General features: G+C 63.8%; 56 protein-coding genes and 1 tRNA gene (1 of these 57 only partly in view). 18 read left to right on the top strand and 39 right to left on the bottom strand.

Translation table 11 applies throughout. The annotated features are described in order from the left end of the window. Both AC0L21_RS26405 and AC0L21_RS26400 read right to left on the bottom strand, forming a co-directional pair. Positions 1-1,002, bottom strand: partial view of a CmpA/NrtA family ABC transporter substrate-binding protein gene (locus tag AC0L21_RS26405; protein WP_473264664.1) — the 5' portion only. Its footprint begins 162 nt before the window's first position; 1,002 of the gene's 1,164 nt are visible here — the first part of the coding sequence; the start codon lies at positions 1,000-1,002; the stop codon falls past the left edge of the window. After that, on the bottom strand, positions 999-1,589 hold the full coding sequence (locus AC0L21_RS26400; RefSeq protein WP_007610503.1) for an ANTAR domain-containing response regulator: 591 nt from the start codon (positions 1,587-1,589) through the stop codon (positions 999-1,001). Before AC0L21_RS26400 ends, AC0L21_RS26405 begins: the two co-directional genes overlap by 4 nt. Before the next feature lie 111 nt (positions 1,590-1,700). Between AC0L21_RS26400 and rimO the strand changes: the two genes are divergently transcribed. Further along, positions 1,701-3,026: a 30S ribosomal protein S12 methylthiotransferase RimO gene (gene rimO, locus AC0L21_RS26395; protein WP_473264663.1), complete on the top strand. Its 1,326-nt coding sequence runs from the start codon at positions 1,701-1,703 to the stop codon at positions 3,024-3,026. 78 nt (positions 3,027-3,104) lie between these two features. Here the strand turns inward: rimO and AC0L21_RS26390 are convergent, their stop codons facing one another. The 3 genes from AC0L21_RS26390 to AC0L21_RS26380 all read right to left on the bottom strand — a co-directional run bounded on the left by AC0L21_RS26390 (position 3,105) and on the right by AC0L21_RS26380 (position 4,985). Further along, on the bottom strand, positions 3,105-3,548 hold the full coding sequence (locus AC0L21_RS26390; protein WP_473264662.1) for a carboxymuconolactone decarboxylase family protein: 444 nt from the start codon (positions 3,546-3,548) through the stop codon (positions 3,105-3,107). Continuing rightward, positions 3,481-3,912 (bottom strand): MerR family transcriptional regulator, encoded by a 432-nt coding sequence (locus tag AC0L21_RS26385; RefSeq protein ID WP_473264661.1) that lies wholly within the window; start codon positions 3,910-3,912, stop codon positions 3,481-3,483. Before AC0L21_RS26385 ends, AC0L21_RS26390 begins: the two co-directional genes overlap by 68 nt. 125 nt (positions 3,913-4,037) lie before the next feature. Continuing rightward, on the bottom strand, positions 4,038-4,985 hold the full coding sequence (locus AC0L21_RS26380) for a hypothetical protein (protein WP_473264660.1): 948 nt from the start codon (positions 4,983-4,985) through the stop codon (positions 4,038-4,040). A gap of 403 nt (positions 4,986-5,388) precedes the next feature. On the opposite strand from AC0L21_RS26380, the gene AC0L21_RS26375 reads away from it, so the two are divergent. After that, entirely contained in the window at positions 5,389-6,585 is a 1,197-nt protein-coding gene (locus tag AC0L21_RS26375) for an acetylornithine transaminase (protein WP_473264659.1), read from the top strand. A 166-nt stretch (positions 6,586-6,751) separates the two neighbouring features. Here AC0L21_RS26375 and AC0L21_RS26370 read toward each other — a convergent pair whose 3' ends face one another. The 3 genes from AC0L21_RS26370 to pcsA form a co-directional block, all read right to left on the bottom strand. Continuing rightward, positions 6,752-7,726: a quinone oxidoreductase family protein gene (locus AC0L21_RS26370; RefSeq protein WP_473264658.1), complete on the bottom strand. Its 975-nt coding sequence runs from the start codon at positions 7,724-7,726 to the stop codon at positions 6,752-6,754. A 75-nt stretch (positions 7,727-7,801) separates the two neighbouring features. Continuing rightward, positions 7,802-8,536 carry a TerC family protein gene (locus AC0L21_RS26365; RefSeq protein WP_473264657.1) on the bottom strand — a complete coding sequence of 245 codons (735 nt, stop codon included), beginning with the start codon at positions 8,534-8,536 and terminating at the stop codon, positions 7,802-7,804. Further along, positions 8,533-9,300: a phosphatidylcholine synthase gene (gene pcsA, locus AC0L21_RS26360; RefSeq protein WP_473264656.1), complete on the bottom strand. Its 768-nt coding sequence runs from the start codon at positions 9,298-9,300 to the stop codon at positions 8,533-8,535. The genes AC0L21_RS26365 and pcsA overlap by 4 nt, the downstream gene beginning before the upstream one ends. An 87-nt stretch (positions 9,301-9,387) precedes the next feature. Here pcsA and AC0L21_RS26355 point away from each other — a divergent pair, with 87 nt between their 5' ends. Continuing rightward, positions 9,388-10,572 (top strand): UbiH/UbiF family hydroxylase, encoded by a 1,185-nt coding sequence (locus AC0L21_RS26355; RefSeq protein ID WP_473264655.1) that lies wholly within the window; start codon positions 9,388-9,390, stop codon positions 10,570-10,572. 7 nt (positions 10,573-10,579) lie between these two features. Here AC0L21_RS26355 and AC0L21_RS26350 read toward each other — a convergent pair whose 3' ends face one another. Then, positions 10,580-11,533 (bottom strand): AEC family transporter, encoded by a 954-nt coding sequence (locus tag AC0L21_RS26350; RefSeq protein WP_007610526.1) that lies wholly within the window; start codon positions 11,531-11,533, stop codon positions 10,580-10,582. Between the two features lie 103 nt (positions 11,534-11,636). On the opposite strand from AC0L21_RS26350, the gene hspQ reads away from it, so the two are divergent. Further along, positions 11,637-11,969, top strand: a complete 333-nt coding sequence (gene hspQ, locus AC0L21_RS26345; RefSeq protein ID WP_007590865.1) for a heat shock protein HspQ — start codon at positions 11,637-11,639, stop codon at positions 11,967-11,969. Positions 11,970-12,048: 79 nt separating this feature from the next. On the opposite strand, the gene AC0L21_RS26340 is transcribed toward hspQ, so the two are convergent. Next, positions 12,049-12,849, bottom strand: coding sequence for an invasion associated locus B family protein (locus AC0L21_RS26340; protein WP_007610528.1), 801 nt, complete (start codon positions 12,847-12,849; stop codon positions 12,049-12,051). A 259-nt stretch (positions 12,850-13,108) separates the two neighbouring features. Here AC0L21_RS26340 and AC0L21_RS26335 point away from each other — a divergent pair, with 259 nt between their 5' ends. From AC0L21_RS26335 to AC0L21_RS26325, 3 genes are all read left to right on the top strand, one after another. Further along, on the top strand, positions 13,109-14,959 hold the full coding sequence (locus tag AC0L21_RS26335; RefSeq protein WP_473264711.1) for an extracellular solute-binding protein: 1,851 nt from the start codon (positions 13,109-13,111) through the stop codon (positions 14,957-14,959). Positions 14,960-14,963: 4 nt separating this feature from the next. Next, complete coding sequence (locus AC0L21_RS26330; protein WP_473264654.1) at positions 14,964-16,466, top strand: AMP-binding protein; 1,503 nt, start codon at positions 14,964-14,966, stop codon at positions 16,464-16,466. An 85-nt stretch (positions 16,467-16,551) separates the two neighbouring features. Further along, entirely contained in the window at positions 16,552-17,778 is a 1,227-nt protein-coding gene (locus tag AC0L21_RS26325) for a GGDEF domain-containing protein (protein ID WP_473264653.1), read from the top strand. 125 nt (positions 17,779-17,903) lie between these two features. Here AC0L21_RS26325 and mfd read toward each other — a convergent pair whose 3' ends face one another. After that, positions 17,904-21,422 carry a transcription-repair coupling factor gene (gene mfd, locus AC0L21_RS26320; RefSeq protein ID WP_473264652.1) on the bottom strand — a complete coding sequence of 1,173 codons (3,519 nt, stop codon included), beginning with the start codon at positions 21,420-21,422 and terminating at the stop codon, positions 17,904-17,906. Next, entirely contained in the window at positions 21,419-21,709 is a 291-nt protein-coding gene (locus AC0L21_RS26315; RefSeq protein WP_106944794.1) for an FAD assembly factor SdhE, read from the bottom strand. Before AC0L21_RS26315 ends, mfd begins: the two co-directional genes overlap by 4 nt. Positions 21,710-21,893: 184 nt before the next feature. On the opposite strand from AC0L21_RS26315, the gene recG reads away from it, so the two are divergent. After that, positions 21,894-24,002 (top strand): ATP-dependent DNA helicase RecG, encoded by a 2,109-nt coding sequence (gene recG / locus AC0L21_RS26310; RefSeq protein ID WP_473264651.1) that lies wholly within the window; start codon positions 21,894-21,896, stop codon positions 24,000-24,002. Here the strand turns inward: recG and panE are convergent. Further along, positions 23,999-24,928, bottom strand: a complete 930-nt coding sequence (gene panE, locus AC0L21_RS26305; protein ID WP_473264650.1) for a 2-dehydropantoate 2-reductase — start codon at positions 24,926-24,928, stop codon at positions 23,999-24,001. The genes recG and panE overlap by 4 nt on opposite strands. 103 nt (positions 24,929-25,031) lie before the next feature. On the opposite strand from panE, the gene AC0L21_RS26300 reads away from it, so the two are divergent. Next, positions 25,032-25,547 (top strand): P-loop NTPase family protein, encoded by a 516-nt coding sequence (locus AC0L21_RS26300; protein ID WP_473264649.1) that lies wholly within the window; start codon positions 25,032-25,034, stop codon positions 25,545-25,547. A gap of 28 nt (positions 25,548-25,575) precedes the next feature. Here the strand turns inward: AC0L21_RS26300 and AC0L21_RS26295 are convergent, their stop codons facing one another. The 3 genes from AC0L21_RS26295 to glmS form a co-directional block, all read right to left on the bottom strand. Further along, positions 25,576-26,433, bottom strand: a complete 858-nt coding sequence (locus tag AC0L21_RS26295) for an NAD(P)-dependent oxidoreductase (protein ID WP_473264648.1) — start codon at positions 26,431-26,433, stop codon at positions 25,576-25,578. A gap of 104 nt (positions 26,434-26,537) precedes the next feature. Further along, on the bottom strand, positions 26,538-27,308 hold the full coding sequence (locus AC0L21_RS26290; protein WP_473264647.1) for a DUF502 domain-containing protein: 771 nt from the start codon (positions 27,306-27,308) through the stop codon (positions 26,538-26,540). A gap of 89 nt (positions 27,309-27,397) precedes the next feature. After that, complete coding sequence (gene glmS, locus AC0L21_RS26285) at positions 27,398-29,224, bottom strand: glutamine--fructose-6-phosphate transaminase (isomerizing) (protein WP_473264646.1); 1,827 nt, start codon at positions 29,222-29,224, stop codon at positions 27,398-27,400. Between the two features lie 220 nt (positions 29,225-29,444). Between glmS and AC0L21_RS26280 the strand changes: the two genes are divergently transcribed. Then, positions 29,445-29,663: a hypothetical protein gene (locus AC0L21_RS26280; protein ID WP_473264645.1), complete on the top strand. Its 219-nt coding sequence runs from the start codon at positions 29,445-29,447 to the stop codon at positions 29,661-29,663. Between the two features lie 6 nt (positions 29,664-29,669). Here the strand turns inward: AC0L21_RS26280 and glmU are convergent, their stop codons facing one another. Further along, complete coding sequence (glmU, locus tag AC0L21_RS26275) at positions 29,670-31,037, bottom strand: bifunctional UDP-N-acetylglucosamine diphosphorylase/glucosamine-1-phosphate N-acetyltransferase GlmU (protein ID WP_473264644.1); 1,368 nt, start codon at positions 31,035-31,037, stop codon at positions 29,670-29,672. Between the two features lie 173 nt (positions 31,038-31,210). Between glmU and AC0L21_RS26270 the strand changes: the two genes are divergently transcribed. Continuing rightward, a complete protein-coding gene (locus AC0L21_RS26270; RefSeq protein ID WP_473264643.1) occupies positions 31,211-32,560 on the top strand; it encodes a hypothetical protein in 1,350 nt (449 codons plus the stop codon). 113 nt (positions 32,561-32,673) lie between these two features. Next, complete coding sequence (locus AC0L21_RS26265) at positions 32,674-32,829, top strand: hypothetical protein (protein ID WP_473264642.1); 156 nt, start codon at positions 32,674-32,676, stop codon at positions 32,827-32,829. Positions 32,830-32,853: 24 nt separating this feature from the next. Here AC0L21_RS26265 and AC0L21_RS26260 read toward each other — a convergent pair whose 3' ends face one another. After that, entirely contained in the window at positions 32,854-33,000 is a 147-nt protein-coding gene (locus AC0L21_RS26260; protein ID WP_473264641.1) for a hypothetical protein, read from the bottom strand. A gap of 184 nt (positions 33,001-33,184) precedes the next feature. On the opposite strand from AC0L21_RS26260, the gene AC0L21_RS26255 reads away from it, so the two are divergent. Continuing rightward, positions 33,185-33,565, top strand: a complete 381-nt coding sequence (locus AC0L21_RS26255) for a hypothetical protein (RefSeq protein WP_063996284.1) — start codon at positions 33,185-33,187, stop codon at positions 33,563-33,565. On the opposite strand, the gene AC0L21_RS26250 is transcribed toward AC0L21_RS26255, so the two are convergent. Beyond that, positions 33,525-35,084 carry a glycoside hydrolase family 17 protein gene (locus tag AC0L21_RS26250; protein ID WP_473264640.1) on the bottom strand — a complete coding sequence of 520 codons (1,560 nt, stop codon included), beginning with the start codon at positions 35,082-35,084 and terminating at the stop codon, positions 33,525-33,527. The two genes, AC0L21_RS26255 and AC0L21_RS26250, sit on opposite strands and share 41 nt — an antisense overlap. Before the next feature lie 330 nt (positions 35,085-35,414). Between AC0L21_RS26250 and AC0L21_RS26245 the strand changes: the two genes are divergently transcribed. From AC0L21_RS26245 to AC0L21_RS26235, 3 genes are all read left to right on the top strand, one after another. Further along, the gene (locus AC0L21_RS26245) at positions 35,415-36,008 is read left to right on the top strand and encodes a beta-1-3, beta-1-6-glucan biosynthesis protein (RefSeq protein ID WP_473264639.1); all 594 of its coding nucleotides are present in this window, start codon (positions 35,415-35,417) and stop codon (positions 36,006-36,008) included. A gap of 214 nt (positions 36,009-36,222) precedes the next feature. Further along, positions 36,223-38,898, top strand: a complete 2,676-nt coding sequence (locus tag AC0L21_RS26240; RefSeq protein WP_473264638.1) for a glycosyltransferase — start codon at positions 36,223-36,225, stop codon at positions 38,896-38,898. A gap of 315 nt (positions 38,899-39,213) precedes the next feature. Continuing rightward, positions 39,214-39,289: transfer RNA gene (locus AC0L21_RS26235), tRNA-Lys, on the top strand. 562 nt (positions 39,290-39,851) lie between these two features. Here AC0L21_RS26235 and AC0L21_RS26230 read toward each other — a convergent pair. Continuing rightward, positions 39,852-40,040, bottom strand: coding sequence for a hypothetical protein (locus tag AC0L21_RS26230; RefSeq protein ID WP_473264637.1), 189 nt, complete (start codon positions 40,038-40,040; stop codon positions 39,852-39,854). Continuing rightward, complete coding sequence (locus tag AC0L21_RS26225) at positions 40,037-40,600, bottom strand: hypothetical protein (protein WP_473264636.1); 564 nt, start codon at positions 40,598-40,600, stop codon at positions 40,037-40,039. The genes AC0L21_RS26230 and AC0L21_RS26225 overlap by 4 nt, the downstream gene beginning before the upstream one ends. A gap of 407 nt (positions 40,601-41,007) precedes the next feature. Between AC0L21_RS26225 and AC0L21_RS26220 the strand changes: the two genes are divergently transcribed. Then, positions 41,008-41,874, top strand: coding sequence for an SDH family Clp fold serine proteinase (locus AC0L21_RS26220; protein ID WP_473264635.1), 867 nt, complete (start codon positions 41,008-41,010; stop codon positions 41,872-41,874). A gap of 314 nt (positions 41,875-42,188) precedes the next feature. On the opposite strand, the gene AC0L21_RS26215 is transcribed toward AC0L21_RS26220, so the two are convergent. The 18 genes from AC0L21_RS26215 to AC0L21_RS26130 all read right to left on the bottom strand — a co-directional run bounded on the left by AC0L21_RS26215 (position 42,189) and on the right by AC0L21_RS26130 (position 54,738). After that, on the bottom strand, positions 42,189-42,494 hold the full coding sequence (locus AC0L21_RS26215; protein WP_473264634.1) for a hypothetical protein: 306 nt from the start codon (positions 42,492-42,494) through the stop codon (positions 42,189-42,191). Next, the gene (locus AC0L21_RS26210) at positions 42,494-43,402 is read right to left on the bottom strand and encodes a tail fiber protein (RefSeq protein WP_473264633.1); all 909 of its coding nucleotides are present in this window, start codon (positions 43,400-43,402) and stop codon (positions 42,494-42,496) included. Before AC0L21_RS26210 ends, AC0L21_RS26215 begins: the two co-directional genes overlap by 1 nt. 194 nt (positions 43,403-43,596) lie before the next feature. Then, positions 43,597-45,759 carry a hypothetical protein gene (locus AC0L21_RS26205; protein WP_473264632.1) on the bottom strand — a complete coding sequence of 721 codons (2,163 nt, stop codon included), beginning with the start codon at positions 45,757-45,759 and terminating at the stop codon, positions 43,597-43,599. Next, positions 45,759-47,420, bottom strand: a complete 1,662-nt coding sequence (locus tag AC0L21_RS26200) for a hypothetical protein (RefSeq protein WP_473264631.1) — start codon at positions 47,418-47,420, stop codon at positions 45,759-45,761. Before AC0L21_RS26200 ends, AC0L21_RS26205 begins: the two co-directional genes overlap by 1 nt. Then, positions 47,420-47,719, bottom strand: coding sequence for a hypothetical protein (locus AC0L21_RS26195; protein ID WP_473264630.1), 300 nt, complete (start codon positions 47,717-47,719; stop codon positions 47,420-47,422). The genes AC0L21_RS26200 and AC0L21_RS26195 overlap by 1 nt, the downstream gene beginning before the upstream one ends. After that, positions 47,698-48,240 carry a hypothetical protein gene (locus AC0L21_RS26190; RefSeq protein WP_473264629.1) on the bottom strand — a complete coding sequence of 181 codons (543 nt, stop codon included), beginning with the start codon at positions 48,238-48,240 and terminating at the stop codon, positions 47,698-47,700. Before AC0L21_RS26190 ends, AC0L21_RS26195 begins: the two co-directional genes overlap by 22 nt. Then, positions 48,233-48,505, bottom strand: coding sequence for a hypothetical protein (locus AC0L21_RS26185; protein WP_473264628.1), 273 nt, complete (start codon positions 48,503-48,505; stop codon positions 48,233-48,235). Before AC0L21_RS26185 ends, AC0L21_RS26190 begins: the two co-directional genes overlap by 8 nt. Next, a complete protein-coding gene (locus AC0L21_RS26180) occupies positions 48,505-49,080 on the bottom strand; it encodes a hypothetical protein (protein WP_473264627.1) in 576 nt (191 codons plus the stop codon). The genes AC0L21_RS26185 and AC0L21_RS26180 overlap by 1 nt, the downstream gene beginning before the upstream one ends. A gap of 1 nt (position 49,081) precedes the next feature. Beyond that, a complete protein-coding gene (locus AC0L21_RS26175) occupies positions 49,082-50,278 on the bottom strand; it encodes a hypothetical protein (protein ID WP_473264626.1) in 1,197 nt (398 codons plus the stop codon). After that, positions 50,275-50,538 carry a hypothetical protein gene (locus AC0L21_RS26170; RefSeq protein WP_473264625.1) on the bottom strand — a complete coding sequence of 88 codons (264 nt, stop codon included), beginning with the start codon at positions 50,536-50,538 and terminating at the stop codon, positions 50,275-50,277. The genes AC0L21_RS26175 and AC0L21_RS26170 overlap by 4 nt, the downstream gene beginning before the upstream one ends. After that, on the bottom strand, positions 50,538-50,741 hold the full coding sequence (locus tag AC0L21_RS26165; protein ID WP_473264624.1) for a hypothetical protein: 204 nt from the start codon (positions 50,739-50,741) through the stop codon (positions 50,538-50,540). Before AC0L21_RS26165 ends, AC0L21_RS26170 begins: the two co-directional genes overlap by 1 nt. Before the next feature lie 417 nt (positions 50,742-51,158). Then, positions 51,159-52,193: an AAA family ATPase gene (locus AC0L21_RS26160; protein WP_473264623.1), complete on the bottom strand. Its 1,035-nt coding sequence runs from the start codon at positions 52,191-52,193 to the stop codon at positions 51,159-51,161. After that, positions 52,187-52,396, bottom strand: a complete 210-nt coding sequence (locus AC0L21_RS26155; RefSeq protein ID WP_473264622.1) for a hypothetical protein — start codon at positions 52,394-52,396, stop codon at positions 52,187-52,189. The genes AC0L21_RS26160 and AC0L21_RS26155 overlap by 7 nt, the downstream gene beginning before the upstream one ends. A gap of 41 nt (positions 52,397-52,437) precedes the next feature. Next, positions 52,438-52,713: a TSCPD domain-containing protein gene (locus AC0L21_RS26150; protein WP_473264621.1), complete on the bottom strand. Its 276-nt coding sequence runs from the start codon at positions 52,711-52,713 to the stop codon at positions 52,438-52,440. Further along, on the bottom strand, positions 52,710-52,895 hold the full coding sequence (locus AC0L21_RS26145; protein ID WP_473264620.1) for a hypothetical protein: 186 nt from the start codon (positions 52,893-52,895) through the stop codon (positions 52,710-52,712). The genes AC0L21_RS26150 and AC0L21_RS26145 overlap by 4 nt, the downstream gene beginning before the upstream one ends. Before the next feature lie 14 nt (positions 52,896-52,909). Next, positions 52,910-53,101 carry an excisionase family DNA-binding protein gene (locus tag AC0L21_RS26140; RefSeq protein WP_473264619.1) on the bottom strand — a complete coding sequence of 64 codons (192 nt, stop codon included), beginning with the start codon at positions 53,099-53,101 and terminating at the stop codon, positions 52,910-52,912. 78 nt (positions 53,102-53,179) lie between these two features. Continuing rightward, entirely contained in the window at positions 53,180-53,557 is a 378-nt protein-coding gene (locus tag AC0L21_RS26135; RefSeq protein ID WP_473264618.1) for a hypothetical protein, read from the bottom strand. After that, positions 53,554-54,738, bottom strand: a complete 1,185-nt coding sequence (locus AC0L21_RS26130; RefSeq protein WP_473264617.1) for a tyrosine-type recombinase/integrase — start codon at positions 54,736-54,738, stop codon at positions 53,554-53,556. The genes AC0L21_RS26135 and AC0L21_RS26130 overlap by 4 nt, the downstream gene beginning before the upstream one ends. Positions 54,739-55,047: 309 nt before the next feature. On the opposite strand from AC0L21_RS26130, the gene AC0L21_RS26125 reads away from it, so the two are divergent. Beyond that, positions 55,048-55,239: hypothetical protein (locus AC0L21_RS26125; RefSeq protein ID WP_473264616.1), on the top strand; the 192-nt coding region annotated here is incomplete at its 3' end.

Genomic DNA, 55,239 nt, shown 5'->3' with positions numbered 1-55,239 from the left:
CGTCTTGACGCCGTCGGGCGTCAGCGTCGTCTGTCCCCAGCGCACCATCTGCGCATAGAGCCAGGCGGCCTGGACCGGATCGGGGCGCCCTGCTTCCTCGCGTCCCACCAGAAGGTAGCTGCCGCTCTCGCGAAAGGTGCCGTCCGGCGAAACCTTGAGGCGTCCCGTGAGGGTGCGCTGAATGACTTCGGCATCGACGCCGATCCGCTCCGGCTGCGCCAGGATCCGCGCCGCTTCGGTCCGGTTTTCCGGATGCTCGATGAACTCGGCGGCTTTCACCGCCGCGCGCACCAGGCTCGCGACCACGTCCGGATTCTTGTCGGCCCAGACCTGGCGGAGCGCCAGGACTTTCTCCGCCGCATGGGCCAGGATGTCGGAAACGAAATGCAGGATGTGGCCGATCCCGAGATCGACCGCGATCGAATTCCAGGGCGCGCCGACGCAGAACGCATCGACATGCCCATTGGCGAGACTGTCGACCATATAGGGCGGCGGCAACACCACCAGCCGCACGTCCTCGTCGGGATCGACGCCGGCCGCCGCCATCCAGAACCGCAATTGGTAGTTGTGGGTCGAGAACGGGAAGGTCATGCCGAAGGTCAACGGATCGGCCCCCGCTTTGCGCCGCTTGGCGACCACGCGAGCCAACGCCTTTGCCGTGGCGAGCGGATCGAAGCGGTCGCCGTCGATCTCCTCCATCAGCGCGGCATGAAGCGCCGGCGAGACCGTGATCGCGTTGCCGTTGATGCCGAGATTGAACGGCGCCGCGATCGGCACCTTGACGTGGCCGAGCCCGAGCGAGGACGCAATCGCAACGGGCGCGAGCAGATGCGCGGCGTCGAACAAGCCGATATTAAGCTTGTCGCGCACGTTGGACCAGGAGACCTCGCGGACCAGTTCGACCTCGAGCCCTTCGGCCGCGGCAAATCCCTTGTCGACGGCAACGATCAGCGCTGCGGCATCGACCAGTGGAATGAAACCGATGCGGAGGGGAGCGGTCATTTCAGCATCTCCGACGCGGTGATGATCGACTGGGCGATCTCGCCGATTTTCTTCTTCTCGCGCATCGCGGTGGAGCGCAGCAGCACATAAGCCTCGTCCTCGGTGAGGCCCTTCACCTTCATCAGGATGCCCTTGGCCTTCTCGATGACCTTGCGATCCTCGAGCTGCGACTTGGTACGCTCCAGTTCCTCCTGGAGTTTTGCGAAGGCATTGAAGCGCGACACGCAGAGGTCGAGGATCGGCTTGATGCGCTCCTTCCTCAACCCGTCGACGATATAGGCGGACACCCCCGCCTCGACCGAGGCCTGGATCGAGGATGAATCGCTCTGGTCGACGAACATCGCGATCGGCCGCTTCACGGCGCGACTGACCTGGAACATCGCCTCCAGCACGTCGCGGCTGGGGTTTTCCAGATCGATCAGGATGATGTCAGGATCGACCGCATAAATACGGGCGAGCAGGCTCTGCATCTCGCTGATATGGACGATCTGCGTGAATCCGGCCTCGCGCAACCCTTCCTCGAGGATCGCAGCCCGGATCGGGCTTTCGTCGACGATCACGATTTTGGGCGACTGTTCGGCGCTCATTGCTCACTCACCACCAGTGATTCATCCATAGCATGCCCGCCGGCCACGCAAAGGGTTGTAATTATGGGCAATTGGGACTAGCTCAACCCTGTCAATCAGGCAGATTTGGATATGGATCAGACGGCTGCGCCCAAGGTCAGCTTCGTGTCGCTCGGGTGCCCCAAGGCTTTGGTGGATTCCGAGCGCATCATCACGCGTCTACGCGCCGAGGGCTACGAGCTCGCGCGCAAGCATGACGGGGCCGACATCGTCATCGTCAACACCTGCGGCTTCCTCGACAGCGCCAAGCAGGAATCGCTCTCGGCGATTGGCGAGGCCATGGCCGAGAACGGCAAGGTGATCGTGACCGGTTGCATGGGCGCGGAACCCGAGCAGATCGAGCAGGCCTATCCCGGCGTGCTCTCCATCACCGGCCCGCAGCAATATGAGAGCGTGCTGGACGCCGTGCATCGCGCGCTGCCGCCCGCCCACAATCCGCATCTCGATCTGGTGCCGCCGCAGGGTATCAAGCTAACGCCCCGGCACTACGCCTATTTGAAGATTTCCGAAGGCTGCAACAACCGCTGCACCTTCTGCATCATTCCGAAGCTGCGCGGCGACCTGGTCTCGCGACCCGCCAACGACGTGCTGCGCGAGGCCGAGCGCCTGGTCGGCGCCGGCGTCAAGGAGCTGCTGGTGATCTCGCAGGACACCTCGGCCTACGGCGTCGATCTCAAATACGCCGAGAGCCCGTGGAAGGATCGCCAGGTCCGCGCCAAATTCATCGACCTCGCGCGCGAGCTCGGCGAACTCGGCGCCTGGGTCCGCTTGCAATACGTCTACCCCTACCCGCATGTCGACGAGGTCATCGCGCTGATGAACGAGGGCAAGGTGCTGCCCTATCTCGACATCCCGTTCCAGCACGCAAGCCCCGAGGTGCTGAAGGCGATGAAGCGCCCGGCGGGGCAGGACAAGACGCTGGCGCGGATCAAGCGCTGGCGCGAGCAATGTCCCGATCTCGCTTTGCGCTCGACCTTCATCGTCGGCTTCCCCGGCGAAACCGATGCCGACTTCGCCTATCTGCTCGACTGGCTGGACGAGGCCGAGATCGATCGGCTCGGCTGCTTCAAATACGAGCCCGTCGCCGGCGCGACCGCAAACGCGATCGAGAACCCCGTGCCAGAAGAGATCAAGCAGGAGCGCTACAACGCGCTGATGGCGCGCCAGCAGAAGATTTCGGCACGCAGGCTGAAGCGCAAGGTCGGCACGCGCCAGCAGATCATCATCGACGAGGTCGGCCCGACCGTCTCGAAAGGCCGCTCCAAGGCCGATGCGCCGGAGATCGACGGCGCCGTCTACCTGTCGAGCCGCCGCCCGCTTCGTGTCGGCGAGATCGTCACTGCGAAGATCGAACGCGCCGACCAGTACGATCTGCACGGCAGCGTCGCGGGATTCTGATCTTCCGCTGTCGCAGTCGGTGCAGCCACGAACTCGCTGCAACCTCTCCCGCTTGTGGGAGAGGTCGCGAGCCGTCGCCTAAGCTACAGCAACATCACGCCCGCCGTTCGCTTCTTCCGACGCCTGCTGTTCGTCACGCGCGGCGAATACTTCCTTGGCTGCGAACAGCCCGTTCAGCGCCGCCGGGAAGCCCGCATAGACGGCCATCTGCATGATGATCTCCACGATCTCGTCGCGAGACAGCCCGACATTCAGACCCGCCTCGAGATGCACTTTGAGCTGAGGCGCGGCATTTCCGAGCGCCGTCAGCGCGGCGATCGTGGCGATCTCTCGATCGCGCAGGCCGAGGTCCGGGCGGCAGTAAATGTCACCGAACGGAAACTCGATCACGTATCGTGCGAAATCCGGAGCAATGTCGGCGAGTGAGGCAACGACCGCTTCACCAGCTCTGCCGTCAATGCGTGACAGGGCCCGCTGGCCGCGATCGAAGCGGCTTTCGTCTTGTGTTGAGGCGTGCGTCATTTTCCTTCGTCCTCTGTTCATCGCTGGCATAGCCGGCGATCTTGGTGTCAAGGACGAGCAGGCATTCCTGGAGTTCGGCAATCTGCGTGCGCACCTGTTCCCGGTGGACTTCCAGGATCTGCCGCCGGCCTGTGCCGGTAGGGTCGCCTTCGTCACGAAGCGCCGCGTAACGCAACATGTCCCGGATCGGCATTCCCGTGGTCTTGAGCCGACCGAGAAATTCGATCCATGTGAGGATCGATGCGTCAAAGTCGCGCTGGCCGGAGCGATCCCGGTCGGCGTATGGCAGCAGCCCGATGCGCTCATAATAGCGCAGCGTGTGCGTCGACAGGCCGGTTCGTTTTGCGAGGTCGCCGATCTTCATGTGTGCCCGTTCTCGTACTGACGCATGTACAGATACCCCTTCGAGCGCGCTCTAAGTCAAGGGGGATCGAAGGTGCAAAGATTTCGGCGTGCCGGCTGGGCAGCGGCATCGCGTGATTGCGAGCCTCAAGATCCCGCCAGCCATTTCGGCACCCAGCGCTCCGGCCGCGGTGCGCGGGCGAGATCGGCTTGCGCCTCGGATAGTTTCGCAGGCTCGCCATCGATGCTCGGGCGCAGATCGTATTCGAAGTTTGGCATCACCCGGCCGTCGGCATGGAGCCCGAATTTCATCGCGTACCAGAGCCCGAGCTCGGGCTGCGCCTTCCGCATCTCCTCACGCAGATCGCGCAGCAGGGATTCGATCGCAGCGGCTTCCTCGAACAGCTGCGGCCCGCCGGTCAGGACACGCGCCTGGTATTGCCTGCCGACGATTGCGATCTCGAAGCTCGTCCTGTCCCAGGGCTTCTTGCCCTTCGGCAGATGCGCGGCCAGGCGCCAGCCGAGTTCGGCCATCAAGCGATGATTGGCCCAGTAGTCTTCGCGATCCCGGCTCCATTTTTCCATGAAGCCGCGAAAGTCGGGCAACTCCGACGGATCGTCATCGGGCGCCGCCGTCTCCCCGCTCAGCCGTCCGGTGAGCCATTGCGCGAGCTCGACCGTTTGGCATTCGACGTCGTCGTGCGGCAGCAGATCGTGCCACGCCTTGTCGAATTGTTGCGACGTCAGTTTTGCGAGCAGGCCCTCGAGGCTCGGCGCCAGCAGCGCGTAATCGCCCTCGGACCCAAGCCCCACGATCGGCGGATTGTCGCGGTCGAGACCCGCGCCATACCAGCCGCCAACAGCCGAGCCATCCGGCAGCCGCATGAACAGCGAAAACCTGTCGCGCAAGGGACTGCCGTCGACAATGGGGGCGTGATCGGAAAACTGGCCCTGCAGCGAGAAGCAGCCGACGCTGCCCCAGGGCCGTCCCTTCAGCCAGCCGGCGAAGTCCAGCAACAGCGGCGGCGCCTCGATACCCGGCGGAAACGCGCCGCGAATGCTGTCGAGGTCGATCGAATAAGGCGTGTCGGACAAGGCTTTAAAAACAATCTGGTTGGTCCCGCCCCTCTTGGTCCGAACCGTCATGCGTTCGGTTCGAGCCAATTCGCGTTCGCTGATCACAAACGCGCTAGAGACGTGATGGTTTCAAGGCGCGCATCTCTCTCCTGCCCCATGCACGCCGGGCGTGTGTCCTGCAAACCGCCGCTTGACAAGTCCCACCATTCGCATGTATTGCCGCGCCCCATGATCAATGCTCGGACCCATCAGCGCACCGAAATGCTCCGTCGTCGCTCCCGCGACGATGAGAGGGTGCGCCATGTCCGACGACGCCGCTGAAGCACTGAATTCAGCGTAAGTTTTCGAAAAGGCCGCACCCGCAAGGTGCGGCCTTTTTGCTGTTCGCGCACCCTTTCCCCCGCCTCAAGAGGAGTTCGACATGACCAACGCCACCCATCCGTATGACGCGTTGATGGACATCACCGCTCGGCCCAAAACCGTGTTCGTCCGCGGCGCCGGCTCCTACCTCTGGGACGACAGCCGCAAGCGCTATCTCGATTTCGTGCAGGGCTGGGCCGTGAACTGCCTCGGCCACTCCCCGCCCGCGATCGCCGACGCGCTTGCCGCGCAGGCCAAGCGGCTGCTGACGCCAAGCCCGGCCTTCTACAACGAGCCCAGCCTGAAACTCGCGCAGGCACTGGTCGCAAACAGCGCGTTCGACCGGGTGTTCTTTGCCAATTCCGGTGCGGAAGCCAACGAGGGCGCGATCAAGCTCGCGCGCAAATATGGCAGCATCCACAGAGGTGGCGCGTTCGAGATCATCAGCTTCGAAGGCGGCTTTCACGGCCGCACCTTGGCGACGATGTCGGCCTCGGGCAAGAAGGCCTTTGAGCCGCTGTTCGAGCCGAAGGTCGCCGGCTTCAAGAAGGCGAAGCTCAACGACATCGCGTCGGTCGAAAAGCTGATCAACGACAACACCGTCGCTGTGATGCTCGAGCCGATCCAGGGTGAATCAGGCGTGTGGCCGGCGACCGATCAGTTCTTGCAGGAGTTGCGCGCCCTCACCGACGCGCACGGCCTCCTCTTGATCTTCGACGAGATCCAGACCGGGATGGGCCGGACCGGCAAGCTCTTCCACTACGAGCACACAGCCATCGCGCCCGACATCATGACGCTCGGCAAGGGCATCGGCGGCGGCGTGCCGCTCGCAGCCCTGCTCGCGACCGAACGCGCGGCCTGCTTCGAGCATGGCGACCAGGGCGGCACGTTCAACGGCAATCCGATCATGTGCGCGGCGGGACTGGCGGTGCTCGATGAAGTCAGCAAGCCGGATTTCCTGAAGACCGCGACCGAAACCGGGCTGCTGCTCGAAAGCGAATTGCAGAAGGTCTCGGCGCGGCACGGGCTCGGCGAAGTGCGTGGCCGGGGGCTCCTGCTCGCGCTCGACCTCAAGCTGCCGATCGCACCCGGCATCGTCGCACAGGCGTTCGAGGCCGGCGTGCTCCTCAACGCGCCGCAGGTCGACACGCTGCGCTTCATGCCGGCCCTGAACGTCACGCGGGCCGAGATCGCCGAGATGATCGATTGTCTCGACGGGATCTTGACCAGGGCCGGCGCGGCACGGCGCGTGGCGTAAGGTCTGTCTCGTGCCCCGGACGCAGCGCAGCGCCCCTTCGGCGGTGCGCTGCAGAGCCGGGGCCCATCTCTCCACATTGTGTGCCGCATCTGGCTCCCGGCTCTGCGCCGCAACGCTTACGCGTTGCAGCTTGTCCGGGACACGGGAGCGGATGATGCCGGAAGTACTACGGCTTCAAGATCGACGCGCCCGTGGTCTTGCGGCTTTCGAGATCGATATGCGCCTTGGCGGCGTCCTTGAGCGCGTAGGCATGGTTGATCGGCACGTGCAGCTTGCCGTTGATGACGGCGGCGAACAGCGTGTCGGCGCCTTCCAGCAATTCCTTGCGCGTGCCGATATAGTCGTTGAGCTTGGGCCGGGTCGCAAACAACGAGCCGTGGGTGTTGAGCTCGGCGATCGAGAACGGCGGCACCGGGCCTGAGGCATTGCCGAAGGAGACGAACATCCCGCGCGGCTTCAGGCAGGACAGCGAGCCCGGGAACGTCGCCTTGCCGACGCCGTCATAGACCACGTCGCAACCCTCGTTGCGGCTGATCTGTTTGACGCGCGCGACGAAGTCTTCCTCGTTGTAGAGGATGACATGGTCGCAGCCATTGGCCTCGGCAAGCGCAGCCTTCTCGCGCGAGCCGACGGTGCCGATGACGTGGGCGCCCATGGCCCTCGCCCATTGGCAGGCGAGCAGGCCGATGCCGCCGGCCGCGGCATGGATCAGCACGCGATGATGCGGCTCGACCTTGAAGGTCTTGTGCAGGAGATACCAGACCGTCAGCCCCTTCAGCATCAGCACGGCGCCCTGCTCGTAGGTGATGTGGTCGGGCAGCTTGACCAGCCGCTCCCAGGGGATGTTACGCTCCCCGGTATAGGCACCGAGATTGTGGTAGTAGGCGACGCGGTCGCTTGGATGGAAATTCGTCACCCCCGGCCCGACCGCGACGACCTCGCCCGAGGCCTCGTTGCCGGCGATGAAGGGCAGCCCCGGCGCCTTGTAGAGGCCGGTGCGGTAATAGACGTCGATGAAGTTCAGGCCGACGGCATGCTGGCGGATGCGCACCTCGCCGGGGCCGGGCGCCGGAACATCGACGCTCTCATAGACCAGGGCTTCGGGGCCTCCGACCTTGTGCACACGGACGGCTTTGGTCATCACCTGACCTCCTCTTCTGGCGGACCAGCGAAAGACATCGCGCCCGCCTTGTCAACTCGACGCCGGCTGGAACGCCTAGACCGACCGCTTGGCGGTTTTCCTGCGGTTGCGTTTCGCCAGCACGTTGAAGAACTCGACCGCCGCCGAGAACGCAATCGCGAAATAGATGTAGCCGCGCGGGATGTGGAATTGGAATCCGTCCGCAACCAGCGCGACGCCGATCAGCACCAGGAAGGCCAGCGCCAGCATTTTCGTGGTCGGGTGCTCCGCGACGAATCGCGACACCGGACCGGACGAAATGTACATGATCAGGCAGGCGATCACGACGGCCGCGATCATGATCTCGAGGTCCTGCGCCATGCCGATCGCGGTGATGATCGAGTCCAGCGAGAACACTATGTCGATGATCACGATCTGGACGATCACCCAGAAGAAAGCGTTGCCAGGGGGCTTCCCGCCGCCCTCGCCGTCATCGGCTTCGACCTCGCCGTGAATCTCGTGCGTCGCCTTCGCGATCAGAAACAGGCCGCCGCCGATCAGGATGAGGTCGCGCCACGAGAAGCCGTAACCCGAAAATGAAAACACCGGGGCGGTCAGGCCGATCAGCCAGACCAGGAGGCTCAGCAGGATGATGCGGAAGATCAGCGCCAGCGCGAGCCCGATCTGGCGGGCGCGGTGCGCCTGCTTCTCGGGAATGCGCGAGACGATCACTGACAGGAAAATGACGTTGTCGATGCCGAGCACGATCTCAAGCGCGGTCAAAGTGAGGAGCGCGGCCCAGGCTTCGGGGCTGGTCAACAGGTGCATCATGCGAAGGATCTTGTCAGCCGTATCAATGCGTCGCTGAAGCTGATCCAGAGCGCGATCGCGCAGAGCGCGACAGTCACGCCGGTGCCGACGCGAAAGTCCATCTGCAGCGTGTAGAAGGAGAGCAGAGCCCAGATCGCGATCAGCGACATCGTCAGCCAGCGCAGCCGCACGACGCGCACCGGATGCAGCACGTGGAACGGCACGAAGGTCAGCACCACCAGGCTTGCGACCAGCAGCGTCGAGAGCAGCGGTGGCCAGTGCAGCAGGAACAGGTAGAACGCCGCCGCATTCCACAGCGCCGGAAAACCGCGGAAATGATTGTCGTCCGCCTTCATGCGCAGATCGGCGAAATATAATGCGCTGGTGACGATGATGGCGACGCCGAGCAAGGGTGCCGCGACCGGCAGCAGCAAGCCGCTGGCCACGATCGCATAGGCCGGCACGAAGACGTAAGTGACGAAATCGACCACGAGATCGAGCACGTCGCCCGACCAGTTCGGCTGCACGTCCTTGACGTTGAGCCGGCGCGCAATCGGCCCGTCGATCGCGTCGATGATGAGGGCGACGCCCAGCCATTGAAACATCGCCGCCCAGTGCTCGCGCACGGCCTCGAGCATCGCCAGCAGCGCGATCGCCGCACCGAACGCGGTGAAGATGTGCACCGAGAAGGCAGCGGCGCGGATCGCGGGCCTGGGCTTCAGGGAATCCTCTTGGCTGTCCATGGCTTCTGCTATCAGAATGACACCGGTTTGCACATAAGCCATTGCGGCGTCCGGTTGCACAATTCGTCATAAAATCAGGGAAATATGAGTGGGCTTGAATTTGCCGCGGGCCGTGTCCAATGTCGTTCCATGACAGATGCATCGACACTCTTTGACGCCGCCGTAATCGGCGGCGGACCGGCGGGACTTAGCGCGGCTATCGCATTGGCGCAGGCGGGCGCACGGACCGCGCTGGTGGCACGTCGCATGCCCTATGCCGACAATCGAACCACGGCGCTACTCGGTGCCTCCGTCGATCTGCTGGAGAGCCTCGACGTCTGGCCGCGTTGCAAAGACAAGGCGGCCGCGCTCGAAATCATGCGGCTCGTCGACGACACCGGCCGGCTCTTCCGCGCGCCTGAGGTCCGGTTCTCCTGCCACGAAATCGGCCTCGATGCCTTCGGCTACAATATCGACAACCGCTCGCTGATGCTGGCGCTGGAAGCGCGCGCGGCCGAACTGCCCGATCTCGTCCGTTTCGACGACGAGGCCGAAACTGTCGTCATCGAAGCCGATGACGTCGCAATCCGCACCGCCGCTGCGCAATTTCTCTCGGCCCGCCTCGTGGTCGGCGCCGACGGCCGGCATTCGCTCTGCCGCGAAGCCTCCGGCATCGCGGTGACGCGGCGCGAGCTGACCCAGACGGCGCTGACCTTCAATGTCGGCCACGCGCGGCCCCATCGCAACGTCTCGACCGAGTTCCACACCCCGCACGGTCCTTGCGTGTTCGTGCCCCTGCCCGGCGATCGCTCCAGCGTCGTCTGGGTCTCGGCGCCTGCCGACGCCGAGCGGCTTCGCTGTCTGACCGACGAAGAATTGTCCGCCGCGATCGAGAAGCAGTCGCATTCGATCCTCGGACGCATGACGGTCGAGCCGGGCCGCCATCTGTTCCCGCTGGCGATCGAACGTCCCAAATCCTTCGGCCGCGACCGCATCGCGCTGGTCGGCGAAGCCGCCCATGTGGTTCCCCCGATCGGGGCCCAGGGTCTCAATCTCGGCCTCCGCGATGCCGCCGACATTGCGAGGCTTGCAGGCGACGCCATCGCATCGGGCCAGGATCCCGGCGCAGCAGACGTGCTCAAGCGCTACGACCGGGCCCGGCGTCCGGACATCCTGAGCCGGACCTTTGCGATCGACATCGCCAACCGCTCGCTGCTCAACGATTTCCTGCCGCTCCAGCCGGTCCGCGCGGTCGGCATGCACCTGCTCGGCGCGATCGGCCCGCTCCGGCGTTTTGCAATGCGCGAGGGGCTGACGCCGACCTGGCGGAAGTAGCCGCCGCTCAAGGAAACGCCAACCGGCCAGTCTGGATCGCCCACATCACGCTGGTCAGGGTGACCACGGACGCAAACGTCCCGAGCAGCACCGCGACGGAGGCGGACTCGATCCAGGCGTCGTTCTGCCGGGCGATGACGAACACGTTCAGCGCCGGCGGCAGCGAGGCCATCAGCACGGCGGTCGCGGCCCAGGGCTGCGCGAACGGGCCGAACGCCAGCATCAGGCCGAACGCTGCAAGCGGGTGGACCAGGAGCTTGATCGCGATCACGCCCGGCACTTCCCACGGAACCCGATCGAACGGACGGAGCGCCACGGTCACGCCGAGCACGAACAGCGCGGTCGGGGCGGCTGCGTTCTGGAGGAACGTGATGGTGCGATCGAGCGCGACCGGCATCTCGACATGCAGCGATGCGAAGGCCGCGCCGAAACAGGCCGACATGATCAGCGGGTTGAGCACGATCTGCTTCAGCACGACGCCGAAGGCATGCACGATCGAGGGATGATCGCGGTCGGAAAGCTCGATCAGCAGCGGCACGATCGTGAACAGGAAGATGCTGTCGCAGCAGAAGATCAGCGCAGTCGGCGCCGACGCCTTCGGCCCGAGCACGGCGAGCGCTAGCCCCGGTCCCATGTATCCGATATTGCCGTAGCCGCCGGAGAGCCCGGCGAGCGTCGCCTCGCGCAGCGTCAGCCCGCCGAGAACCTTGCCGACGACCAGCGCGAGTGTGAACGCCGCAACGGTCGACAGCGTGGTCGCGACCAGGAATGGCGGGTTGTTCAATTCCGAGAACGGCGTCTTCGACATGATCGCAAACAGCAGCGCCGGCAGCGACACATAGAGCAGGAAGAAGTTCATCCAGGCGAGGCCCGATTCCGGCAGGGATTTGACCTTGCCACAGGCGAAACCAACGAAGATCAAGCCAAAATAAGGTAGAGCTAGATTGAGGATATCGACCATTGATGAAGTGTTTTCTGAAGATTGGGGGGTTATCTGCCCCGCACCCGCGGGTTAATTCCAGAGGGCACTAGCATCGGCCACAATCCTGGTCTATCGACGGGGAATGATTAAAGCGCGGACCGCCAAATTCCAGATCGGACAGGTCGTGCGCCACCGGATCTTCTCATTCCGGGGCGTGATCTTCGACATCGATCCGGAATTCAACAACACCGAGGAGTGGTGGCTGTCGATCCCCGAGGAGGTGCGGCCCCACAAGGACCAGCCGTTCTATCATCTGCTCGCGGAGAACTCGGAGTCGGAATACGTCGCCTATGTCTCCGAGCAGAATCTCGTGCCGGACGATTCCGGCGAACCGGTCCGGCATTCCCAGGTCGCCGAGATCTTCGTCAAGGACAAGACCGGCGGCTATCGCCCGCGCAATCCGTCGCTGAACTGAGTTTTCGCAGCCATCAACTGGCCAGCAAAAAAGGCGCTCGAAACCGAGCGCCTTTTTCATGTCCGGGATCGGGTCCCGATTACTTCTGGCCGGCGGGCGGCGTGCCCTGCTGCTCGAGCTTCTTGCGCTGCTCGTCAGCCTTCTTCTGAAGCTCTTCCTGGAGCTTCTTCTGGGTTTCCTCGAACACCTTCGGATCCGTCGGCGGACCGTCATAGGCCTTCTGGAATTCGCCGGCGAGCGGCAGCGGCAAGGTCAGCGGTGCGCCGTTGGCATTGATCGCCTGAACAACGAGGTTCTGGCCCTTCTTCATGTTGTTGATGAACTCGGGCGTGGCCTCGTAGTCGGACATGCAGCCGTTCTGGAAGCAGATCACATAAGGGCTCTGCAACGGCGGATTGTTGTCCACGATGATGCGGGTACCGTGCACCAACTGCATGCCGAGCGGCAGCGTCACGCGCAGGATCTTCTTCGGCTCGCCTTCCGGCTCGATGATGACGGCCGCGATGACCGGCTGGCCCGACTCGATACGGCCGTCCTTGCCGGTGAAGCAGACCTGCTTGGCGTTGGCGTCCTGACCCTTGAGGCAGAACTTGGTCCAGGGGGCGTAGATCAGCTGGATCTGCTGATCGGCCGGCTGGGCCGCGCCCTGCTGCGCCGGAGCGCCTTGGGCGGGAGCCGGCTGGGCGGGTGCCTGAGCGGCCGGGGCCGGCGCCTTTGGGGCGGCCTTCGGAGCGGCCTTCGGAGCCGCCTTGGGCGCGGGCGCACCCGGAGCGGGCGCCTGGGCCTCGGCGGCAAACGGGACGGCCAACGCCGTCGCCGTCAACAGGGCGAGAAGTCGCCCGCGCGGCCGGACGGACGCGGCCAAGTAACGGAAATTCATTGCGGAAAACCCTTTCTGAACGGGAAGCGCCCGAACCGCTTCGACGCACCGAGCCTGGCCACGTTGGGCGCGGCTCTCTCCCCGTCAAATGAGGCGGATAAGTGACGGCTCGGCGCTCGTGCGCGATTGCCCGTCTTCTTAACGTGGCCGACGAAAAGATCAATGCCGACAAGCGTCTTTGGCCGCGCGCTGGCGTACGCACCGGGGAAAATCACTGTGATAGGATTCAGGCCTGCGGTCCTCGAATCAACGTGTGCAGATGTTCATGTTCCAGCGCCTTCTCGAGGGCCGTCCTGAAGGTCTTTGCGTCCGCCTCTGTATCCTGGCTTTCGCCTTGGGGCTCCCGGCCAGCGGCGCAGGGGCCGAGGAAGCCCACGCCATCGCCATGCACGGCAAGCCGGCGATGCCTGCCGATTTCACCCATATGCCTTACGTCAACCCTGACGCCCCCAAGGGCGGCCGGCTGACCTGGGGCGTTCTCGGCACGTTCGACAGCCTCAATCCGTTCATCGTCAAGGGACTGGCCGTGCAGCAGATGCGGAACTACGTGGTCGAGAGTCTGCTCGCGCGCGGCAATGACGAGCCGTTCACGCTGTACGGACTGCTCGCCAGATCGGTCGAGACCGATGACGAGCGCAGCTTTGTCACGTTCCACATCGATCCCCGCGCCCGCTTCTCGGACGGCAAGCCGGTCCGCGCCGAGGACGTGCTGTTCTCCTGGCAGTTGCTGCGCGACCACGGCCGCCCCAACCACCGGCAATATTACGGCAAGGTGGCAAAGGCCGAGGCGCTGGATCCCCTCACCGTTCGCTTCGACCTTGCGGGAGCCAATGACCGCGAACTGCCGCTGATCCTCGGCCTGATGCCGATCCTGCCGAAACACGCGGTCGACGTCGCGGCTTTCGAGGAGACGACGCTGACGGGCCCGGTCGGCTCAGGCCCCTATCGCGTCACCTCGGTGAGGCCCGGTGCCAGCGTGACGCTCACCCGCAATCCCGACTATTGGGGCCGTGACCTCCCCATCAATCGCGGGCTCTACAATTTCGACGAGATCAGGCTCGACTATTTTCGCGAGGCCAACGGCCAGTTCGAAGCTTTCAAGCGCGGCCTCTATGATTTCCGCATCGAGCACGAGCCGCTGCGCTGGCACGACGGCTACGACTTTCCCGCGGCGAAGAATGGCGACGTGATCCGCGACACCTTCAAGCCGGGCGTGCCGCAACCTTCCGAATTTCTGGTGTTCAACACGAGGCGTCCCATCTTCGGCGACATCCGCGTGCGTCAGGCCTTGACGCTGCTGTTCGATTTCGAGCTGGTCAACCGGAACTACTTCTTCAACCTCTACTCGCGCGTCGCCGGCTATTTTGCTGGCTCGGATCTGTCAGCGTATGGCCATCCCGCCGATGCGCGCGAGCGCGAGCTGCTCAAGCCGTTCGCCGCGCAGATCCCGCCTGACATCATGGACGGCAGCTACCGCCTGCCGGTGACCGACGGTTCGGGCCGCGACCGGACCACGCTACGCGCGGCCCTGAAGCTGTTGTCGGAGGCCGGCTACGATCTCGACGGCACCGTGCTGCGCAACCGCGCGACCAAGGCGCCCTTCACCTTCGAGATCCTGGTCACGACCCGCGATCAGGAACGCGTCGCGCTTGCCTTCCAGCGCGACCTCAGGCGCGCCGGCATCGAGCCGAGCGTGCGATCGGTCGATCCCGTGCAGTTCGACCAGCGCCGTCTCGCCTACGAATTCGACATGATCCAGAACCGCTGGGACCAGTCGCTGTCGCCCGGCAACGAGCAATATTTCTACTGGGGGAGCGCTGCCGCCGACAATCCGGGCACCCGCAACTACATGGGGGCGCGGGATCCCGCGATCGACGCGATGATCGCCGCGCTGCTGGAAGCCCGTGAACATACGGATTTCGTATCCGCGGTACGGGCGCTCGATCGCGCTTTGATCTCCGGTTTCTATACAATCCCCCTGTTTAACGTATCCGAGCAATGGATCGCGCGCTGGAATCGGATAGAACGGCCAGAGGCCACCTCGCTGTCCGGCTATTTGCCGGAGACCTGGTGGTCGAAGGGGCCGCCGCAAGCTCATCAAGCAAAGTGACGCCGTGAACCAGCCAGCCGTATCGCCGACGCTCGACACGCTGTTTCAGCGCACGCTGATGCGGCAGCCGCACGCGACCGCTCTGCTCGACCCCCTGAACAAGTTCCGAGTAACCGGGCACCAGCCGCGGCGGATGAGCTATGCCGAGGCTGATACGGCCATCGAGGCGCTGTCCGCCTATTTCGTCGAATCAGGCCTGCCGGCCAATTCCGTCATCGCCATCCAGCTGCCGAATACGGTCGAGTTCGTGCTCACCGTTCTTGCCGCCCATCGCGCCGGCCTCGTCGTTGCCGTGCTGCCGCTGCTCTGGCGCCATGCAGAACTGACCGCCGCTCTGAACCGCACCGCGGCGCGCGCCATCGTCACCATGAGCACGGTCGACGGCGTCAGCTATGCCGATCTCGCAATGCACGCGGCCGCGGAAGCCTTCTCGATTCGCCATGTCTGCGGCTTCGGCACCAACCTGCCCGAAGGCATGGCCTCGCTCGACGAGGTGCAGGCCCGTCCGCCCGGCACCGCGCGCGCCGTGATTCAGGATGGCCGCAAAGCGGCGATGATCTCCTTCGACGTCACCGCGGAAGGCTTTCGTCCGGTGCCGCGGCCGCATTTCAGCCTGATCGCCGGTGGGCTCGCGATGTCGCTGGAAGCCGACATCAGGCAGGGCGCGACCGTGATGGCGGCGTTCACGCCGATGTCGTTCGCAGGGCTCGCCTCCTCGCTCGCGGTGTGGCTGCTGTGCGGCGGCACGCTGGCGCTGCATCATCCGTTCGAGAACGACGTGCTGGAGCAGCAGATCAACGCGCACGAATGCGACGTGCTGATCGCACCGGCGCAATTTGCCCAGCGGCTCGCCGATTCCGATCTGGCGGCGCGGATGCCGACCTTGCGCAACGTCATCGGTCTGTGGCGTGCCCCCGAGCAGGTGGCGGCGAGCGAGGCATGGATCGCGCCGCACGCGCCGTTTACTGACGTCTATCTGTTCGGCGAGGCCGGATTGTTCGGCGCCCGGCGTGGCGAGGACGGCATGCCGGTGCCGGTGATGCCGGGACCGCACGGCGCGCCGCGCGAGCAGTCGGGTTCGTCGATCGCCGGCGAGATTTTGCTGACGCCGAAGGGCACGCTCGGGCTGCGCGGCCCGATGGTGCCGATCGCTGCCTACGCCCCGCCGCCGCCGGTCGGCGACACCCTGATCGCGCAGCCACCACGCGACTATGTCGACACCGGCTATGCCGCGAGGCTCGACCGTCCCAGCGGCGCGATCTGCATCACCGCCCCGCCCTCCGGGATCATGGCGGTCGGCGGCTACCGCTTCCTCTCCAACGACCTCCAGGAATGGGCGCGCCGGCTCGGCCAGGGCGCCCTGCTGACCGCGCTGCCTGACCGGCTCTCCGGTCACCGGCTCGCGGGCCGCGCCCAGGACAATGCCCGCGCCCGCGAGGCGCTCAGCGAACTCGGGCTTAACCCCCTGATGGTCGAAGCTTTTCGCGACCGTTCCGGGCCGGGTTGAGGGTCATTTCGACTGTTCCATTGACGCTGCATTAAGGCGGCCGGACTAGATTGCGCGGCACCTGTCGCGTGATCAGAGTCTCTCGATGTCCCAGGCTGGCCCGATCCTGTTTGTGTCCAATGGCGAGCGGCCGGCCTTCATCGCGGCGCTGGACGAGGCGCGATTCTTCCCTGTGATCGACACCGGCTGGGCCGGCGCGACGCGCGCGGTCGAAGAGGTGCAGCCGGCCGTGGTTCTCGCCGCGATGGATGCCGGGCACGAGCCGCATCTGGCGCTGCTCGCCAGGAAGATCGCAGAGCAATCGCCCTACCTTCCCTTCGTGGCGCTGGATGCGGCAGGCGCGCTCCCGCACAACGCCCTGCCCTTCTCCTCGTCGCGCGTCGGCCATTCCGAACGCCTGATCGCGCGGCTTCGCGCCGCGCTGCGCATTCGCACGCTTCATGCCACGGTGCTGCGCCGGCTGCCCGAGGTGAAGGTCGCCCTGCCGGAGGCCGATCCCATTCGGGATGCCACGGTGCTTCTGATCGGCCGCGGCGCGGCTTACCCTGCGCTTTCCGTCGCGCTCGGCGAGCGCGTCGGCGTCGTCGGCGCGCTCTCGATCGAGGCCGCGGCCAAACATCTCAACACCCGCGACCTCGACGGCGTCGTGCTCGCCGAAGGTTTTACCGCCCGCGTGACCGATGCCTTCCTCACTGTGCTCGCCGAGGATACCCGCTTCCGCAGCCTGCCCGTGATCGTCACTGCGCATCAGCTCACGCAGACTTACGACCTGCCCAATCTCGAGCTGATCCCCGGCGAGCCGGCCAAGGTCGCCGCCAACGCGCTGCCTCTGATCCGCCAACACGCGATGGAAGCCCAACTGAGCCGCACGCTGCGCTCGATCGATGCCGGCGGCTGGCTCGACCCGCGCAGCGGCCTGCTTACGGTGGAGGCCTTTGCGCGCGATTTTGCCAAGGCGGTCGAGCAGACGCTGGCTCGTGGCGGCGGCCTCTCGGTCGCGCGCTTCGCCTTCGACCCCGGCAATTCCCGCGCCCAGCTCGATGCCGCGCGCATTCTCAGCCGCCTGATGCGGCAGATGGATTTTGGCGTGGCGCAGAAGGACGGTTCGGTCATCGTCGTGTTCGCGGAGACCGACTTCCGCACCGCGCACATGATCGCCCGCCGTCTCTCTGCGGTGATGCGGCACACCTCGAACGGCAAGCACGAGATGCGGAGCGATCCCGTCGTCTCGGTGGATTCGCTATCGCCGTCGGATACGGCACGGTCGCTGCTCGGACGGCTGTCGGCCGACGCGTCGCGCGCGGCGTCGTAGGTACCTCGCGAGCTGCCACAACAAACACCGTCATTGCGAGCGTAACGAAGCAATCCAGAATCTTTCCGCGGGGAACAGTCTGGATTGCTTCGCTGCGCTCGCAATGACGTGGTGAGACCTGAAGCCTACGCCGCCTTCTTGCTCTGCGCGAGCTGCGCCAGCTGGCGCATGATCTCGGTGGTGCCGGCGAGACGCTCTTCCGGCGTTTCCCAGTCCTGCAGGAACACCACCTTCATGTCGGGACGCACCTTCGCGGCCTGGCCGTGACTGCGGATGAACGATACCAGACGATCGGGATGGGCGAAGGAATTATCGCGGAAGGCGATCACGGCGCCCTTCGGGCCGGCGTCGATCTTGCCGACATTGGCCTGACGGCAGAACGCCTTGATCGCGGCGACCTTGAACAAATAGCGCACCTCGTCCGGCAGCACGCCGAAACGATCGCGCATCTCGGCGCCGAAGTTCTCGATCTCCTCCTCGCTGTCGAGGTCGGCGAGCCGCCGGTAGAGCGACAGCCGCACCGAGAGATCGCCGACATAGTCCTCCGGAATGAGCACGGGCATGCCGATGGTGATGGTCGGCGACCAGCGATCGGCGGCGGGCTCGGACACGCCGGCCTTGAGGTTGACGATCGCCTCCTCCAGCATCGACTGGTAGAGCTCGAAGCCGACCTCCTTGATATGGCCGGACTGCTGCTCGCCCAGGATATTGCCGGCGCCGCGGATGTCGAGGTCGTGCGAGGCGAGCTGGAAGCCCGCGCCCAGCGTCTCCAGCGATTGCAGCACGGTGAGCCGGCGCTCGGCCTGCGCCGTGATCTTCTGCTGCGCCGGCAGCGTGAACAGCGCATAGGCCCGCAGCTTGGAACGGCCGACGCGGCCACGGAGCTGATAGAGCTGGGCGAGGCCGAACATGTCCGCGCGATGCACGATCAGCGTGTTGGCGTTGGGGATGTCGAGGCCGGATTCCACGATCGTGGTCGACAGCAGGATGTCGAACTTGCCGTCGTAGAACGCGGTCATGATGTCCTCGATCACGGCGGGCGGCATCTGCCCGTGCGCGACCGCGACCTTCATCTCCGGCACGTTCTTGTCGAGGAAGTCCTTGACCTCGGCGAGGTCGTCGATGCGCGGCACCACGTAGAACGCCTGGCCGCCGCGATAGCGCTCGCGCAGCAGCGCCTCGCGGATCATCAGCGGATCGTGCGGGGCGACGAAGGTGCGGACCGCGAGGCGGTCGACCGGGGGCGATGCGATGATCGAGAGCTCGCGCACGCCGGTGAGCGCGAGCTGCAGCGTGCGCGGGATCGGCGTCGCCGACAGCGTCAGCACGTGCACCTCGGCGCGGAGCTGCTTCAGCCGCTCCTTGTGGGTGACGCCGAAATGCTGCTCCTCGTCGACGATCAGCAGCCCGAGATCGCGGAACTTGATCGACTTGCTGAGCAGCGCGTGGGTGCCGACGACGATATCGACCGCGCCGTCGGTGAGGCCCTTCTTGACCAGATTGAGCTGCTTGGCCGGGACCAGCCGCGAGGCCTGCGCCACCTGCACCGGGAAACCCTTGAAACGCTCGGTGAACGTCTTGTAGTGCTGACGGGCGAGCAGCGTGGTCGGCACCACGACCGCGACCTGCTTGCCTTCGAGCGCCACCGCGAAGGCGGCGCGCAAGGCCACCTCGGTCTTGCCGAAGCCGACGTCGCCGCAGATCAGCCGGTCCATGGGACGGCCGAGCTCGAGGTCCTTCAGCGTGGACTCGATCGCACCAAGCTGATCCTCGGTCTCGTCATAGGGGAAGCGCGCGCAGAACTCGTCGTAGAGGCCCGGCTGCACCGGCAGCTTCGGCGCCTCGTGCAGGTGGCGTTCGGCGGCGATCTTGATCAGCTCGCCCGCGATCTCGCGGATGCGGTTCTTCAGCTTGGCCTTGCGCGTCTGCCAGCCCGAGCCGCCGAGACGATCGAGTTCGACCGTGGTCTGGTCGGAGCCATAACGCGACAGCAGCTCGATGTTCTCGACTGGCAGGAACAGTTTTGTCTCGGCGGCATAATGCAGCTCGAGGCAGTCATGCGGCGCGCCGGCGACGTCCAGCGTCTGCAGGCCGATGAAGCGGCCGATGCCGTGGTCGACGTGGACCACGATGTCGCCGGCGGCAAGGCTCGTCACCTCCGAGATGAAATTGTCGAGCTTGCGGCTCGCCTTGCGCGGCCGCACCAGGCGATCGCCGAGGATGTCCTGCTCGCTGATGAGCGCGATCTCGTCGGTCTCGAAACCGCTTTCGAGGCCGAGCACGGCGAGCATGGTCTCGTTGCGCGGGGTCGCCTGCACCGTGCGCCAGCTGTTGACGCTGGTCACAGGGGTGAGCTTGTGATCGCGCAGCATCGAGGTCATGCGGTCGCGCGAGCCTTCCGTCCAGAGCGCGATGACCACTTTCTTGCGGCTCGTCAGCAGCCCATGCACATGTGCGACGACGGCTTCGAAGACGTTGACCTTGCTATCGTTGCGCTCCGGCGCGAAGTCGCGGCCTTTGCGTGCCCCGGCATCGAGCACGCTGGTACCATCGGCAGGTACCGAAAACTGTGTCAGCCGCACCAGCGGCATCCCGCTCTCGCGCTTGCCCCATTCCTCCTCGGTCAGATAGAGCCGGTCAGGCGGCAGCGGCTTGTAGATGGCGCCGCCGCCCGGATGCTCCATCGCATCGCGGCGTGCCTGGTAATAATCAAGGATCTGCTTGAAGCGCTCGCGGACGGCATCCTCGGCCTGCGGCTCGATCGCGATCGCCGCGCCCTGCAGATAGTCGAACAGCGTGTCCATCCGGTCCTGGAACAGGGGCAGCCAATGTTCCATGCCGGGATGACGGCGGCCCTCGCTGACGGCCTCGTACAGCGCATCGTCGCGCTCGGGCGCGCCGAACTCGGCGACATAGCCCATCCGAAAGCGGCGGATGGTGTCGGTGACGAGCTGGAATTCGGAGATCGGCACGAGATCGAGCGCGCGCATGTCGAGCAGCGTGCGCTGGGTCTCGGCATCGAAGGTGCGGATCGATTCCAGGCTGTCGCCGAAGAAGTCGAAACGGACGGGCTGTTCCAGGCCGGCCGGAAACAGGTCCAGAATGCCGCCGCGCACCGCATATTCGCCGGGCTCGCGCACGGTCGAGGAGCGGTTGTAGCCGTTGTGTTCGAGCCAGGCGACGATGGTGTCCATCGGCACGACGTTGCCCGGCGCCACCGACAGCGCCTGCGCCGCCACCAGATCGCGCGCCGGCACGCGCTGAACGACGGCGTTGACCGTGGTCAGCACGATCAGCGGCTTGTCGCTACCGGTCAGGGACGCAAGCCGTGCCAGCGTCGTCAGGCGCTGCGCGAGCACGCCGCCATGCGGCGAGACGCGGTCATAGGGCTGGCAGTCCCAGGCCGGGAAAGTCAGCACGGGCAAATCGGGCGCGAAGAATTGCAGGGCACGTTCCAGCTGCTGCATCCGCGGTCCGTCACGGCAGATCACCGCGAGGCTGACAGCCGGCTTCTTCGGCCGCGCTGCGATAGCGCGCGCGAGATCGGAGACGACGAGGCCCTCGGCGCCCTCGGCGACATTGGCAAGCGTCAGCGCGCGGCCGGGCGTGAGCAGCTCGGCCGGCGATTTCATCCCCTGCTTCATACGTCGCGGTCCGCGATCGGAAACGCCTTGATGCGCGCAAACAGCGGGCCGATGACTTCGGCGGCAAGCACCTTGTCGCCGGTGATGGCGGCATAGAGGTCGGGATCGGCTTCTTCGAGCAGGGTCTCGAGCTGCGTCAGCTCGTCATCGGACAGATTGCCGATCTCGGCATCCGCGAAGCGGCCGAGGATCAGGTCCATCTCGCGCGTGCCGCGGTGCCAGCAGCGGAACAGAAGCCGCTTGCGGCGGTCGTCCAGCCCATTGCTCGATCGTGTCGTTCCCGTCATGTCTCAATTCCAGTCAAACGCCAAAAGCCCGGACGTGCCGGGCCGGGGTGATATAGCCACTCGGGCGGGCCATGTCAGCCCTCGATTTATCATGGCCCGCTGCCGCCGCAGGGGCACGAAAAAACACGTGGATGCCGGGCATAAAGCCGGGCATGACGAGCGAAAACGATCCTAGGTTCGCCTGATGCGCCCCAGCCTGCTCAATCCACTGTTTGCCCCCGTGACCAGCCTGCCCGGCGTCGGTCCGAAGCAGGACAAGCTGCTGCAATATCTGCTCAGCCGCAATGAGACGCCGCGGCTGGTCGATCTGTTGCTGCACTTGCCGAGCCAGGTCATCGACCGCCGTGCGCGGCCGAAGATCCGCGACGCCGCGCAGGGAACCATGGTGACGCTGGAGGTCACGGTCGACCGCCACCGCCCGCCCCCGCCGCGCAATGCCCGCGCGCCGTATCTGGTTTATGCCAGCGACGATACTGGCGACGTCGTGCTGACGTTCTTCCGCGCAAAGCCCGGCTATGTCGAGAAGCTGCTGCCGATCGGCGAGAAGCGCTTCGTCTCCGGCACGCTCCAGATGTACGACGGCATCCCGCAGATCGTGCATCCCGACCGGGTGCTGGACGAGGAGGCGATTTCAAAACTCTCCGGCATCGATCCCGTCTATCCCTTGACCGAAGGTCTTGCGCTCGGCTCGCTGCGTCGCGCGGTCGCGCAGGCGCTGCAAAAGCTGCCGGCGCTGCCGGAATGGATCAGCCCGGAGGTGCTGCGCCGCTGCGGCTTCCCGCCGATCGCCGAGGCGCTCAATCGCGTGCACCAGCCGGTCGAGCTTACCGACATTCTGCCCGACCAGCCGTTCTGGTCGCGGCTCGCCTTCGACGAGCTCCTGGCCGGGCAACTTGCGCTTGCCCTGATCCGCGCGCAATTGCGGCGCCCGGCCGGTGTGCGCAACGCCGGCGACGGGCACCTCCGCAACAAGATCATCGATGCCCTACCCTATGCCCTGACGTCCTCGCAGCGCGACGCGGCAGCCGCCATCGCGAACGATCTGCAACAGCCGGTGCGCATGTTGCGCCTGCTCCAGGGCGACGTCGGCTCCGGCAAGACCGTGGTGGCGCTGCTGGCCGCCGCTGCGGTCACCGAGGTCGGCAAACAGGCCGCGCTGATGGCGCCGACCGAAATTCTGGCCCGCCAGCACATCAAGACCATCGCGCCGCTCGCCGAGCGCGCGGGCATGCGGGTCGCGATCCTCACCGGCCGCGAAAAGGGCAAGGAACGGCGGGAATTGCTGGGACAGCTCGAAGCCGGCGAGATCGACCTGCTCGTCGGCACCCATGCGCTGATCCAGGACGACGTGATCTTCAACGATCTCGCCCTCGCCGTCGTCGACGAGCAGCATCGCTTTGGCGTGCGCGAGCGGCTGGCGCTGACGTCAAAGGGCGAGGCCGTCGACGTGCTGGTGCTGAGCGCCACGCCGATCCCGCGCACGCTGGTGCTGACCTATTTCGGCGACATGGACATCAGCGAGCTCAGGGAGAAGCCGGCCGGCCGCCAGCCGATCGAAACCCGCACCATATCGATGAGCCGCCTCGGCGAGGTCACCGACAGCGTCGGCCGCGCGCTCGAATCCGGCAAGCTGGTCTACTGGATCTGCCCGCTGGTCGAGGAATCGGAGGCCGAGGGCACCGAGCACCTGACCAATGCCACCAAGCGCTTCGAAAGCCTGCAAAAGCGTTTCGGCGATCGCGTCGGCCTCGTCCACGGCCAGATGAAGGGCACGGAGAAGGACCGCGTCATGGGCCAGTTCGCCGCCCACGAGATCGGCCTGCTGGTCGCGACCACCGTCGTCGAGGTCGGTGTCGACGTGCCGGCGGCGACCATCATGGTGATCGAGAACGCCGAACGCTTCGGTCTCGCCCAACTGCACCAGCTCCGCGGCCGCATCGGCCGCGGCTCGGAAGCCTCGACCTGTCTGCTGCTCTACTCCGAGCCACTCGGTGAGATGTCGAAGGCGCGGCTGAAGGTGATCCGCGAGACCACCGACGGTTTTCGCATCGCCGAGGAAGATCTGAAGCTGCGCGGCGAAGGCGATGTGCTCGGCGTGCGCCAGAGCGGCCTGCCCGGCTACCGCATCGCCCGCTCCGAGGTGCACGGCCAGCTCATCACCCAGGCCCGCGACGAGGCGCTGCGCATCCTCAAGGACGATCCGAAACTCAAGGGCGAGCGCGGCGAGGCCCTGCGATGCCTGCTGTATCTGTATGAGCGCGATGAAGCGATCCCGCTGATCGGGGCGGGTTAGCTGGCCGCTCGCTGCCGCCCAACCTCATAAGCCGCCAGATGCGCGCGGGCGAGATCCAGCAGCGGCGTGTCGATATCAAGCGCACGGGCCCGGTTGGCCATATCGCCGAGGATGTGCTCCGCCTCGGTGATCGAGCCGCGCTCGATATCACGCAGCATCGAAGCCTTGAGCGGGGAATCAGGGGTCGTGAACAGCTTCCGGTCAAACTCGATGAAAGGCGCTCGCGGCTCAAAACCCGATTCCGTCGCGACGGCGCAGCATTCGGCGAACAGGCGGAAGATGGATTGCTCGCCGTTCGGCACGGCCAGAATGTCTCCGATGCTTGCACGCATCAGGCAGGTGATGCCGGCGAGCGTGCTCAGCTGAACGAACTTCTCCCACATGTCCTGCATGATCGCTTCGCTGGCGCGCACGTCGATACCGGGCACATGCAGCAGCGTCTCCAGGGCGAGCACACGCTCGCTCAACAAACCCTCGACCTCGCCGAAGACGATGGTCTGGTTGGCCATGAACTGAACGACACGGCCATCCGCATCGAGCCCGGCACTGACGTTCGCGAGTCCGCCGAGGACGCAGCTCGCGCCGAACCGCGCAGTCAGGGCGTCGACATGTTTCAGCCCGTTGAGGATCGGCAATATCATCGTGTCGGCGCCGACCGCCGGGGCAAACTGGGCCATCGCATCGTCGAGCGAGTAGGATTTCACGCCGACGAGCACGACGTCGAACGTTTCCTTGAGATCGGTGGCCAGAATGATCTTCGGCTGCACGGCGAAATCGCCGTGCGGGCTCACGACCTGCAATCCATTCCGCCGCAATTGCTCCGCACGCCCGGCCCGCACCAGAAAGGTCACGTCGCTGTCGGCCCGGACCAGGCGCGCTCCGTAATAGCCTCCAAGCGCTCCCGCGCCGATGACGAGCACTCTCATTCGAACTCCCATGTCAAACGCGGCCATTCAGCCATCCCGCCCCTGGAACGGCAAGTTGAAATCCAATCTTCCGCCTCGACTGTTTTCGTGAAACCTTGCAGCGATGCGCCGGATCATCGTCGTAGGCTGTCAGGGTAGCGGAAAGACGAGCCTCTCCCGGAATCTCGGGCGAAAGCTCGGGCTGCCGGTGGTGCATCTCGACGTGCTCTACTGGCGGCCGGGCTGGAAGCCATCGGACAAACCGAGCTTCCGGGCGCGCGTCACTGATGCGATCGCGGGCGACGCATGGGTTGTCGACGGCAGCTTCTCGGGACTTGCTTTCGATCTCACGCTCGCGCGCGCCGATACGCTGGTCGTCATCAACCGCCCCCGCTGGCTCTGCCAGTGGCGCATTCTCCTGCGCTCCGCCTTCGATCGCGACAAGACCCGGCCTGACCTCCCGGAAGGGTGTCCCGAACAGTTCGATTGGAAATTGATGCGCGAGGCGTGGCGCTACGACACCGAGCGCGCGCCTGTCATCGAGGCCGAGCGTGTGCAGTACGGCGCTGACGTCCCGGTCGTGCGCTTGAGACGCGATCGGGATATCCAGGGTTTTCTGGATTCGGTGCACGGCACATGATCGATGGCCGTGACGTGAGACCGGACGATCAGGATTTCTTCTGCACGATACGCGCGGCGAATGCCTTCATCAGGTCGGTATCCGCCGCCTCGCCTTTCGCGTCCTCGGCGAGATGCTCGAACCAGCGTGCAAAGCCCTCGTAAACCTGGCTGGCCGGATGATCGGGGCCGAGAAAGCCGGAAATCTCCCGCATCTCCGCAACCCAGCGATAGGCCTTCGGGATCATGTCCGGCAGCGCGACTTCGAGCCGGGCCAGTACCGCGGGCTGGCTGAGTGCGAGTTCGTCGCGCAGCGCGTCCGCAGCTCCCGCCTTCGTTGCCGCGACCACCATCGCCGAGCCGATCCCGGCGAGGCCCTTGACGATACCGGCATAGGACATTTTCAGCGCGGACGCGGCCCCGACCGGCCCGTCGACGATCCGCACGTCGAGCCCGAGGTCCTTCAGCACGGCGACGTCCTTGGCGTGCTCGCCGGACATGTAGAAGGCCGGGCTCTTGCCGCCGGGCTGGGGCGGGAACCCGATGATGCCGGCGTCGACGAACGGCGCCTGTGCCGAGCCGATGATCTCTTCGATCCTCATCACGGTATCGACGTTGACGGCATTGCAATCGACCACGACCGGCTTCTTCTCGCGCCGGACGATCAGCCCCGCCAGCCGCTCGGCGAGCGCCACGGCTTCGCCCGGCGGCACGATCGAGAGGATGATGTCGGCGTCCGCGATCGCGTCGTCCTCGGCGCCGATCATGCCGGCATCCGCCGCGCGTTTGCACGTCGCCTCGCTCCGCCCATTCAACGACGTCAGCACGCGCGCACCGTGGTCGCCGAGACGACGGGCCACGGCACTGCCCATGGCACCGGGCGCGAGGATCGCAATGGTTTTGGACATCGTGCACTCCAGATCGAATCCCGAGCAACGCGCTCAATTCAATCGGAGACTAGCAGAGGACGGGACACCCGCGTGAACGGCGGCCATCCCGCAGAGGAATGGCCCTACTCCACCTTCGCAGGCTGGGGCTGGAGCGCCGAGGCGTTGGCGATACGCGCGGCATTCGCCATGCCCGCCAGCGCCGCTGCCTTCTTCGAATCGGGCGCCGAGCCCGGCTGCACGACGCCGGCCGACATGATCAGGGTCGCGGCATCCTCGGTGCTCATGTCGACTTCGACAATCTTGCTCTTGGGCACGTAGAAGAAGAAGCCGGTGGTCGGGTTCGGCGAGCAAGGCAGGAACACCGAGACGTGCTCCTCCTGACCCGGCAGGCTGCGGGAGACATCCTCGTTCGGCGATTGCGAGATCAGCACGATCGACCACATGCCCGGCGAGGGAAACTCGACCAGGCCGACTTTGCGGAAGCTCGAGCCCTTGCCCGAGAACAGCGTCTCGAACACTTGCTTCAGGCCGCGGTAGATGGCGCGCACCGCCGGAATGCGGCCGAGGAAGGTCTCGCCGACATCGACCAGCGTCCGCCCGATCAAATTGGCCGCGAGGAAGCCGACCAGAGTCAACGTGAAGAATGCGACAATCAGTCCCCAGCCGGGGATGACGTACGGCATGTAGGTTTCAGGCCGATAGGCCAGCGGCACGAACGGCCGCACCACGCCATCAACCCAGGTGACGAACCACCAGACCAGATAAAAGGTGATCGCAACCGGTCCCGTCACGACGAGACCGGTGAGGAAATAATTGCGGAAGCGGCCCATCAGGCCGGTATGCGGCTCCGGCACGGGATCAAGAGGCGCTGGCGCGTCGTCACGGGGGGTCATTCGGGTTCCAGGTCAGTCGCTTCGTCCAAGCTAGGGTCTTCTAGCAGGTTTTGGAAGACCACGAAGCGTTCCGCACTCGACCCTTCTGCCTATTCCACGGTCACGGATTTCGCGAGATTGCGCGGCTGGTCGACGTCGGTCCCCATGATGACCGCCGTGTGATAGGCGAGCAGCTGAACCGGGACGGCGTAGACCATCGGCGTGAACGCCGCCGCCATATCAGGCATGACGATGGTGACGAGGGACTCGACGGTCGCCTCCGCCGCGCCCTTGGCGTCCGTCATCAGGATGATCTTGCCGCCGCGGGCGGCGACCTCCTGCATGTTGGAGACGGTCTTTTCGAACACCCGGTCGTAGGGCGCGATGACGACAACGGGCATGGTCTCGTCGATCAGCGCGATCGGGCCGTGCTTGAGCTCGCCGGCGGCATAGCCCTCGGCGTGGATGTAGGAGATCTCCTTCAGCTTCAACGCGCCTTCGAGGGCGAGCGGGAAGCTGGTGCCGCGGCCGAGATAGAGCACGTCGCGCGATTTCGCGATCTCGCGCGCGAGCTTCTCGATCTGGAGCTCGGTGGTGAGCGCATCCGACATCAAACGCGGGATCTCGACGAGCCCGTGGACGAGCTTGGTTTCGTCCTCGTCGGACAGCTCGCCTCGGGCCTTGCCGGCCGCGATCGCAAGATTTGCCAGGACCATGAGCTGGCAGGTGAAAGCCTTGGTCGAGGCGACGCCGATCTCGGGGCCGGCCAGCGTTGGCAGCACGGTCTCGCTTTCGCGCGCGATCGTCGAGGTCGGCACGTTGACGACGGCGACCGTGTGCACGCCCTGGTCCTTGGCGTAACGCAGCGCGGCCAAGGTGTCGGCGGTCTCGCCAGACTGCGAGATGAAGATGGCGAGATCGCCCTTGCGCAAGGGCGCCTCGCGGTAGCGGAATTCGGAGGCGACGTCGACCTCGACCGGCACGCGCGCGAAACGCTCGAACCAGTATTTTGCAACGAACCCGGCGTAGCTCGCAGTGCCGCACGCCGTGATGTTGATCCGCTGGATATTCTTGAAGTCGAACGGAAGCTTGACCGGCAGCGAGACCCGCTCGGTCGCCATGTCGACATAGCGTGCCAGCGTGTGGCCGACCACTTCAGGCTGCTCGTGGATTTCCTTGGCCATGAAGTGGCGATAGTTGGCCTTGTCGACCAGCGAGGTCGAGGCGGCGTGCTTGGTCTTCTCGCGCTGGACGGCGTGGCCGTCCTTGTCGAAGATCGCAGCGCTCGTATGGGTCAGCACGACCCAGTCGCCGTCCTCGAGATAGCTGATCGTGTCGGTGAACGGCCCCAGCGCGATGGCGTCGGAGCCGAGATACATCTCGCCGTCACCATAGCCGATCGCGAGTGGCGGACCGTTGCGGGCGCCGATCATCAGATCGTCCTCGCCGGCGAAGATGAAGCCGAGCGCGAAGGCGCCGCGCAGACGCGCCAGCGTCAATTTCACCGCTTCCACGGGCTTGTTGCCGCGCGTGAGCAGATCGTCGACGAGATGCAGCACGATCTCGGTGTCGGTCTGGGTGTGGAACACCGTGCCTTTCGTCTCGAGCTCCTCGCGCAGCTCGCGGAAATTCTCGATGATGCCGTTGTGAACGACGGCGACGCGCTCGGTCGCGTGCGGGTGCGCATTGTTCACGGTCGGCTTGCCGTGGGTGGCCCAGCGGGTGTGACCGATTCCGGTCGTGCCCTTGAGCGGCTCGGCCTCCAGCCGCTTCTCCAGATTCTTCAGCTTGCCCTCGGCGCGTCGGCGCTCGAGATGCTTGCCCTCAAGCGTGGCGACGCCCGCGGAGTCATAGCCGCGATATTCAAGACGTTTGAGCGAATCCACCAATTGCTCTGCAACCGGCTCGCGCCCGAGAATGCCGACAATCCCGCACATGCGGATCAATATCCCCCAAATCGTCGAAAAATCGCCTAAACGACGCGTTCGGTTTTTAGCGAAGTTCCTAAGGAACCAGATACTCAATAATTATTGCTGATTGAGACAGCACCGATGGCAAGACGCCTCGCCTGCGTCGAACTGGCTGAGCCTTAAACCGCGCGCGTTAACTTCTTGTCAACGAATTTGGCCAACCCTTGCACACTGAGGAGAGAAAGCCATGAAAGGCTCATCCGACCGCAAAGGTCTGTCATCGATGGCGGTGCGCGCCAGCGAGACCACCGGCACGCACCTTGCGCATTGGCCGCCGCCCCAGCGCGGCAAGGAAAGCAAGCCCGTCTTCATCAAGCACGCCGCCGGCGAGCCGGCGAAGCGTGCCAAGGCGCGTGGCTGGCGGCTGACTCGCGCGATCTTCTCGGAATTCGCCGACGACGAATAGCGGCGCTCATTTCGCCGGCTTCTTTTCAAGCTTCTTGCCACCCGTCTTCATCTCGCGATAGCGCGCCGCACCACCGTCGCGGATGGTCTGCGGGCTACGCTCCAGCGCCATGGCGTCATCAGGCACGTCGCGCGTGATCACCGAGCCCGAGCCGATATAGGCGCCGTTGCCGATGGTCACCGGTGCGACCAGCGAGGAGTTGGTGCCGACGAAGGCGCCCTGCCCGATGATCGTCTTGTGCTTCTTGAAGCCGTCGTAGTTGCAGGTGATGGTGCCGGCGCCGATGTTGGAATTGGCGCCGATTGTGGCGTCGCCAATGTAGGAGAGATGGTTGACCTTGACGCCGGCCTCCAGCGTCGCGGCCTTGGTCTCCACGAAATTGCCGATGCGCGCGCCGTCGCCGAGCGAAGTGCCGGGCCGCAGCCGCGCATAAGGGCCGATGGAGACCTTCTTGCCGAGCTTGGTCTCGACGATATGCGAGAAGGAATGCACCACCGTGCCGTCGCCGATCGAAACGCCGGGGCCGATCACCACGAAGGGCTCGATCGTGACGTCCTTGCCGAACACGGTATCCGCGGCAAGATAGACGGTTTCGGGCGCGATCAGCGTGACGCCGGCCTCCATCGCCGCTTTCCGCAACCGCGCCTGCATCACGCTTTCGGCCTCGGCGAGCTGCGCCTTGGTGTTGATGCCGCGCACTTCGTCCTCGCTGGTTTCGATCACCACGGCATCCCATCCCTGTTCGCTGACAATGCCGACCGCGTCGGTCAGATAATATTCGCCCTTGGAATTCGCATTGCCGATCTTGTCGAGGATCGCGAGCGCGCGGCGGCCGTCGATCGCCATGACCCCGGCATTGCAGAGGTCGATCCTGCGCTCCTCGGCGCTGGCATCGGCCTGCTCGCGGATCGCGACCAGGCGGTCGCCCTCGACGATGAAGCGGCCATAGCCGGTGGGATCGGCAGCGCGGAAGCCGAGCGCCGCAATCGCGGCGCCTTTGGCCAGCGGCGCGCGCAGCCGCGTAAAGGTCTCGGCCGAGATCAGCGGCGTGTCGCCGAACGCAATCAGCAAATCGTCCACGCCCCGCGCAATGGCATCACGCGCCGCCAGCACCGCATGCGCGGTACCGAGCCGTTCCTGTTGCACGAAGGTGAGCGCGTCGGGGCGGATGCGCTTTGCTTCGTCCGCCACCGCCTGATGGTCGGGTCCGATCACGACTGCGAGCGAGGTGCCGGTTCCCCTGGGCGCCGCGGCGAGCACGTGGGCGAGCAGGCTCTGGTGCGCGACCGGATGCAGCACCTTCGGCAGGTGTGAGCGCATACGCGTGCCTTCGCCGGCGGCGAGCACGATCGTGAGGCTGGAACGGGCGGTCATCGCAATCCTGTCAATCAGCCGAATCAATCGGCGCCAGCGGGCGACGGCCGCCCTGATGAGCTATGGCCTTGCTACCCCCGCAAACGCCCGGAGTTCAAGTGCGACACGCTTTTCCTGTTAATGTTCCCTGATTGATTCGGGGAAGCCGGACAGGGGTTGGGCACTTAACGTTCATGGCAAAGGATTCCGACCCACTGGCGGATGCCTTCGGCGCCAAGGAGACCGGCGGGCTGTTCTCCGGACTTGTGGCCGAGGAGAGTTCGTTCGATCGCGGCATGATGTGGCGGCTGGGCTCATGGGGCGTGGCGGCCGTCGGCGCCGTTGTGATTGCCGTGTTCGCCAACCAGGCCCAGCTCGGCTGGCGGCGCGATCAGGTTGCGTCCGCCGATCTCGCGCGCCAGGCCGACCGGCTCCAGATGCTGACCAAGGAGAGCCAGAACGAGGCCCGCCGGCTCGCCTCCGCCATCGAGACGCTGAACACCGATCGCGACCGGCTCTATTCGCGCGTCACCGTGCTGGAGCAAGGGCTCGATTCCGTCACCGGCGCCATCGCCAAGCAGACGACAACGCCGCCGCAGGCGTCCGTTGCGAAGCCGCAGGACGCGCCGGCCTTGATCGGGCCGCCGGCGCCCGGCATCGGGCCGGTCGCCTCGACACCGGCTCCGGCCAACGACAAGCCGCGCGCCGAGGCCGCAAAGGAGCCGTCGAGTCCGCCGCCGCAGAGCGCGGCCGCGGCCTCGCTGGTCGCGCAGTCGCCGGCGACGACGGCGCCACTGCCGATGCTTCCGCTGGTCCCGTCCAAATCGATCATGGCGCCGCCCGATCCGGCCGCCCCGAAACTGGTTCAGCCCGAGGCCACTGAGAAGACCACTGAGAAGGCTGCCGAGAAGAAGCCCGATCCGGCGCCCCCGCCGATCGAAGTCGCCGCGGCACCTGCCAAGCCGCCGGAGGCCGCCGAAAGCGAGGCTCCCGCGATCGCGGTCCAGCAGACGCGCTTTGCGATCGATCTCGGTGGCGCCAACTCGCTCGGTGGCCTGCGCGCGCTGTGGCGCGGGGTGACCAAATCCAATCCCGAGATCGCAGCGCTGCGGCCGATCATCATGATCAAGGAAGGCAACACCGGCCTCGGCATGCAGCTCCGCCTCGGTGCCGGCCCGCTGATCAACGCAGCGGCTGCAGCAAAACTCTGCGCCGGCCTCGCCGAGAACGACCGCCACTGCGAGACCACCGTGTTCGACGGCCAGCGGCTGTCAATGCGCGGCGGCCAGGAAAAACAAGAGAAGAGTCAGGATCGAGTTCAAGAGAAGAACTCCGACAAGAATCAGGACTCGGTGCCGCAAGCCGAGACCGCTCCGGCACCCGCGCCCGCCGCCAAGCCTGACAAGCATCGCCGCAGCTCTTCCTCAAAACGCTCGTCGAAGCGCGAGGAGCCGGCGCCTGCTCCTGCGGCGCAACCCGCAGCGCCGGCCAAGCCGGAGACGGCGTCGGCGGGATCGACGCTGTCGTCGTTCTTCAGACGGTAGACGCGGCATCCGCCCTGCGGCGGGGAAGACCGTCTCGGGCCGACGTATCAAACGATACGAACTCTCCCGACCCGAAACGGCAGTATCCGCGACGAACATGATTCGGAGCGGAGATGGCGGACGAGACGTTTCTGCGCCAGCACCTCGCGCTCATCCGCGAGCTGGCCGAACAGGCCGACCCCTATATCAAGAAGCGATTGCTGGCCTTGGCGGAAAAATACGAACGTCGGCTGAGGGACCAGAACCGGCCGATGCAAACTCGCCCTTGAGAGCTCATTGGCGCGCGCAATCACCTACTCGATGCGGGCCTTTTCCTTCAGGTCGCGAATGCGGTTCTCAGCTTCATCCTTCGACCGGACGAGCTCCGACCAATCCTCGACCCGAGCTTCCTTGCTCAGCCTCTTGAGTTCGTCCAATTGCTGCTGGGTTGGCTTTTCCATGCTCGCTCCTTGCATGCAGCATGCGTTCGTGCGGTCACACCATTCAGAACCGGCGCGACCCCAGCCTGTTCCTGGATATCTTGGGGCCAGGCGCGGCCGCCTTGCTCGTCCCGGAACCGCCCGCGACCGACATAAACTCACCTTCCCTGTTGCCCCGTTCCACCTTCCCGACCATATTGCCGCCATGACAAAAAAGCCCTTCCGCCTCACGCCCTACCAGGTGCAGTTCCTGATCGTCGTCGGCTTCGCATCCGTCGGCTATGCGCTCTATCTGCGCTACCTCGGAATCGAAAACTCGCAGGTCGGTCTCGCCTGCGACGCCGGGCTTCAGACCCTGGTCTGCAAGGCGCGCTCGGTCTCGACCGTGCTGTTCAAGAATTCGGTGTTCGGCATTGTCGCGCTGGTAGTGGCAACGCTGAACCTGATGCGGCCGTCGATCGTGCTGCTCACCGTCGGCATCATCGCCGCCGGCCTCGGCATCGTGCTCTACAATGTAGTGCTGTCGGGCCTGGCGATCGGCCTGCTCATTCTTGGATTTGCTCGGCCCGCGCCCGCCACAGCGTGAGCGCGAACAAGAGATAGATCGCGCAGGTCCACAGCGACTGCCAATTGTCGCGGCCCTCGTTGAAGAGCACATAGGCCGCCGACAGCGTCAGCACGCCGGCGAAGACCGACTCCGCGATCGGACGCTGGCCGATCTGCGGCCGGTTCAACATCAAAAGCGCGAACGGCACCACCGCCATCGTCAGCGAGGCGTAGGGGAAGTCGTGGTAGCGCGGGTCGAACACGAAGCCGAGCGCGGTCTGCGCCGCGATCACCGCCGTCACTGCCAGCGTCAGACCCAGCACGGCGGTGAGCTTCGACCATTTCCGGCCCTCGCGCGGACCGAGCAGATCGAGGAAGGTCGGAAGGCTGCGGCCGATCACCATCGCCTGCGCGCAGAAGATCGGCGACAGGATGCCGGCCGCGAGCAGCGTGCCCCAGAGCAGCCAGCCGCCGATGCCGTAGCTCTCGTAGTACATCTTGTCGACGCCGATCCCGAGCAGGATGCCTGCCGAGGTCGCCGAGATCGCCACACCGAGCCAGGCCGAGAAGCGCGGCGTCCAGGGCCTGCGCCGCAACGTCAGGCCGGCGACAGCGAACACCAGCACGCAGAGGCCCATGCCGGCGCCCATATACCATTTCCAGTAAGGGAAATTGCTGATCGGCTGGCCCGGCGGATATTTCAGGCTCCGGCGCACCGAGTCATAGAGGCCCCAATAGCCGCCGACGGTGCCTTCCAGCTTGCGCTTCCACGGCTGGTCGTAAGACTCGATCAGATTGACGCGGAATTTCTGCGCTTTCGCGAGACTCAGGATCTCCGAGACCACGCGCGCCTGGTTGGTGCGCGACGGCAGCGCGCCTTCGCGCATGCGTCCTTCGCTCGGCCAGCCGGTTTCGCCGATCAGGATCTCCTTGCCGGGGAACGCGACGGCCATGCGCTCGCGGATCTGTTCGACGTGGGAGGCGGCAAACTTCGCCTTGACCGGGAAGTCCTCCCAATAGGGCAGGATGTGGATCGTGACGAAGTCGACGGCGTCATAGATCTCGCGATTCCTGAGCCAGAACTCCCAGACATCGGCATAGGTGACGGGCACGCTGACCTGCGCCTTCACGGAGCGGATGATGGAGACGAGGTCCGCGGTCGTCATCTCGCCGCGCAACAGCACTTCGTTGCCGACGATGATGCTGGTGATGATTCCGGGGAAATCCTTGGAAAGACGAATGGCGAGCGCAGCCTGCTCGAAATTCTTGGTGCGGTTGCTGGAGAGCCAGATGCCCTGGAGCACCTTCAGCCCGCCGATCCGGGCCGCGATCGCCGGCACCTGGTCGAGCCCGTTCTCCATCGAATAGGTGCGGACGCAGTCGGTGATCTCCTTGAGCTGGCGCAGGTCCTGCTCGATCTGGTCGGCCTCGATATGAGTCCATGCGTTCAGCGGCGACTGCTCGCCGCGGAACGGCGCGTAGGAGACGCATTGGACCTTGTCGGCGGGATCGATCGGGGCGCGCGCGAGCGAGATCGGCGTGGCAAGCCACCACCACACGGCAGCGATCGCACCCAATGAAACGAGCAGAAGCGCCAGTGGCGTACGAAGAGAAATCGGTTCCGTCCTCCGCGAAGGGCCGTCGATTACCTGCTAGCACGCCATCTGCCAAGGGGGTGACTCCGTTATGGATCCTTCCCTCCCCTGAGGAATTTACCTGCGGCCGTTCGACCGAGGCCTAGGATCGTGACTTTGCTGGACAAAATTCCAGATTCAGGCCATGGACTCGGGAGGACTTTTCCGCCGCATTGGAGACCCATTTGGACGCCATCACGCAGGCGCGTCCGCGAAGGTCCTGACGCGGACGGTCAGTGATATATTGGGGAATTCATGCGGCAACGGGTGTTCGAGTTACGAAATGCGGTCCTGCGGCAGTTCGCCGCCACCTTGGCCGTTTCTTCCCTTGTCATCCTGATGGGTATCGGCGCGGCCTCCGCCCAGAGCGGCACGCCCGCCCCCGACCAGAGCAAGGCAGCCGCCCAGCCCGCCGATGCCGCCGCCAAGGATGCCGCCCAGAATCAACGCCGCACCGACGAATTCGCCGAAGCAGCCCAGGTCATCGGCGGCCCGGCCGGCAACCCCGAATGCGTCTGGCTCGGCCGGCGCGTGGTGCGGCTGATGTGGCGGGACGACCTCGATACCGCATTCCGCCATCTCGACCTCTACGACCGCTTCGGCTGTCCCGGCGGCCACATCCAGGCTGCGTTCCGCTGCCTGACCCGCTTCGGCGGCCAGATCGATCCCAAGGTCGCCGAGACCCTGGACAGCCGTGTGCACGCTTGCTGGATCAACCCGGCGTCGCAGCCGCAACAGGCGGCAGCCGCGGCCTCGCAGCCTGCCGCGCCGGCCGCCGGCAATGCGCAGCCGCAGCCGGCCGCGAGCCCCTCGCCCGCGGCAAGCGCGTCACCGGCGCCCCCGAAATAGCCGCGATTGTTTCAGCCTGCGTTCAGGAACGATCGGCGATAGAGGCAATTGGCACTGCTGCGAATTTCGAGATGTGCATGCCCTCATACGGTCATGAGGCGATGACAGTTGTGAAACCGCGCGGCAGAGGTATGCTCCATTTGCCGCGGACTTGGTCGGATCTCGGGGTCGGATCCGCTTCCCTGCCCCCTCAGCCCCTTTTGGTTTAGCCGCGATGCGGGTTGTCGCCGCCGTTCTGTTGCTTGTGTCCGCGCTCCACGCCGGCCTCTGGGGAGTCTTGCGCGACAAGGAACCCGCGCCCGACTTCAAGGGCTTGCTGCCCAGCGTCTCCTACGCGCCGTTTGAGGGCTCGGCTCATCCCGACATCGACAACATTCCGACGGTGGAGAAAATCCGCGCCGACCTGAAGACGCTGTCGACGATGACCCGCGCGATCCGTCTTTATTCGTCCACGGGCGGCGTGGAACTGGTGCCGCCGATCGCGGCCGAGTTCGGCCTCAAGGTCACCGTCGGCGCCTGGATCGACAAGGACAAGGATCGCAACGAGCGCGAGATCAAGGCCGCCATCGAGCTCGCCCGCAAGAACAGCAACGTCAACGGCGTCGTCGTCGGCAACGAGGTGATCTACCGCGGCGAGCAGAAGGTCGAAGACCTCATCGAGATGATCAAGAAGGTCAAGGGCTCGGTCCGCGTGCCCGTCACGACCGGTGAAATCTGGAACATCTGGCGCGACAATCCCGACCTCGGCTCCAACGTCGACTTCATCGCCGCCCACGTGCTGCCCTATTGGGAAAACTTCCGGTCGGACCAGGCGGTCGACCAGGCCGTCGACCGCTACAATCTGTTGCGTAACCTGTTCCCCGGCAAGCGCATCGTGATCGCCGAGTTCGGCTGGCCGAGCGCGGGTTACAATTTGCGCAACGCCGACCCAGGTCCGTTCCAGCAGGCATTGACCCTGCGCAACTTCGTCAGCCGCGCCGACGCCATCGGCATGGAATACAACATCGTCGAGGCCATCGATCAGCCCTGGAAATACTTCGAAGGCGGCGTCGGTCCGTACTGGGGCATCCTCAACGCCAGCCGCGAGCCAAAATTCGCCTGGACCGGCCCGGTGCAAAATCCCGACTATTGGAAGCTGATGGGTGTCGCCCTCCTGGTCGGTATCCTGCTGTCGCTGCCGATCCTGCGGCTGCAGCAGCCGACGGCGAAGCAGGCGTTCCTGCTGTCGGCCACCGCCAATGGCGTCGGCGCCTGGGCCGCCACCGTGTTCGCGTTCTGGAACGGGCACTATTTCATCTTCGGCTCCGCCTTCGCGCTCACGCTCGGCATGATCCTGCTTGTTCCCCTCGTGCTGATCGCGATGGCGCGCATCGACGAGATCGCGGCCGTCGCGTTCGGCCGGCCGCCGCAGCGGCTGCTCGCGAAAGGCAAGCCGGTCGAGAACGTGCCCGAGAATTACTTTCCGAAGGTCTCGATCCACATCCCCGCTTATTTCGAGCCGGTCGAGATGCTCAAGCAGACGCTCGATGCGCTGTCGCGGCTGAACTATCCGAATTACGAATGCGTCGTCATCATCAACAACACGCCGGACCCTGCCTTCTGGCAGCCGATCCAGGATCATTGCCGCGCGCTCGGTGAACGCTTCAAGTTCATCAACGCCGAGAAGGTGCAGGGCTTCAAGGCCGGTGCGCTGCGCATCGCGATGGACCGCACCGCCGTCGACGCCGAGATCATCGGCATCCTCGATGCCGATTACGTCGTCGATCCCGACTGGCTGAAGGACCTCGTGCCGGCTTTCGCCGATCCCAGTGTCGGCCTGGTGCAGGCGCCGCAGGAACATCGCGACGGCGACCTGTCGATCATGCACTACATCATGAACGGCGAATATGCCGGCTTCTTCGACATCGGCATGGTCCAGCGCAACGAGACCAACGCCATCATCGTGCACGGAACGATGTGCCTGATCCGCCGCGCCGCGATGGACATGGCCGGCGGCTGGTCGTCCGACACGATCTGCGAGGACAGTGATCTCGGCCTTTCGATCCAGCAGCTCGGCTGGACCACGCATTACACCAACCACCGCTACGGCCAGGGCCTCCTCCCCGACACCTACGAGGCCTTCAAGAAGCAGCGTCACCGCTGGGCCTATGGCGGCCTCCAGATCGTCAAGAAGCACTGGCGGAACTTCCTGCCCGGACGGAGCCGGCTGACGCCCGACCAGAAGCGCGAATATGGCCTGGGCTGGCTGAACTGGCTGGGCGCGGAAAGCCTCGGCGTGGTCGTGGCGCTGCTCAACCTGGTCTGGGTGCCGATCGTCGCCTTCGCCGACATCGCCATCCCCGACAAGATCCTGACGCTGCCGATCATCGGCGCCTTCATCGTCTCGCTCGCGCACTTCTTGTCGATGTACCGCGCGCGCGTCGCGATCAAGCCGGGCCAGATGCTGGGCGCGATGATCGCCGCGATGAGCGTGCAGTGGACGGTGTCGCGCGCGGTGGCGCAGGGACTGATCACCGAGCACATCGCGTTCGCGCGCACGTCCAAGGGCGGCCTGTCCAGGATGTCGATCGAGTTCCAGGCGTTCTGGGAGGCCGTGATCGGCGCCCTGCTCCTGATCGGCGCCGGCGTGCTGGTGGCCTCCAACAGCTACCGCCAGATCACCGAGATCTACATCTTCGCCGGCGTGCTGGTGCTCCAAAGCCTGCCGTTCCTGGCCGCGGTCGCCATCGCCATCCTCGAGCTCAGCCGCATCAACTCGTTCCAGTTCTGGCGCGACAGCGCGATCCGCACCGCCGAGCTGATCGGCCTGCGCCCGGTCGCGCTGCCCACTCCCGCCGGCACGCCGCAGCAAGTGCCGGTGCCGAGCGAGGTCCGGCGGGAAGCGAACTGACGGGGCTCCAAAGGCGGCATCCGGCCCATGGACGGACGTCACGGGTTCTTCGGCGTGGATGGCGGCCCGCCATTCCGGTTGAAAATCCCGGCTCAAGCATTGGAAACGGCGAGCGAATTCCCGCTGCTGCCTTCAACTTCGGCAGCCACCCGAGCTATTGACCTCCGCGCCCCGTCCCCCTACACAGCGCGGGCCGAAAGCATGATCCGGAAACAGCCGGTTTTTCCGCAACGCTTGCGTCGATGTGGCGGCAAGACATGCTTTTCCAAATGTCCGAAGACGATGGCGATATCTTCAAGCCATCAGCGGCCATGGGAGCGCGTAGCTCAGCCGGTAGAGCACGTGACTTTTAATCACGGGGTCCTGGGTTCGAGCCCCAGCGCGCTCACCAAGCAAAATCAAAGACTTGGTCGCATCATCCCGCCTTGACGTTTTCGACGGGGGCACGCAGGGGGCATAAATTAGCCCGCCGGTCTTGCGACGGCGGGCCAGAGTGTTCGACGCCGTTTCTCCGCGTCGTTGTCACCCAAAATTGCGGTAACCCCTCGTCGCGTGCAGGCACTCCGCATAGGTATCGAGAATCCATTTGCGATCTGAAGCGGTCCACCCAGCACTCAGATCGCTGCTACCATGTATCGATTTTCGCTCCTGACCGGCGACCCTCTCCATCAGCTTGTACGCGACTTGCTCGGGCGAGTTTTCGCCAATGTGAACTACCGGTGCGGCATCTGCCATTTTAGCCCCTTGGTTGCATGGTGAGATCAACACCAACCTAAAGAACGGGAGCCCCGAGAGTCGAGTCGCTAGTTAGTAGAGCTTCGATATAGCTAGGAAAACCCGCCGGGGGGTGGTGGTGCCGGCGGGGTTCTTTGGTTAGAGGATCAAACCTCGGTATCGTCGCATCACACGCCAGCGCTCAAACCTGAGCCGCTGGAGCGCCCATAGGGCCCGGATCAGGCGCATTCGTTGCCCCCGATCAAGACGACAACCGGCGCCTGCTTCTGTCTCGGCTCATCGTCGGCCAGGAAGGTCGTCACTAGCTGAGTTGCCAGCCGTAGAACCATCAGGGCGTCTTCCGAGCCGTCCGGGAGAGCAGCAACCACTTGGATGGCGTGCCGCCGATGCCATGCGTCCGGCTTCATGCCATCGCTCCCGAGCATTCGGTCAACAGCGGCTCACTAGCCTCCCGGTCGCAATCGTCCCGCTCGCGATCGCTCAGATTGCCCAGCATTCCACTGGTGCTCCACCCGAGCGACGGCTCGCCATCCTCGTCCGGTTCGGCGCCGTCGTGCTCGTCCTCAAGATCTTTGACGCCGCCGTCAGCCCAAGCGATCTGATCGCCCGACCAGTTGCGGCCATCCGGCCCGTAGCAGCTCGGGTGCCGCTCAATGCTGCCGAGTGAAGGCTCATAGTCGCTTCTATCCGACCCTTCGTCCTCGCAGCCTTCCTCGCAGCCGCCGCCCTCACTTTGGGCGCCCTCGTCCTCGCACACCTCCTCGAGCTCGGCGGTCACGTAGGGGTCGGAGGCGTCCAGGAAAGCGATCAGCCGGGTGATCTCGGCCGCCGCCTTCTTTCGGAGCTTGGCAAGCCGCTTGAGGGCCTTCTCTCTCGCCCGCTCTTGTGCAGCCAGGCGTGTGCAGAGCTCGCCGGTGGACGGCCATAGCTCGGTAATGGCGTTTGGATGACGTAAAACTGTGGTCATGGTGGTTGCTCTCGGTATCGGCTTCTTAAGGCCGTCGCCGGTGTCAGACCGGCAGCCGGGAGTTAAGAACTGGCCGAGAGACCAGCGGCGACGCTTTTAAGGGTTTCCCCTCTGGACATAGCGTGGCCCTCCCGGCCATAATGGCCAGGTTGGGACGCACGCCAATGCGCCACCACGTTCAACCGCAACCCCACGACGCCAATCGACGGGGCATTCTGACAAGGAATGGTGCGGCTATATCTCGGTCCGGGTTCTTAAGCCCACGGACATGCTGCCCCTGATTTGCTTAAAAATCCATCCTCCTTTCGTGAGGCTTTCGTTGCCGCGTCGCCGAGCGGCGCCCGTGCAGATTCATGTTTGTGGGCTTGATTCGTCGTGCTAGGTCGGTTCCGACAAGGGGGAGCCTCGTGGCAGCTTACGACGACATAATCTTCAAGGTTGTGCGTGACGCGGAAGCTGACCTTGAAGGCCGACTCGACGCGGACGTGGTGTACGTCAACTCCGAAATGCGAATGAACATTTTCGCCTGGTTTCGGGAAGTCATCGAAAAGATGGCGGCGCGCAAGGATAAACGCAAAGCTCTCGCGGTTTTTCTCACAACGCCGGGCGGCCAAGCTGAGGTTGTAGAAAAGCTCGTTGAGGTTGTCCGCAATCACTTTGAGTTGGTCTACTTCGTTGTACCTGTCGCTGCGATGTCAGCGGGCACGATCTTCTGCATGTCGGGTGATAAGATCTTCATGGATTATTCGTCCTCTCTGGGGCCGATTGATCCGCAGGTGCCGGATCGCGAGGGCAAGTTCTTGGTCCCCGCTTTGGGGCACCTCGATAAAGTGAACGAAATCATCGAAAAGTCGCGCAATAACACGATCACGCCGGTCGAGTTTCAATGGCTGATGAACCAGGACCTCGCGATGCTGAGGTTTTATGAACAAGCCCGGGATCTGTCGGTCACGCTTCTGAAAAAGTGGCTCGTCCAGTACAAGTTTAAGGACTGGTTAACCCACAGAACCAACAATCCCGGAAGCGTAGTGAGTCTGTCAGAAAAGGAAGCACGGGCGACCGAAATCGCGCAGCTTCTGTCAAATAACGCCCATTGGAACTCGCATGGCCGTTTCATCGGGATGTCCACGCTGGCGAAGGAGTGCCGGCTCGACATTGATGATTTCGGACAGGATCCGGACCTTCAGAAAGCCGTTAGGACTTACAATGACGTCCTGTCGGATTATCTTGGACGGGCTCAAATAAGCAGCTATCTTTACAGTCGACACATCTGAGGAGCTTCACATGAGCGTTGCCCAGCAAATCGAGCAGCTTCAAGACTATCCTCAGAATACCTCTGACGATTTTCGTCGTCAGCTTGAGCGTGCTCGTGATGCCGCGCAGAAGTTCGACGGAGAACCCGCCGCTAGCCGAGGAATCGACCGTTCGAAGGAACTATTGCCCCTCCCTCGACCGCGACTCGTCGGTACGCTCGTTCGGTGAGCTGCGCGGCTTTAGCCGCACTGCCCCGCATGTACGGACCTCGCCGAATTGGACTTGTGCCAGCAGCGGGCTGGGGACTATATCGGTGACTCAGTGAGCGCGTCCGTCAGTGCTTCGTCGGCCCCGTCGATCGCCCCTTCACCACTGGACAGCAATTGTCATAAGTGAGGCCTACGCGCTGATGCGGCGGCGCACCGACTTCCGCTCGGTACTCGGCTAGAACCCCTTCAATTTCAGCGCTGCACAAATCGAACGCCTTGCGCAGATTGTGCTGTTCCGGATCGCTCGTCCTAACCGCTTCATTGAGCTTGTCATTGACGATCCATCGAAGCCCGTCCAGGTCGTAGAGTTTAGGCGCGAGCGCATGATCCGGCGGAATGCTGAGTTTCGGCAAATGCTCTTCGTCATCCATCAGGCCGGTCCTCCAGCGAACAGAACGTAGTTTGTAATCATGGTTGGCTGCACGTTGTTGTGAGAGGTCCCGCCAGTATTGTTAGAAGTAACTGACAGGTTGCCAGTGATTGATCCTCTTGTAACGGTCGTTCCGCTTGCCCACGCTAACCAGACAGTTGCTCCAGCGGAGCCCGTGCTAAAATTGGTAACATTAGTATCTGCCGAAGTGACGGCGGCGGTCTGGTTTGAAGTAAACGAGCCGGAAGACGTAATGGAGGGTATCTGTAAGGCAGTAAGCGTCTGACTTTCGAGGCCACCTACTGCGCCGATGGTTGTACCAGTTCCGCCGAAATAAGTAGCCGTGAGGCGCGCGGCATCCGAGCCGCCCATGTTTCCTTTACCAGCGGTTACACGGCCGCGCATATCGCCAATGCCGAACGTGGTTGAGCCATTGCCATTGTTGTAGAAGATGTTTCCCGCAGCGATTTCGGTTTGAGCGAATGCCCACAGATCGGCATATGTCGTGCGCGAAAGCGTCTGACCATACGGAAGGACACACAAGGCCGGAGCAGTTGATCCGGTAAATGCGATAAGTTCTCCAATGAAATGCGCGCCTGAAACGATCCCACCAAGCCCGAACTCAGCAACTTTTGTTCCGTTGATGGAGAGCGCGGCGCCATTGGTGGTCTTGTAAAACCCCGTAGACGATCCATTGGCAAACTGCACCGCAGGAGAACCAACAGAGCCATCAACGATCTTGATCGGCCCGGTCATCGGAGCCGCGCCAGACCGCATCAGGCGAGCCGACATAGCTGAGCTGAGGTCTTCCAGCGGTGGATTATGCTGGCTCGCCTGGATCGTATCGCCTGTGGTCGCTAAGTATCCGGCAGGTAACGAATACACGCCATTGGAATCCGAGGGTGCCATAATCTATTTTCCCGTTCAGTCTTTGGTGGTATCAGGGCAAATCACCCCTGCGAGGCGGCCCGTGCGCAAGTACGTCATCTGCTCCCTGATCTTGGCCGCCTTCCTATTTGGCGTGAGCCGGTATCTGTCCGGCCTCTCGAAATCGATGGAGCTGTCTTCGTTCTTGCTGCTATGCGGTGTGATGGGATCAATCATCATTGCTCTCGCTTTCGCCTTTGATGGGTACGAGCGGCACCGTGGGCGGCAATCGCCGCGATCAGGGCCGCCCGATCGCCAGCGGCTGGAGCCGTGACTGCATTCCCCCGGCGCCTCTCCAAGGCGTCGATAATTGCCTGAGTGGTCGCGTCGCGCCGCGAGCCGGTCGAGCTGAGAATGTCCGCGATCTCCCCGAAAGCGCGCGTCTCGCTCGGCTTCACCGCACCGTAAGCAGCTCCGAGGGCCTTCTTGATCGCGGTCGCGCCCATGCCTGCCAGTGTCGCATTCGGATTGACCAGCGGCGTTTCACCTGCCGGCGACGGCTTCATGGCTTCCTTGGCAGAAAGTCGCTGCGCCGTCTGGCTGTTCTCCACGACCTTGTTGTGAGTGTCGCGGAATTTCAGATTACGATTGACCGAATTGATCAGATCCTCTGCCGACTGCTCCCCGTGCACCGTCGCGAGTTTGGCCGTGTTCCAGCCGCCCTCGCCCTGCAACTCCGATCGAAGCGCCACCAGGTCGTTGGCCTTGGTGCCAAGCTTCCGTTCGATGTCGCCGCGGCTGCCCTTGGCGAATGCGATTTGCTCCCCGGGCGAAAGCTGCTCGAACTCATGCGCGAAACGTCCGGGCGATGCCGTCGTTTTGCCGTTGCCGAGATACTGCGTTCCGAGCTCCACCGCCTCAGCACGTCGTGCAAGCCCGGCAGACTGCCGGTTGGCGGGAAGATATCCCGGCACCTGCTGCTCTAGGTTTTCATTGAGGATGCCGCGAATATGCTTCAGGGCACCCTGCTGCCGGGACAATGCCGCCGCTGGAATCCCCAAGCCGGGCGCGTCGTATTCAACAACGTTGTCAATCTCGCCCTTGATCTTGTGCAGCAACTGCGGATCGCTCTGCGGCTCCGGGACCATGTCATAGAGCCGGTTTCCGTGCGCGTCTGACATATGCGCGCCCGTGTTAGGATCGAGACGCGGGACAGGCCGTTCTGTCATCAGCATGCCGCGCAGGTTCTCTAGTGCGCGCCGCTCCATGCTGCCGGTTGGCGAGCCCTGGATCATGGGGCCGAGCTCGACCAGCACATTGGACGTGTCCACCGGAGGCGCATTGCGAAATGCTGCCGGATAATTGCGGGCGTCCACCTCCGAGCGATGCCCCACAATGGCGTTGCGCACCGTCTGAGGATCTTCCGCCGGCCCGAGCGCCCTGTTCACGTCCTCCATGATGCGCTGATCGGTGCCATCGTTGCGAGCGGTCAAACGGCCTTGCAAGATCGTCCGGCCCTCATCGCTATTGAGCGAAGCGCCTTGCCCCTTACCAAGGAATGCCGGCCCAGCGTCAACCAGCATGGCTTCCGGCCCGAGCTCCGCAAGCCGGGCCTGCACCGCAGCCGGCGTATCTGCTGCCATAGCGTCGACCAGGTGCCGGGACGCTCCGCGCGACATGCCATCCGCCTGCCCTCGCACAGCATCAGCTATCCGATTGTAGCCAGCGCCAATGATGCGCGCCGCGCCCGGCATCGCTGCTCCGCCCACAAAACCGATACCCGCCCCAATGCCGGCATCCGTTGCTGTTTGCGGAATGTTGGTCCAATCCCTTGAGCCGGCAGCGCCCTGCAAGCCGCCAAGCACCGTCCCGGCACCAGCGCCGTAAAGGGTCTTGGCACCTAGCCCAACACCCCGCGCGGTCGCACCAATGACGCCAAGCGGCGTCGTGACGTTGCCCACAGCTTCAACGACGGGCGCGGCGATCGGGTGCGCCGCCTGAAACCGTGCCGTCTCGCCCTGCTCCCTGCGCAGATTGTCCCCATAACCGCCGGCTCCAATCACGGCATCCATACCGGCGCGCGCGCGATCACCTAGACCGAACAAGAAACCATTCTCAAGCATACGGGTCGGCGCATGGATCGCATCGCGCGCCGTCCGAACGTAGCTGCCGATGCGATCCAGATAGCCTCCCCCGGCCGCCGGAGCCGGCGGGCTTTCGACGACCGGGGCGGCAGCAGCTGCCGGCATCGGCGTAGGAGACAGCGCCGGTGCGGGTTCAGCCGAGACGCCTAGCGAATGCGCAATCTCCTCAACCGTCGAGTTTTGCTCATCGGGTGACAGCTTCAGGAAATCGTCACCAATCTTGACCTTGCGGCCGGCAATATCGAGCGTCGGCATTATTCAACACTCCATTTGATGCCCGATTTGGTCGCGCCAGCCGGCGGCGCCGCGCTGGTCGGCACCTTGATTCCGAACAGAGCCCGCTCCCTCTTGTGTGCGGCTGGGTCGGGATACACAGCGTCCAGCGCCTCCTGGTGATCCTGGAGCTGGGCAATGGACGCTTTTTCCATAATGTCGAGGAGCCGCTTGATTGAGCCTTCGTCCAGGTCCAGGGAGCCGCCGGCTGCCTGTTGAGCAAAGCGCCGATCGCTGTCCGAAATGTTCGCATTGCCAACGGTCGATTTCATAACGGCCGCAACCTGCGGCGCGATAGCCGCTCTAAACACTTCGCTATTCTGCACCTTCTCCGGCTCAGCAATGCCGAACAGGCTTGCAGCCTTCTGAAGCTGCAAGCGGTTGTCAGCATTGAAGCCGGTAATGGCGCCGCCATCGATCGCAGATCGAGCGTTGCGAATGGCGGAAAGGCCCTGCGCCGTCGAGCGCGCCGCTTTCGAGCGCTCCACGAACTCGTCAAAGATCTGCTTGTCCGTCCCGCCGCCAACATTCGTGGTGACGTTCGTTGCCGCCGCGCGCGCCTTGGCAACCGACCATGCGTCATAGGGCATCGGCTGCGAGCCCTGAGGCAGATTCGCCTTGTAATATTCGTATTCGCGCACCGAAGGGGGCTGCGCTTCCGGCTTGTCGTGCTTCAACGCCACCGTTCGCTGGCCGGTTTGCTGATTGATGCTCCAGACGTTGCCGTCAGCGTCTGTCTCCTGGCTGTAGCTTTCGCGCGGCTTGGCGTACCCGCTCAGCACCTGCATTGCGGCGCCACGGGTTGCCGGATTGCGAATGGCACGTTGTACCCAGCTCGACACTGCCGGCGGCATCTGCGGCCCGGCGACGGGCGCAGGCTGGCCGGGCACGGCATAGCCCTGCGCTGGCTGAGCGTTGACCGGCAAGGCATCCGCCTGCGCTACCGCTGTCGGCTGATAGCCGCGATTGAATTTGTCCGCGTATGCCTGAACCGTCGTACCGAGCTGGTCGCGTGCATTGGGATTGTTCATCCCGCCTTCGCCAGCGAACCACGCGCGCGCGGCGCCCTCAGGGCCGTACTTTTGCTGATACTGACCGAATTGCCCTTTGAATACCGCGTCCTGCGCTTCAGGGCTTGCGAGAAACTGATCCGGCGTCATCGGCTGCCCGAGATGCGTCCGCGTCCATTCCGGAATGTTCGCGCCCATCACCTGATATTTGCCGTAAGCGCGATCTCCCGTCTTGGTGACGGGCCCCAGCAAGTCGTACTTTCCGCCGCTCTCAATGCCGGCAATAGCCGAGGCAGCATCACCTGCCGGCGCAGCGGCCGGGCTTTCAGCAGGGCTGCTAGCGAGCGCCGAAGCCACCTTGGCAACGCCCGGAGTGGACGCGCCGGCAAATGCGGGATGGCTTGCCATGATAGACTGTGCGTCTGCCATCTGCTGCTGATCCCGCTGGTCCTCCTCGCGAAGCTGAAGGCCGCCCACAAGCGCCTGAGCGACACGGTTGAGACCCTGCGTCCAGGATTGGATAGGCGCCCCGCTGGAGCCCTCCTGTACCAACGCCTCGGCCAGCCGACGACGCGCGCGCGATGCCGTCGTTTCAGCCTCGCCGCCAGACCCCCAGGTGAATGCCTCTGCCATCAGTTCAGATTCCCGACCATTGCTGTGCTCACCACTGCCGCGATAAAGCCAGCTTCCACACCACCGAATTTGCCTACCAGCGTCATGTCCCGCAGCACGCTGGCCAGCAGCAGGGGAACGCCAAACTCTCTGGCAACAAACATGGTAAGCCGCGCGTAGTGCTCACCCGTTGCGATATCTGCCTGCTGATCGCCTGTCGGGCGGGGATACCAAAGGTAAACCTCGCCATCGTCCGCTTGGCGCACGAACGGCAAGTCAAGCACCTCCGGCGTGCCCTCTACTGCAATGCTGTCAGACACAGGGTCACTCCGATTTTGCTGCCTACCGTCATTCCGTGATCGAATGCGCGTAATACGCGTTCGCTATCGGCTTCGAGGCCGGCTTGCTGCATCAACTTCAGGGCTTCATCTTTCGGGAATGAAAATCGCGAAACCGCCGCGCCGACGCCTTGTGCCGCGAAATGATGTCCGCCTGACCGAACGCCGCCAAGCTCAAACGCGATCGCCCTCAATGCCCACAGCCGGTTCAATTCAGCAGCACCGAGGCGAGCCTTCTCCTCGCGTGCAAGTGCCTTCCAGGCGGCATCCTTCTTGAGGTCTGGGCCAAGCCCAATATCGAGGTCGTCGAAAACGTTTACGAGAACAACGTTCGGATCTTCGTCCTCCGGAAACATCTCGAAATGACGCCGCTCTACGTCCTCCGGATCGCTGAATACCGCGCGGGTAATAGCGACAGACTTCCACGGTCGCTTGGGCGCATACCGCGTCTGCAAGGCATCCACCTCGCCCGACAGCCGCTTTATCGTCTGGAGGCTAACCACGGCGCTTCCCTCCAACCGCCGCGCTGAGCTCCGCGAGCCGCACCTGCACGTCGTCGAGCAACTCCGCCTCGATGCACGCGCGGATTTCCTTCAGCGCATAGATAAACTTCGTCATTTCGTCGGGCTGAAGCGTCCCCTTCAATGCCAGACGGTACAGCCGCGCCATCTCGCCGCGCACAGCGGCCAGCGTATCGAGCGCAACAGCAGAGTGTGGCTCAAGGCCGGCTTTCCGCTTCGAGTCCTTTGGCTTCGGATTCCGCGCCATCAGTGCGTCACCACCCGGCCGGCGTTCACGTCAACCAGCAACTGGAGCGGATCGAACTTCAACCAGTCCGCCACCTTGCAGAGCGCTTCCAGGAAGTCGGTCCCGAACGAAGCCGGGTCCACTTCAAGCGCGGCCCGCGCCTTCATAAATCCCTGCTCGACCTCAACGGTGGTTCGCAGATACTGCGCGAGCGTCAATCCCTGTGCTGCCGCGTGCTCGCGGAACGGCTCCAATGCCGCTTCCATCTCCACAATGCGCTCGACCGCCTCAGCGTCTTCCTCCAGGGCTGCCTGCAAACGGCTGACTTCCTTGCGGGCGTCCTCCAGATGCTCAGCTTTCCGAGGCTGCTGCTGTTCGAGCCGATAAATGTCCTCCTCGGCCAATTCGAGGCCGTAAAAGCCATTCATGGCGTACTTGCCACGGCCCATGATGCGATCGCGCTGAATCGCTGTGCCGCGCCTGATCTCCCGCTCGGCCCTGAGTACCTCCGAACGAATGATCGGGTCCATTTGTGCCCACGCGCTCGTGAAGTTTTCATCGTCCAGATAGCTGCGCGGCGGTGCTTGCTCGCTCATTTCACATCCCTCCGAATGCACGGTTCAAGGCCTCATCGAGGCCCTTGGCGCCGCCCTTGGCGCGCCGTGGGCTGCTGGCGCCGCTAGGTGCGCCGCTGATCGACTTGCTGCCCTTGGTGTCTTTTGCGGGAGCAGACGCTACCGCTCCAGGTGCCGCGTGCTGCACCACGATGGCGTAAGCCCTCTGCAAGTCAGCAAACCGGTCTGCAGTGCGTGGTATGCGTGTGAGAACATCAGCAACCGCCCACGCAATTTGATCGTTCTTCAGTCCGGGCAAAATGTTGTGTTCGATGGCCTTCTCAATGCCCTGAACTACCCGCTCGCGATCCTCCTCCGGAGTAGCTGGCGGCGGTAATTGATGCTGCGGAGCTGCCTGCGGAGCCTGTGCCTTCGGAGTATCAAGGCCGCCCATGCTGGCGATCAGACGCGCGCCAGCGCCCTGGGGATCTTCTTTCAGCTCCGGCAGCCAAATAGTCAGCCGCTCCAGGATGCCGGGCAGCCGGTCGCCGTATTTCTCCACGAATGCGGTCAGGTCCTCATGATCGCCGGCATCCTCAGTCGCGCGATCAAGCGCCTTGGTCCGCCCATCGGCAGCCTCGGCCGCCTCCTTGCCCTTGGCAGTGCGCGGGAGCTTCAAAATCTCAGCGGCCAGCTTCTCGACCGTCTCCATGGTCGGCGCCTTGCGCAACTCTCCGTCCCACTTCTCGGCAATCGTCAGCACCTGGCTCAGCTTCTCGCCCGGGAATAGCGCCTTCAACGATCGCCTGTGCTCGCGCGTGGTGCCAAATTCTTTCGTCGACAGAGGCTTGGCCTTCTCGCCCTTCACCTCAGCCGCACGGTCGTCCTGCCGCTTCTGTGCAGCCTCGGGGGCCTTCTTCAGCGCCTTGTCAATCGCGCGGTCGAGCCCGGCCTGCGCCTCCGCTTTATTGAGATTCCTATTCCCGATCACGCGCCTCCCGTCGCGCTCCGGCTTCTCCTCCTTGCCGTCCTTTGCGCGCTCGGCCTTGTCCGCCTTGGCTTTCTCGGCCTTTGCGCGTTCCTTCTCTTCCTTGGCGAGGGCCCAGATCCCCTCTTCACTCAGAGCGTTCGGCGGCAGCACGCCCCGCTCAATCTCCTCAGAGATTGCGGCCTGCGCACCGTCCACAGTCTCAAACGCGCTGTCCAGGCATGCGTCAATGCTTGCAAAATTGTCACTCATGCTTTGCGCTCCTCAGCGGCTGTGTTGATGGCTCCCGCGATGGCCTTCGCTAACTCCGGGAACACGCCCAATGCCTCCAGGGGCTGCGCATCGCCGCGACCGCTATTGACCTGGCGCGCGATCTCAAGGCTTTCGTAATCACAGAACGAAGGCCCACAGATTTCATTCGGATCGCACCGGCCAGCATCGACCTGCCGAGACAGAATGATCGCGACGGCTGGATTGCAGCCAAGCCTGGTGAACGTGTCCGGATTTGTCATCAAACATTCCCGATGTTTCTGGCGCGGCTCAAAAGCTGCCGATAAGCCTCTACCGACAGCATGCGTTTGCTGGTGCGAGACAGCTGCGTGATTGGCACGTCATGCCGCTCGCAGGCACGCTTCAGCGTGATCGGCGTGCAGCCAACGCGGCGGCAAATTTCAGGAAACGGGATGAACCGGTCCTGCTCAGTCTCTTGAATCATGACTTCGCCTCTATGAACCGCCGGGGCCGGGCTGACCGGCCGCCGGCAGAAGGAAACTCGTCTGGTAGTCTGGGATTGCCCGTCCTTATGAGTGACGGTCGTCTCACCAGCGTCTGAGGCTGGAATTTTCGGCGGTTTGAGCGCCGGGCCTACTGCGCGTCTATCGAGGTGCGAACAGCGCTAGCTTCCGTTCGTGGTGCACCAACCTCGTTCGCGCGCAGCGAACACAAAACCAAGATGATCTGATTTGCCGAAAGCTGCAATAGTTTTCAAAACGCACTCAACAACTCAGAGGGGGATAGCGCTCTCATATCCTCCGCTTCCTTCAACGACTTAAGCGGCGCTGGCTGGGGCGTTACTGTTTTCCATCCACTCTACCCCCCATAACTCTGATAACGCGATAACGGCAGAGGGCGGTTAATCGTTATCGCCGTTATCGCTGTTAGTGGGGGTTGACGGTTGAAGCCAATAACGGCTCTTACCGGCTTTGTAGATTTCGCCAGCCTTTGCCATCTTGAACAGCAGCTGCCGGACATTGAGGCCGGGCATTCCGGTCGAGCTCGCAATTTCAGCTGGCGTCATCGGCTCTCCGTGATCAGTCAATGCCGCCGTGATTCTGATCCGCTCATCCGACCTGCGAACGTCCGCAGCTTCCCCGATGATGCTCCAGGAGCCGCCGGCGAAGATCAGGGCAGTTTCCTTTTCCTCAACGTCACGCCCTCGGACATAAAGCGTTTTGCCGTTCTGGTCGCTGTCGAGCACCAGCGTCGTGTCGGCACATGCGCTCAATCCATTGGAACCGCTCAGCGCCTCCAGCGGATCGTCCGCTCCTCCCTTCTTCGTATGATGCAGCCCGAGCACAGCTATCCCGTGCGCGGTTGCCCACTGCTGCAACGGCGCCCAAGTCGAATAGTCATTTTCGTAAGCGTTGCGCGCCAGGCTGCCGGCCGGCTTGATCCGTTGCAGCACGTCGATAATCACAAACCGGGGTGCCGCAACCGAAACCCGCCAGCGTTCGAGCTCACCGATGAAACCGGCATCGAGCTGGAGAGCTTCCGTCACCCATTCCAGCCGGGAGAGGTCCGGCCTGCTTTGCTCGTCAGGATACAAGGTCGCAATCCGGCTTTGAATGCGCCGGGGCCCGTTCTCCATGTCGATATAGAGCACGTCGCCCTGCTCGCATGAAATCGAGCCGATCGCGACGCCGCCGATCGCAACAGCCAGCGCCATGTCGATCGCCAGCCATGTTTTGCCAAGCTTCTGGCGCCCGGCAAGCACCAGAAACCCTTCGCTGATATACCCAGGCACTACCCATTTGATCGGGTCATAGGCCGTGGCCATGATTTGGTTCGTGCTGGTTCGCCGGAACCTGCCGCGCGGGTGGGCCCGCTTTTCTTCCATGCGCAGGATCTGAGCGTCGAGGTCGCGGTTGATATCGGCTTGGCTCAACATGCTACCGCCTCGCTGACAAACGCCGCTGCAATGACGCCCTGTATCTTGTCGGTTCCGTACTCGAAATAGAGCTGATTATAGGTCGCGGATTCGTGCAGATAGTCTGCCGCGACCTGCTTTTTGACGACGCCCAACCTCACCCAATGGGCAAGCTTGTCGGCCTCATCGACGAACGCATAGAATTTTGCGTTCGCGACATTCATGCAAACCTCGGTCTGTAGCGCTGTCCAATCATGGATACCGCTCATGGCTTCACCGCCAATTCCAATGCGGTCGCAATCGGTCCGCTAATCGAATGCTGTATGGTTTCGGGGGTCACCCCATGTTGCAGAAGCAAGGACACCAATATTGCCGATGTCTCGGCGTGCTGTTGCAGCGGCGTATTGATCTTGCCGGTATCAAGGAAGATTTCAGCCAAGCGACCGTCAGCGAACCGCGACGCACTTGCGCGGTATCGGTGGCCTTCATGCTCGAAGTTGAACGAAACGCTTATGCGCTTGTTGGGAAGAGCACTCCTCATCGGGACGCCTCCCCAAATGCCAGCTCCGCGATCGTGCAGGCTGTATGCGTCGGCAATGCGAATACCTCGGCGAGGTATTGCTTGCGCAGGGTTTCGAGGGCATATTCCCGTTTGATCGAAGCGCCCGCCAGATCAGTCACCGGGAGCCCCGCGTGCGCCGCCAGCGCCGCGGGGTTTTCCATGCTAGAGGCCATGCTTATGCGGCCTCCGTGATCAGCGTGGGAAGGCTGCGCAGCCAAATCTCGGCATCGTCGCGAGTGATCAGCGATTTCCTGCCGACCTTCCGGACGGTCAGCCGCTTCTCCTTCACCTCTTCATAGAACTGGGTCTGACCGATGCCATATTGATGGCAGAACTCTTTCACGGTCAAAGCTCGGGGGGTATCCATTCCAGGCCTCCGGTTTTCACGCACGATTGTGCGAACAACCGCGAACCTAGAGACCGGTATGGCCGGCGCCTTCGGGTACTAACTCAGCGATTTAGCCACACGGCGCGCGAGGTCAGCCCTGACATGAGGCCACTCGCGCTCAACGATCCGCTGTAACTCTCGCTGGTCCGGAAATTCCAATTCGTCGCAGATACTCTTCCACGACTTGCGGCTAAGCCGCATGTCTATGGCCCGCTTCGCCATTTCGAAATGCTTGCCGGGTTTGTCCGCCTTCGGCCGTCCTTTTGGACGGCGAAGTCCAAATGCCTGATCGATCGGGGTGCCGGAAAGGACCGCCTCAAACGCCTGGGCGGTTCGAACAATCAGCTCGGCCTCCCCGGCAGATCCAAATTCGCCGGCATAGTTCTTAAGTTCGTCGACCAGCCGTTTGATATCCCGGTCGCTAAATGGCTTCACGACTGGCCCTCCAGGATGGTGCGAAGGTTGCTTTCCCATAGGGCAAGCGCGGCACGCTTTTCCGACAGGTAGGAATACCGGTCGTAATGCTTGGTGCCGACGTCCCCGGATATGTGGTTCATCAAGCGGTCGCGGATATCGGCGGCCACGCCCAATTGCGGGAGCCGGGTTCGGAACGTTCGCCGCAGGTCATGGGGGGTTGGCGGCTCGGCCTTCCACGATTTCACGGCCGGATCCGTCCCGGTCATCCGCTCGGCCAATCGCCGCATCGCCGTGGAATAGGAATGCGAAGCGACGGAGACCAACTGCCGCGCAATATCCAATGCCATTGGCTCAAGCGGCACGACGTGCGCGCGCCCGTTCTTGGTTCGCTCACCCGGAATATTCCAGACCGCTCGCCCCGGCTGATCGAGGTGTTCGAACTCCTTCCGGCTGGCGCCGCCCACCTCGCCCGGCCTGGCGCCCGTCAGCAATGCGAAGCGCAGCCCCAGACCGGTTTCAGGCGCCAATGGCGATTCGATCACTCGCCGCCAGAACAAGCGGATTTCCGGGTCATTCAGCACGCGATCGCCAATGCCCTCCTCGCCCCTCTTCTTGAGCCGGGAACATGGGTTGGCGTCGATCAGGTCGCTATCCACAGCAAAGCTGAATACGACCGAGATTAAGCTCTGCAAACGGTTTGCCAGCACCGGCTTGCCATCAGCTATGACAGCCTCGATCAGCTCGATCGCATCCCGGCGCCGAATCTCGGCATAGTCGCGCTCACCCCACCTAGGCAGAATATGCAGGTTCAGGTTTCGCTCATCCGCACCGGCTGACCGCTTATTGCGGCGCGCGTATTCATCAAGGTAGCGAGCGGCCAACACCTCGAAGGTTCGTCCGGGTGCATCGCGCCTCGCTTGGCGCTTTGCCTCGCTTGGATGCCCACCCTGCGATATGCCCTTCCGGTAGTCGTTGGCTCGCTCACGCGCCTCGGCCAGCGTCACCTCGGGATAGGGGCCGATTGTTACCCGGGAGAGCTTGCCGGATACCGGCGCCCGATAGCGGTATGACCAGGACCGCGCACCGGCCTTGGTGATGCGAAATTCGAGGCCCGGGCACGACTGATCGGCCAATTCCAGACGGCCACTGGCGGGCGGCTTAAGCGATCTGAGATAGGTGTCTGTGAGGGCCTTGATCATGCTGTGGGGGCACACCGGGGGCGCGATTTCGCCGAAAGTCAGCGAAGCCCCGTGAATTGCCACGAAGCAGAAACGCTTGTATCACAGGCATTCCTGATTTCGCAGGCATTCGCTGCGTTCCGCTGATGTTCTCCACAGCGTGACTTTTAATCACGGGGTCCTGGGTTCGAGCCCCAGCGCGCTCACCAATAAAATCGGATACTTGCGCTAATACGACCTCATTCACCTCAATTGCGAGATCAGGTCTAGATTAGGTCCAGCAGGCAGAAAAAATCACTGATCGTCATCCCCTAGATCGGTGCGGACGGCATGTCCGCGACGCTTCGCCTCCTTGAGGAAGTCGATGATCGATTGTGGGAGCGGTCGCTTCTCACCCCGCCTGCGCCGCCGAATTCCTTCAATCTCGTCCTTCCTGATAGCAGCGTGCGGATTCCGACGAAGTCGCCCAGGCGTACCGATATGAAGTCGCCCGTGGATTCCGAGACGATGTCGCCCACCTTT

Source organism: Bradyrhizobium sp. WSM4873 (assembly GCF_055811355.1).
This window is presented reverse-complemented; position numbering and strand designations above follow the sequence as displayed.

Excerpts from the sequence above, each read along its gene's own strand:
- AC0L21_RS26140 (WP_473264619.1), bottom strand. The coding sequence starts at position 53,101 with ATGGATACCCCCCGAGCTTTGACCGTGAAAGAGTTCTGCCATCAATAT.
- AC0L21_RS26205 (WP_473264632.1), bottom strand. The coding sequence starts at position 45,759 with ATGCCGACGCTCGATATTGCCGGCCGCAAGGTCAAGATTGGTGACGAT.
- AC0L21_RS26385 (WP_473264661.1), bottom strand. The coding sequence starts at position 3,912 with ATGAAGATCGGCGACCTCGCAAAACGAACCGGCCTGTCGACGCACACG.
- hspQ (WP_007590865.1), top strand. The coding sequence starts at position 11,637 with ATGATTAAAGCGCGGACCGCCAAATTCCAGATCGGACAGGTCGTGCGC.
- AC0L21_RS26160 (WP_473264623.1), bottom strand. The coding sequence starts at position 52,193 with ATGTTGAGCCAAGCCGATATCAACCGCGACCTCGACGCTCAGATCCTG.
- panE (WP_473264650.1), bottom strand. The coding sequence starts at position 24,928 with ATGAGAGTGCTCGTCATCGGCGCGGGAGCGCTTGGAGGCTATTACGGA.
- AC0L21_RS26185 (WP_473264628.1), bottom strand. The coding sequence starts at position 48,505 with ATGGCGCGGAATCCGAAGCCAAAGGACTCGAAGCGGAAAGCCGGCCTT.
- AC0L21_RS26180 (WP_473264627.1), bottom strand. The coding sequence starts at position 49,080 with ATGAGCGAGCAAGCACCGCCGCGCAGCTATCTGGACGATGAAAACTTC.
- AC0L21_RS26290 (WP_473264647.1), bottom strand. The coding sequence starts at position 27,308 with ATGACCCCCCGTGACGACGCGCCAGCGCCTCTTGATCCCGTGCCGGAG.
- AC0L21_RS26170 (WP_473264625.1), bottom strand. The coding sequence starts at position 50,538 with ATGACAAATCCGGACACGTTCACCAGGCTTGGCTGCAATCCAGCCGTC.
- AC0L21_RS26255 (WP_063996284.1), top strand. The coding sequence starts at position 33,185 with ATGACAAAAAAGCCCTTCCGCCTCACGCCCTACCAGGTGCAGTTCCTG.
- AC0L21_RS26210 (WP_473264633.1), bottom strand. The coding sequence starts at position 43,402 with ATGGCACCCTCGGATTCCAATGGCGTGTATTCGTTACCTGCCGGATAC.
- AC0L21_RS26295 (WP_473264648.1), bottom strand. The coding sequence starts at position 26,433 with ATGTCCAAAACCATTGCGATCCTCGCGCCCGGTGCCATGGGCAGTGCC.
- AC0L21_RS26335 (WP_473264711.1), top strand. The coding sequence starts at position 13,109 with ATGTTCATGTTCCAGCGCCTTCTCGAGGGCCGTCCTGAAGGTCTTTGC.
- AC0L21_RS26370 (WP_473264658.1), bottom strand. The coding sequence starts at position 7,726 with ATGACCAAAGCCGTCCGTGTGCACAAGGTCGGAGGCCCCGAAGCCCTG.
- AC0L21_RS26150 (WP_473264621.1), bottom strand. The coding sequence starts at position 52,713 with ATGAGGAGTGCTCTTCCCAACAAGCGCATAAGCGTTTCGTTCAACTTC.
- glmS (WP_473264646.1), bottom strand. The coding sequence starts at position 29,224 with ATGTGCGGGATTGTCGGCATTCTCGGGCGCGAGCCGGTTGCAGAGCAA.
- rimO (WP_473264663.1), top strand. The coding sequence starts at position 1,701 with ATGGATCAGACGGCTGCGCCCAAGGTCAGCTTCGTGTCGCTCGGGTGC.
- AC0L21_RS26240 (WP_473264638.1), top strand. The coding sequence starts at position 36,223 with ATGCGGGTTGTCGCCGCCGTTCTGTTGCTTGTGTCCGCGCTCCACGCC.
- AC0L21_RS26260 (WP_473264641.1), bottom strand. The coding sequence starts at position 33,000 with ATGGAAAAGCCAACCCAGCAGCAATTGGACGAACTCAAGAGGCTGAGC.
- AC0L21_RS26145 (WP_473264620.1), bottom strand. The coding sequence starts at position 52,895 with ATGGAAAACCCCGCGGCGCTGGCGGCGCACGCGGGGCTCCCGGTGACT.
- AC0L21_RS26130 (WP_473264617.1), bottom strand. The coding sequence starts at position 54,738 with ATGATCAAGGCCCTCACAGACACCTATCTCAGATCGCTTAAGCCGCCC.
- glmU (WP_473264644.1), bottom strand. The coding sequence starts at position 31,037 with ATGACCGCCCGTTCCAGCCTCACGATCGTGCTCGCCGCCGGCGAAGGC.
- AC0L21_RS26375 (WP_473264659.1), top strand. The coding sequence starts at position 5,389 with ATGACCAACGCCACCCATCCGTATGACGCGTTGATGGACATCACCGCT.
- AC0L21_RS26245 (WP_473264639.1), top strand. The coding sequence starts at position 35,415 with ATGCGGCAACGGGTGTTCGAGTTACGAAATGCGGTCCTGCGGCAGTTC.
- AC0L21_RS26350 (WP_007610526.1), bottom strand. The coding sequence starts at position 11,533 with ATGGTCGATATCCTCAATCTAGCTCTACCTTATTTTGGCTTGATCTTC.
- AC0L21_RS26400 (WP_007610503.1), bottom strand. The coding sequence starts at position 1,589 with ATGAGCGCCGAACAGTCGCCCAAAATCGTGATCGTCGACGAAAGCCCG.
- AC0L21_RS26325 (WP_473264653.1), top strand. The coding sequence starts at position 16,552 with ATGTCCCAGGCTGGCCCGATCCTGTTTGTGTCCAATGGCGAGCGGCCG.
- AC0L21_RS26315 (WP_106944794.1), bottom strand. The coding sequence starts at position 21,709 with ATGACGGGAACGACACGATCGAGCAATGGGCTGGACGACCGCCGCAAG.
- AC0L21_RS26230 (WP_473264637.1), bottom strand. The coding sequence starts at position 40,040 with ATGAAGCCGGACGCATGGCATCGGCGGCACGCCATCCAAGTGGTTGCT.
- AC0L21_RS26215 (WP_473264634.1), bottom strand. The coding sequence starts at position 42,494 with ATGGATGACGAAGAGCATTTGCCGAAACTCAGCATTCCGCCGGATCAT.
- AC0L21_RS26280 (WP_473264645.1), top strand. The coding sequence starts at position 29,445 with ATGAAAGGCTCATCCGACCGCAAAGGTCTGTCATCGATGGCGGTGCGC.
- AC0L21_RS26300 (WP_473264649.1), top strand. The coding sequence starts at position 25,032 with ATGCGCCGGATCATCGTCGTAGGCTGTCAGGGTAGCGGAAAGACGAGC.
- AC0L21_RS26270 (WP_473264643.1), top strand. The coding sequence starts at position 31,211 with ATGGCAAAGGATTCCGACCCACTGGCGGATGCCTTCGGCGCCAAGGAG.
- AC0L21_RS26165 (WP_473264624.1), bottom strand. The coding sequence starts at position 50,741 with ATGATTCAAGAGACTGAGCAGGACCGGTTCATCCCGTTTCCTGAAATT.
- AC0L21_RS26365 (WP_473264657.1), bottom strand. The coding sequence starts at position 8,536 with ATGATGCACCTGTTGACCAGCCCCGAAGCCTGGGCCGCGCTCCTCACT.
- mfd (WP_473264652.1), bottom strand. The coding sequence starts at position 21,422 with ATGAAGCAGGGGATGAAATCGCCGGCCGAGCTGCTCACGCCCGGCCGC.
- AC0L21_RS26355 (WP_473264655.1), top strand. The coding sequence starts at position 9,388 with ATGACAGATGCATCGACACTCTTTGACGCCGCCGTAATCGGCGGCGGA.
- AC0L21_RS26265 (WP_473264642.1), top strand. The coding sequence starts at position 32,674 with ATGGCGGACGAGACGTTTCTGCGCCAGCACCTCGCGCTCATCCGCGAG.
- pcsA (WP_473264656.1), bottom strand. The coding sequence starts at position 9,300 with ATGGCTTATGTGCAAACCGGTGTCATTCTGATAGCAGAAGCCATGGAC.
- AC0L21_RS26225 (WP_473264636.1), bottom strand. The coding sequence starts at position 40,600 with ATGACCACAGTTTTACGTCATCCAAACGCCATTACCGAGCTATGGCCG.
- recG (WP_473264651.1), top strand. The coding sequence starts at position 21,894 with ATGCGCCCCAGCCTGCTCAATCCACTGTTTGCCCCCGTGACCAGCCTG.
- AC0L21_RS26340 (WP_007610528.1), bottom strand. The coding sequence starts at position 12,849 with ATGAATTTCCGTTACTTGGCCGCGTCCGTCCGGCCGCGCGGGCGACTT.
- AC0L21_RS26175 (WP_473264626.1), bottom strand. The coding sequence starts at position 50,278 with ATGAGTGACAATTTTGCAAGCATTGACGCATGCCTGGACAGCGCGTTT.
- AC0L21_RS26155 (WP_473264622.1), bottom strand. The coding sequence starts at position 52,396 with ATGAATGTCGCGAACGCAAAATTCTATGCGTTCGTCGATGAGGCCGAC.
- AC0L21_RS26390 (WP_473264662.1), bottom strand. The coding sequence starts at position 3,548 with ATGACGCACGCCTCAACACAAGACGAAAGCCGCTTCGATCGCGGCCAG.
- AC0L21_RS26200 (WP_473264631.1), bottom strand. The coding sequence starts at position 47,420 with ATGGCAGAGGCATTCACCTGGGGGTCTGGCGGCGAGGCTGAAACGACG.